Source organism: Acidobacteriota bacterium (assembly GCA_039028635.1).
Lineage (GTDB): Bacteria > Acidobacteriota > Thermoanaerobaculia > Multivoradales > JBCCEF01 > JBCCEF01.
This window is the reverse complement of sequence record JBCCHV010000049.1, coordinates 1-49,714: the sequence shown is the minus strand read 5'-3', so window position 1 is coordinate 49,714 and position 49,714 is coordinate 1. Positions and strand designations below refer to the sequence as shown.

Here is a 49,714-nt window from a genome sequence, read left to right as displayed (position 1 = left end):
GCAGCAAGAAGTCGGCGAAGTGGTCGAGGTAGGCCTCGTCGAGGTGCCCGGTCTCCCAGGGCCCATTGATGCCGGTCTCGCGATTCCAGTTGCCCGGGTCGATGAAGACCCGAACGATGTTGTAGCCGAAGACCGCCATGGTGGAGAGGGCCATCTCGATGGCCTGCGGGTCGTAGTCGGCGCCGAAGGTCGAGTGGTAACGCGGAGAGGTCGACGACAGGCGGACGTAGTTGTTGCCGCGGGGCGTGAGGCGCTCGCCGGTGGCCGCGAGGCGAAACTCGCCGGCGACCGCCTCGATGCGCGGTAGGGGTTCGATTTCGGGGACCGGGTTGGCCAGCGTCGCCATCGGGAAGGACGCCAGCAGAGTCGGGAGAAGGACTTTTAGTCTTTTGATGAGTCACCGCCTGGCTGAAAGTTGTTTCGAGGAGACTGCCGTGAGGGCCGGGAGCCGGGCGGCGAGAACCTCCGCCGCCCGGCTCCTTTCGCTTCCGAGCGTCCTGAATCAGGTCGAACGACGCCGCAGCACCCGCATCGCCGTCACCAGCAGCAGGCCGACCATCGCCAACAGGCCGTAGGTGCCGAGGGTCGGAATGGCGATCACCGGTGCTGCGGAGACGAAGGTGCAAGCCACCGCCTCGCCGTCGCCGAGCTCGATGGTGGCGGTGGCGGTGTCGAGGTCGACGAGGGTGTCGCCGCTCGGGTCGACGCACTCGATGTCGGTCAGCGGCAGGTTCGCGACCGCCAGCTCGGTCACCAGATAGGTCCCAGGAGCCACCATGAAGGTCTCGCTGGTGGGCAGCGTCGGATCGGCGTCGTCGTCGAGGCTGAAGCCGCCGAGGTCGCCGGTGTAGTCGAAGTCCTGCGGCGAGTCCGGCACGACGTCCTTGGTGATGGTGATGGAGCCGTCCTCGACACTCACGAAGGTGCAGGTGACGGTCTCGCCGGCGAGCAGGTCGACGCTCACCGTCCGGGTGCCGAGGTCGCCGGTCGAGATGCCGCTCGGGTCGCTGCAGAACAGGTCGGTCAGAGTGAAGCCGGCGACCACCGAGGCGGTGACGTTGTAGATGCCGGCGGGGACGAAGAAGGATTGTGAGGCCAGCAGCGTCGGGTCGGTGTCGTCGTCGAGGCTGAAGGCGCCGAGGTCGCCGGTGAAAGCGAAGTCTTGAGGCCCGTCGGGGATGGTGTCCTGGGAGACGATCACCTGGCCGGTGGAGCTCGGGCAGCCGGTGGGAGGAGCCGCCAGGAAGGGGGCGAAGAGAACGTCGCTGCTGACCGAGTCGCCGGCGCCCGGTCCGACGCCGGAAGGACCATCCGGTGACCCCCACCAGTTGTCGACGAAGCTGGTGCCGGCGCCGGTGGTGTTGTCGACGCCGGTGCCGTTGAAGGCCAGACAGTTGCCGTCGGAGGCGGCCTCGAAGGACGAGCCGGCGCCTTCCAGGAAGACACCGGTGCCGTTGTTCAGGATGCGGTTGCTCTGCACCTGCAGGCTGGCGCCCAACTCGAGGCGGATGCCGATGGCGTTGGGCAGCGCCAGGGCGGCGCCGAGGTCGGTGCCGATGAAGTTGCCGACGACGGCGTTCGAGCTCGAGGTGGCGCCCGAGGTCGCGATGGCGGCTTCGGTGTTGGCGGCGATGACGTTGGCGGCGCCGGCGGCGGCACCGCCGACGGTGTTGGAAGACAGCGCCGTCACCCCATCGCTGGCCAGGGAGATGCCGTGGATGCCGTTGCCGAGGGGCAGCGTACCCGACACGTCGGTGCCGATGAAGTTGCCGGCTACCGTGTTGCCGCTGGTGGCATCGCTGCCGGTGGCGATGCGGATACCGGTACCGTTGTTGCCCGAGATGACGTTGCGAGCCGCGCTGCTGGTGCCGCCGACGGTGTTGTCGGAAGCGCTGATGATCAACATGCCGGAGCCGTTGGGAAGGGCCACGGTGCCGCTGACGTCGGTGCCGATGAAGTTGCCCGCCACCAGGTTTTCGCTGGCTCCGGAGTTGATCAAGATGCCGCGGCCGTTGTTGCCGGAGATGACATTGCGAGCGGCGGCGAGCAGTCCTCCGACGGTGTTCTGAGCCGTTTGGAGCTGTACTCCCAAGCCGTTGGGGAGGGCGGCGCTGCCGGTGGCGTCGGTGCCGATGAAGTTGCCGGCAATCACCGTCGAGCTGCCGTTGACCCGCACGCCCTCGCTGCCATTGCCGGAGATGACATTGCCGGCGCCGGCCACCGAGCCGCCGATGGTGTTGGAGGTCGCCCCGCCGCCGGTGATCCAGATGCCGCGCTGGGTGTTGCCGCGGTCGAGGGTGCCGGAGGCGTCGGTACCGATGTAGTTGCCCTGGACGGTGTTGTCCGGGGCGGCGGTCTGAAAGCTGATGCCGTGGACGCCGTTGGCCGAGATGACGTTGCGGTCGGCCGGGGCGGTGCCACCGATCAGGGCCGTCGAGCAGGCGATGCAGCGCACGCCGACGCCGCCATTGCCGGCGGCGGTCGAGCCGTCGGCGGCGAGGCCGACGAAGTTGCCGGCGATCACTTGCCCGGTGCTGGCGGCGGGGTTGTTGATGCCGGCGCCGGGAAAGCCGCCGATGGCGAGACCGCGCACGGTGCATCCGGAAGCGGAGAGGGTCAAGCCGGCGCCGCCACCGAGGGCAGAGCCGTCGAGCTCGATCAGGATCACCGCATCGGAACCCACCGCCAGGGTGTTGGCCGAGGCCCCCGGCTGGCTATAGCCGTCGATGGTCAAGGCCTCGGTCACGGCCGGTAGCGCCGAGCCGGTGACGGCGATGGTCTGAACGCCGCCGCCGGCGATGTCGAACTCGATGTCGTCCGGACCGGCGGCGCCATTGGCGGCGAGGATGGCTTCGCGCAGGGAGCAGTGGACGCCGTCACAGCTGGCGTCGTTGACGTCGTCCGCGGCGTTGACGGTGAAGGTCGCGGCCAGCGCTCCGGGCACGGCGAAGGCCGTCGAGATGATCGCGACCAGGGCGAATCTCCCGACGACCTTCGCCACCGTCCAGACCTGGCGAGCCGGTGGGCTCGAGCCGGCCTGGGGCCCCTGTGAAAAGTTTGTGAGTCGTCCTCGATGGTTGGTTTTCATGGGTGAGCTACCCTCCGCCTGAAGTTGATCCGAGTTGGTTCATGGCCGCCGGTGCAGGACGGCACCGGCGGCCTCATGGAAGGGCCTTTGTGCAAGGCGAGGGCCAGCGGACTCAGAGCTCGCGGCGGGTTCTCTGGGAGGCTTGCAGGGAGGCCCTCGAGATCGCTGAAAAGCCCTGGTTTCAGGACTTCTTCAGCGGATCAGGAAGGGGAGGAGAGGGCCGCTGCCAGGGGGCTTGCTGCTCGCCAGGAGATGGCGGGTGCACGAATTCGAGCCTTGGGTGCTCGGTTCTAGCAGGCAACGAAAACGGCCGGGGACCGCTCCTGGGAGCGACCCCCGGCCGTGGGAACCGAGAGGGGAGTCTGCCGGCCGATCACCGGCAGGTGGCTTGCGCCTAGAGGTCGACGACTTTCAGGGCCTGGCTCATCAGCACCACCGGCATCTCGACGTGGACCTCGGTGCCGGGCTCGGAGACGTCGATCACCAGGCTGTTGCGGACCTTGCGCACCTCCACCGAGTCGTCGCCATCGAGGACTTCGACGATGGTGGCGTCGGGCATGGCGCGGAACTCGTCGATCACCTCGCGAACGTGCGGCGCCCAAGGGCCGACCTCGGAGCGGATCTCGGCGCGCTCGTCTTCCGGAATGAAGCGCGTCGCCGCCGACATGGCGAGGCCGACCAGGGCCGCCGGCACGGTGATGTTGATCGCCGGCTCTCCGACTTCCTGCACCGAGACGTGGACCATCCCGGCGTGGCGCACGCTGGCGACCGCGATGCCGGCGGCGCCGACGGTGCCGACCAACATGACGCAGGTCAGGCCGATGGCGATCCAGAAGGCTTTCTTCATCATGGCTCTCTCCTCTCGGACCTAGCGCGATTCGGCGTAGTGATCGACCCACACCCGCACCCGGGTGTCGTCGTCGGTCACCGTCACCAGCTCCCCGGCGCCGCGATCGGCGAGGGCCTGGATGGCGCCCATCAGGTTGATTTCATTGCCGTCTCCGGAGAGCAGGGCGTCGACCACCTCGAGGGGCAGGCGGGCGTCGATGTGAGAACCGTCCCGGGACTCGACGGTGGCGACTCGCAGGTAGCCGTCCTCCTTGCGCACCTGAAGGCGCTGGTCCTTGTCGTCGATGTCGACGAAGACGGCGTCCTGGGTGTCCTCGAAGGACTGCCAGAGCTCGCGCAGCTCGGCGATGCTCCAGTCGGTGTCGTCGATGCGAATGCGGCCGTGCTCGATCTCGTCGGCGGGCAGCATGGCGAGGGCCTTCTCGGCGATGCTCAGGGGCAGGTTGACGCGCACCTGGGTGCCGTCTTCGCCCTCGTCGACGGTGACGTGGAGCCAGAGGTCGGAGGCGGCGGCGGAGCCGGCGGCGAGTAACAGGATCAGGCTGAAGCTGAGGAGCTTGAATGCTTTCATGGGGCGTGATCTCCTAGATTGCTATGGGTCAGCGAGCGAGCTCTCGAGATCGATCTCGTGGCGTTCATCCCACACCACGGTCGCGGTGGCGAGAATGTTTCGCTGCGCGACGCAATTCGCTTCTTCGGAGGTCCTCGTGATGAGCCGAGCTGCCCAGCAAACCCTCGATCGGCGCCGTTTCGGTGCCCTGCTATTGAGCTTTGGCGTCGCCGGGGGAGCTTTTCCGAAACTGCTCTGGGCCGCCGAGCAGGAAGCGCCGATCACGCGCCAAGACCTGCAGCACGCCGAGGCCTTGGCGGGCCTCGAGTTCAGCGACCAGGAGCGCGATCTGATGCTCGAAGGCCTGGCCGAGCTGCGCGCCGACTACCAGGCCCTGCGGCAGGTCGCGGTGGCCAACGAGATCGCCCCGGCGCAGACCTTCGCCGTCCTGCCGGTCGCGGACCGCGACGATCCCGGGCCGTCGCGGCGCAGTCCGGTGGAAGTCGGCGCGGCGCCCGCGGCGGTCGAGGATCTCGCCTTCCGTCCGGTCACCGAGCTGGCGGCGAAGATCGAAGCCCGGCAGGTGAGCTCCGTCGCCCTGACCCGGATGTATCTCTCGCGGCTCGAGCGCTGGGACGGCCTGCTCGAGTGCGTCACCACCCGCTTGCCGGAGCGCGCCATGGCGCAGGCCGAGGCCGCCGATCGCGAGATCGCCGCCGGTCGCTATCGTGGACCGCTGCACGGCGTCCCCTGGGGAGCCAAGGATCTCCTGGCGGTGGCCGGCCATCCCACCACCTGGGGGGCGGAGCCCTTCAAAGATCAGGTGATCGACGAGGATGCCGAGGTGGTGCGTCGGCTCGACGCGGCCGGCGCCGTGCTGGTCGCCAAGCTCACCCTCGGGGCCCTCGCCTGGGGCGATGTCTGGTTCGGCGGCAAGACGCGCAACCCGTGGAATCCGGAACAGGGCTCGAGCGGTTCGTCGGCGGGCTCGGCGTCGGCGACGGCGGCCGGGCTGGTGGCCTTCGCCATCGGCACCGAGACCTGGGGCTCGATCGTGTCGCCGTGCACTCGCTGCGGCGTGACCGGCCTGCGGCCGACCTTCGGCAGGGTGAGCCGGCAGGGCGCCATGGCCCTCTCCTGGACGATGGACAAGATCGGCCCGATCGCCCGCTCGGTGGAGGACTGCGCCCTCATCTTCGACGCCATCCACGGCGGTGCGATGGGCGGTGATCCCAGCCTCGTCGACCGGCCCTTCCGCTGGGATGCGCAGCGCGATCCCAGGACCCTCAAGGTGGGCTATGTCCGCTCCCTGTTCGAGGCGCCGGTGGAGGAGAGCGACGACGCCGAGGTGCGAGCCATGGATCGTGCCGCCCTCGCTCGACTGCGCACCCTCGGCATCGAGCTGACTCCCTGGGAGCTGCCCGACGACCTGCCGGTGAGTCACCTCTCGTTCATCTTGAGCGCCGAAGCGGCGACCGCCTTCGACGACCTGACGCGCAGTGGCGACGACGATCGCCTGGTGCGGCAGATCGCCAACGCCTGGCCCAACGTGTTTCGCCAGGCGCGCACCATTCCGGCCGTCGAGTATCTGCAGGCGAGCCGCATTCGCCGCCTGGTGATGGCGCGCCTCGAGGCGGCCCTCGGCGATCTCGACGCCTATGTGGTGCCGTCCTTCGGCGGCAACAATCTGCTGCTCACCAACCTCACCGGTCATCCGACGGTGGTGGTGCCGCACGGCTTCCGCAAAGACGGTACGCCGGCGTCGATCAGCTTCGTTGGGCGCTTGTTCGGGGAGTCGGACGTGCTCCGCCTGGCCCACGCCTATCAGCAGGCGACGGACTTCCATCGTCGGGCGCCGGACCTCGCCGCCGGGGCGCGACGCAAGGCGGACTGACCGTTCGGCCGCGACGCGAGGCGACCGGGACGAGCCATGGCGACATCGGGGATCAGGATCAGCGCTGGGCTCGGATGGCTGTCGGTCGCCGGGATAGTGCTCACCCTCGCTGGTTGCCTCGAGCCGGCGCCCTTCGAGGATCCGCCCAACATCCTCCTCGTCGTCACCGACGATCAACGCTGGGACACGCTGTCGGCAATGCCGCGAATGGCGGCCGCCCTCGGTCCGCGCGGGGTGCGGTTCGACAACGCCTTCGTGACCAACCCGGTGTGCTGCCCCTTCCGCTCGAGCCTGCTGGCGGGTGGCTTCTACTCCCATGAAACCGGCGTACTGACGGCCACGCCGGCCAATGGCGCAGCGCCGCGGTTCGACGATCGAAGGACCTTGGGGACCCTGCTCCAGGAGCAGGGCTACCGCACCGGCCTGATCGGCAAGTACCTCAATCGCTACGACTTGATCGCACCGCGGGTGCCGCCCGGCTGGGACTTCTTCTTCGCCTCTCAGGAGCCCCACGACTGGTACCGGACGCCCTGGATCCGGGGCTCGAGCGGGCCGCGCCACGCGACCGTCGGCGAAGCCTATGTCTCCGAGCGTCACATCACCCGGGTCGAGCGCAGCCAGGCCCTCGCTTTCCTGGGAGTCGATGATCCGCGCCCCTTCTTCTTGATGGTCGCCACCCACGCGCCCCATCGTCCGGCGATCGCTCCCCAGAAGGACCGTCGGCTCTACCGTGACTTCGAGTACCGGGATCGCGCCTGGGGCGAAGAGGATCTCTCGGACAAGCCCGACTACGTGCGTCGTCGGCAGGGTTTCTTCGAGCGCGAGCAGACCCTCGGAGGACGCCTGGTCGATCTGCCGCAGCGCCAGCTGGCGTCGCTGCAGTTGGTCGATCGGCTGGTGGTCGGGCTTCTGGGGGCCCTCGAAGCCGCCGGCGAGAGCGACCGTACGGTGGTCATTTTCACCTCCGACAACGGCATGCTGTGGGGGGAGCACCGCCTTTACACCAAGGCCATGCCCTACGAGGAGGCGATCCGAGTGCCGCTGTTGATTCGGGCTCCGGGATCGCTCTCGCGGGTCGTCGAGTCGCTAGTCGCCGTCGATCTCGACGTTGCCGCCACCGTTCTCGATTTCGCCGGTGTCCGCTTCGACGGCCGGGGTCACAGTCTGCGTCCCTGGCTGATGGGCGACCACGGGGTGGATCGGTCCGAAATTCTCCTCGAGGGCTTCGGGGTCGATCCGGACGTCACGCCGGCCTGGACTGCGGTGCGGACCGCTGACTGGAAGCTGGTCGAGTACGCCACCGGCGAGCGCGAGCTCTACGACCTGCGGACGGACCCCTTCGAGGAGAACAGCCGCCACCGGGAGCCGGCGCAGCAGGCGCACATCGCCGACCTCACCAGCCGTCTCGAGGGCTTCCGTGGCCTGGCGATTGCCGATTCGGTTTACCTTCCGCCGGCCCAGGTCGGGGCTTCCTTCGAGTATCGCTTTAGCGCCCGAGGGGGGAGCGGCTCCCGCCATTGGCAGCGGATCGCCGGCTCTGTGCCGCCCGGCCTCGCGGTCGCCCCCGACGGCTCCCTGGCCGGAGTCCCTCGGAGGGCGGGGGATTTTCGCTTCACTCTCGAGGTCGAGGACGCATCGACTTCGCCGGTCACCGGCAAGCCGCAGAGCCACCGACGCCAGTTCCACCTTTCGGTCTCACCCTGAGCTGTCGCTTTTGGCGCTTCGTTGGTGTCGTATCGATGTCGTCATAAAAACTACGACTGTAGTAGAATGGCTTCTCGAACAACCTAGAGGAGCTTTCCGTTCATGGCCAAGATTCTGCGCATTGCCCTTTTCGCTCTGCCCCTGCTCTTTCTGCTGGTGTCGCCGGTGGCTGCCTCGGACGCCGACGAGGCAGCGGTGCGGGCAGCCCTCGAGAACTACTTCCGCGGCCACGCCACCGGAGACGGCGCTCACCACCGCAAGGTCTTCCATCCGCGATCGAGCCTGTGGTGGGTGCGCGACGGTAACCTGAACGAGCGCTCCAGCGAGGAGTACATCTCGCGCCACAAGGGAGAGGCGCCGGAGGACGAGGCCGATCGCAAGCGCCGCATCGTCTTCGTCGACGTCACCGGCGAGGCGGCGGTGGCCAAGATCGAGCTCGACTATCCGGGAGTCCTGATCACCGACTACATGTCGCTGCTCAAGATCGACGGCGAGTGGCGCATCATCAGCAAGATCTTCAGCTCGAAACGATAGATCCGGCCGGTCGATCCCGGAGGGGACTTCCTGGCAGCTGCCGGGATTTGGTGGTTCCCCCTCCTTCGTCGGGGTGATAGAACCCTCCCGAAGCGTTCGGCGCGGCAGTCGTCGAGGTCGGGCGCCGGTGGAATGACGGGAGCGGCTCCGCGGCGCGCCAGCCCTCCCGATCGCGATCGTCTTCGGGAGGGTGTTGTCTCATGCGGTGGCCTCCGTTCGGCCGGCTGGCCCTCGGCTTCGGGTCGGCTTTGGTGTTGCTCTGGTTGCTCGATGTCTCGGGCACCTGGTCCGGCCTGGTCTTGGCCCGCGGCGCGGCTTTGCTCACCGTTCTCGCCGCCGGCGGGGCGGCCATCAGGCTGTTGGCGGTGCGGCCGGAGCTGCGCTGGCCGGCGGCCTTTCTCGCCCTTTCCCTGCTGGTGCGGTTCGTCGGCATCGACCATGAGGTCCACGGGCGCTACTACGCCGACGAAGGCACTTATTACAAACAGGCGAGCCTGATCAATCAGGGACGCCTGTTCTCGCCCTCCTTCAACTACCCCCACTTGCTCTACTGGGCCGGGGCCTTCGCTCTCTGGCTCAGCGAGCTGCTCCCTGGCCTCGCCGCCGGCCTCGCCGACCACCTCTACGGCGTGCGCGAGCCCCTGGCGCGCTCGTGGCTGACGCTGCGCGCGGTGGTCGCCCTGAGCAGCGCTTTGACGGTGCCGCCGGTGTGGTTTCTGGCGCGCCGCCTGGCGGGGCCCCTGGCCGCTGCCGTCGCGGCACTGCTCACCATCGCTTCGCCGCTCCTCAACCAGCAAAGCCACCTGATCATCTGCGATGTGCCCTCGGCCTTCTTCGCCACCTGGTGTCTGGCCTTGGTGGGGCGCCTGGCGGAGCGCGAGGGCTGGCGCGATTACCTGCTCGCCGGGGTCGCCTCGGGCCTGGCGGCGGCGAGCAAGTACCCCGCCGGCGTGGTGGCGGTGGCGATCGTCGCCGTTTGGCTCTTTCATCGCCTGCGCTCGCGCGATTGGCGCTGGGGATTGTTTGGCGCCGGCGCCGCCTCGCTGGGAGCATTCTTGCTGGTGATGCCGGCGATCTTCGTCTACCCGCAGGCGGCCTTTGCCGGTAAGCGCGGCATCTTCTTCGGCGTGCGCCAGTATGCCGGCGGCGGCTGGCTCGGCGTCCAGCCCACCAGCCACGCCGCCTGGTATGGCGAGGAGCTGGTGACGACCTTCGGCCTGGTGGCCCTCGGTGCCGGCTTGATCGGTCTGCTCTTGCAGCGCCGCGAAGTGCTGCGCCGCCTGGCCTGGAACCTGCCCTATCCGGTGCTCTTCCTGGCGATGATGGTGGGCATGACGATGGTGGTGAAGCGCAATCTGCTGCCGGTGCTGCCGGCGCTGGCGGTGATCCTCGGCGTCGGTCTGGCGGGGTGGTGGCGGTCGCGCCCTACCGGAGGATCCTTCGGCTGGCGCAACGGCCTGGCGCTAGTGGTGCTGCTGCTGGCGCTCGCCGGCCCTCTGCACGCCACCTGGCAGCAGAGCCACGGCCTGGCTGCGCCGAGCAATCGCGAGGTCGCTCTCGAGTGGATCCGCCAGCACGTCCCGGCCGGCGCCCGCTTCGTCAAGGAGTCCTACACGCCGCGCCTTTCGCAGGGGCAGTATCCCCACCTCAAGGCGCGTTTCGCGGGCCGCTTCTCACTGGCCGAGATCCGCCACCCGAGCAACGACTATCTGCTGCTGGCGAGCGCCGCCTACCGGCGCTTTCTCAAACCCGAGGAGCTGACCAAAGAGCATCACCGGGTGTTCGCTGAGCGCTATCGCCGCATCTTCGACGAGATGGAGCCACTGGTCGAGTTTCCTCCCAACCCGACCCGTCTTGGTCCGCTGCTGCGCCTCTACGCCCTCGACCCGCTCGTGCCGGACCTCCGCCGCCAGCGTCGCTACACTGCCGAGGAGGCTTTCTGCAGCGCCGGCGTGGAGTCTCGGGAGGCCGGTCTGGCCTTCGTCGGGGAAGGCGCCTGGTGTGTCTTCAAAGGCTACTTCGCGGCCGGGCCTCATCGCCTGCAGGCCGCTGCCACGGCCACCGCCGACATCGCGGTGCGGGCGCGCGAAGGAACGGCGATAGGCTCGGTGGTGTCGGCGGAGGAGATCGCTCTGCCGACGGACGGCAAGTATTTCTTCTATGTCCGCATTCCGGCGGGCGAGCGCCTCACCGCCTTCGAGGTGGCGGCGCCGGCGGCGGAATCGCAGCCGGAGAGCTCGAGCCATGGCAGCACCCCGTGACCTGCAAGACCTGCGCGAGACCATCGAGGCGATCGATCGCGACCTGCTGACCCTGCTGCGTCGGCGCATGGACCAGGTCGATGCCATCGCCGACGCCAAGATCCAGGCCGCCTCACCGTTCCGCGATCGCGAGCGCGAGGACCGAGTGTTCCAGCGGGTGCGCCAGATCGCCCGCTCCCTCGATCTCGACAGCCATCGCGTCGAGCAGCTCTACCGGCAGATCATGGAGATGTCGATCGCGCGCCAGCAGGAGCACCTGCGCAGCAAGGCCGAGGCGCCGCTGCGGGTCGCCTATCAAGGAGTGGAGGGCTCGTACAGCCATCTTGCCGCCCAGGGGCGCTACGGCGGTCGTCCTGGCGGGGCCCTGCTGACCGGCTTCGAGAGCTTTCACCAGGCCGCCGAGGCGGTGCGTCGCGGCGAGGCCGATTTCGCCCTGCTGCCGGTGGAGAACTCGACCGCCGGCAGCATCCTCCAAACCTACGACGAGCTGGCGTCCGGCGATCTGGTGATCACCGGCGAGGTGATTCGGGCCATCGAGCACTGTCTGCTGGCTCTGCCCGGTGCCCGCTTCGACGATCTGCGCCGGGTGCTGTCGCACCCGCAGGGGCTGCTGCAGTGCGAGGAATTCCTGCGCCGGCACCCCCAACTCGAGCCGCGGGCCGAGTTCGATACCGCCGGGGCGGCGCGCAAGGTGCGCCAGGGGGGCGATCCGACGGTGGCCGCGATCGCCAGCGAGTCGGCGGCCAAGGTCTACGGTCTCGAGATCATGGAACGCGGCATCCAGACCGCCGCCGGCAACGCCACCCGCTTCTTCGAGGTCGGCATCGAGGCGGCCCTCTGTCCCCCAGACGTCGACTGTAAGACCTCGCTGCAGCTCGTCCTGTCCCACACGCCGGGAGCCCTCGGCAAGGTCTTGACCACCCTCGCCGAGCACAACGTCAACGTCTGCAAGCTCGAGAGCCGTCCGCGCGCCGGCACTCCCTGGGAGTATCGTTTCTATCTCGATCTCGAGGGCCATGGTGACCACGAGCGGGTGGCCGCCGCGATCGCCGCGGTGCGCCCCTTGACGGTCGAGATGGCTCGGCTCGGAACCTATCCCAAGGGCTGAGCAGGAGCGCGGTCGGCAGGGGCTGGAACAGCCGAGGAGGACTGGACATGAAGGCCTTGCGAGTGCATCGATTCGGCGGTCCCGAGGTGCTGCAGGTCGACGAGGTGGCGGATCCGCTGCCGGCGGCCGGCGAAGTGCTGATCGAAGTGCGGGCAGCCGGGGTCAATCCGGTCGACACCTACGTGCGCTCCGGTACCTACGAGCGCCTGCCGCCGCTGCCCTACGTTCCCGGCGGCGACGCCGCCGGCGTGGTGATGGCCGTCGGCAAGGGAGTCGGCGACTTCGAGGCCGGTGACCGGGTCTACACGGCGGGCGGCTCTCAGGGCCTTCTCACCGGGGCTTGCGCCGAGCGCATGGTGGTGCGCGAGAGCCAGCTTCGGCGATTGCCGCAGGCCGCGTCCTTCGCCCAAGGGGCGGCCCTCGGAGTGCCCTGGGCGACCGCCTTCCGGGGGCTGGTCCAGATCGGCGGCGGCCGCTCCGGAGAGACCGTCTTCGTGCACGGCGCGAGCGGCTCCGTCGGGCTGGCGGCGGTGCAGATCGCCTGCGCCCGGGGCCTCGATGTGTTGGGCTCGGCGGGGACCCCCGAAGGCCTCGACCTGGTCCGCGATGCCGGTGCGTCGCAGGCCTTCGACCACACTGCCGAGGGCTATCTCGCGGCGGTGCGCCAGGCCACCGGCGGCGATGGGCCCGATCTGATCCTCGAGATGGCGGCGCACCTCAATCTCGACCGTGACCTCGAGCTCGCGGCGCCGGGTGGACGGATCGTCATCATCGGCAGCCGCGGCAGGGTCGAGGTCGATCCCCGCGCTGCCCTCAGCAAGGACTTGACGGTGCGGGGATTCGCTCTGTCGAGCAGCTCGCCGGAAGCCATGGACGAGATCCATCGCGGCTTGTTCAGCGGCCTCGAGAGCGGTGCTTTCGTCCCGCTGGTCGGGGCCGAGCTGCCGCTCGCCGATGGCGGCCGAGGTCACCTCCTGGCCGTCGAGCCCGGGGTCTACGGCAAAGTCGTCCTGCTGCCTTGAAGCGCTTCGCCCTGCGGTAGCGCCGCGCCGGCTGGCTCGAGTCGGCGTCGACCCGATCGTGGGTCGATCCAGCCTGGGCCCGGTCCGCCCTCGGGCTGAGCTGAGGGATCGCCTCGCCGGGCTCCGTAAGAGCTTTATTTCTCAGTATTCGCCGCAAGGTCGAAATGGAATCGCCCCGTGGTGTCACTTCTCGGCAGAGGCCTCTGCCAGCGCTGAGAAATTTCTCGATCTTCGAGATCTTCGAAGGCTTCGGCTGCTTGGTCTCTTGGTGTGCAGATGGGCGGTGTTGGCCGCCCTCTCGTCATTTTCTTCGAAGGAGTGAGCTATGAGTTTTCGTCTACCGGTCGCGTCGTGCTGTCTTGTCCTTTTATCGGTGGTCGCCTGTGGTCCCCCGGCGGGTGATCAGGAGGAGCCCGAGGTCGATCTCGAGGTCTGTACCGATCCCACCAGCCTCGACCTCGCCTGCTCGGCTCTGCCCGACGTTCCCGCCGCGCCCCAGCAGCCGGACTACGACTACTTCTCCTGGAACAGCTTCATCGCCCTCAACTGGCCGGCGGTCGATCCCTCCGCCGGCAACAGCTATGCGCGCGGCTTCCCGGACAGCTCGGCGAGCTTCACCGATACGACCGCCGGTGACCTCGACTCGCTGGTGGTGTGGGAGACCTTCAAGGAGAAGCGAGAGATCTTCGATTTCGGCCCCGGACCGCTGCCGACGCCGAACCCACAGCCGCCGGGCCAGTGGCGCCAGGCGGTGAGCTACTTCGGCAACGTCGGAGGCGACATCGTCGACTGTCCGGGGGCTGGCGGTGCGGACGGCTCGGAGGTCCTCTTCCAGAGCTCGAAGTCGCTGCCGGACAGCCTCGACGAGACCCTCGAGGTGCTCTCCGAGGCACGCGAGTCGACGGCCCAGCTCTGCGGCGGCTACACCACCGGACCCAAGGCCCAGACCTGCCAGCAGGTCGCCGGCCATGCGGTGTCGCCCCACGTCTGGAAGGGGCTGCCGACGGACGCCAATCCGCAGCCCATCCGCTACGAGGTCAAGGTCAACTGGGACTTCTTCAACTACGTCGCCTTCGGCAGCGAAACGACCACGACGGCGACTTACACGGACCTCTACAAGGACTCGGTGAAGCAGGCGGCGATGCAGGATCCGGAGGCGCCCTTGCGCCTGCCTTACCGCTCGAACTCCAGCACCCGGCCGAACGGCCAGCCGGAGACGCCTCGCAAGCCCAACAAGTACGCCGTCCTCGACTACTCGGCCCTCGACTGCATGCAGCAGAACATGAACGGACCGACCGATCCGACCCTCAATCCCTGTGCTTCCGGAGCGGTGCACACCAAGTCGGCCTGGATACCGCTCTATGACGAGAGCGACTACTCGCGCTACTACACCAAGAAGGCCCTCTACTACGTCTTCAACTCCGATACCCAGAAGGTGCAGTGCCAGGAGTCGATCTTCGGTCTGGTGGGCTTCCACATCATCCAGCGAATTCACCAGTCGAGTGGCCAAAAGGGCGTGGGCGGCACCTTCATCTTCTCGTCCTGGGAGCACAAGGAGCTGCAGGAGGGGGGCTACAACTACGTCGTCTATTGGGATGGCCGGCCCCTCGATGCGCCCAACAGCGCCGGCTTCTACCCCAACCCGCAGGTCCCGACGGCGGTGCTGCCGGTGAAGCGCCAGGTCAACACCGTGTTGCCCAACACCCAGCAGGTCAACGAAGACGTCTGGAGCGCCATCGCGGCAAGAAATCCCAACTCGCCGTGGCTCAACTACCGGCTCATCGGCACTCAGTTCCTGCCGGTGGATCTGAACGCCGTCACGCCGCCGACCTCGCCGAAGTTCCCGGTGTCGACCAATGATCCGCTGGGCATCGGTCAGCCGCAGTTCATGGCCAACCTCGCCCTCGAGACCAGTCTCGGCTTGCAGGACTTCAAGGGGCTGGCGGCACTGACGGTGGTCAACGGCAACTTCCTCGGCACCGAGCCGGTGAAATGTCCGGTGCCGCTGGTCGGCAACAAGTGTCCCAAGAAGATCGTCTCCAACACTTCGGCCGGGTTCGCCCGCGATGACTACAACCTCGCCTTCGGAACCTTGACCGAGTCTGGCGATATCGACGCCCGGGCCTACAATATGGGGGGCTGCATGGGCTGCCACGGCGTCGCCCAGCTACGCGGCAGCACCTTCAGCTTCGTGCTCCTCGCCGGTCAGGCCGGAGCCGATGCCGATACGGAGCAGACCTTCACCGAGCAGCCGCCGCCGAGTGTGCCCTAGGCCGACACCACCGGCTGGCGGTGTGGGATCTTTTCAACGGCTACCGGGTCGAGGAACACCGCGACCCGGTAGCGCCTGTTTGGGGGCATGTGATGAACCTCAGATTCGCGGTTTCGCCCGATGTCGACGGCAGCTCCCTCTGAGGCCAGCGCGTTGGCCGGCGCCCCGGACCCCCTAGCCGCCCTCGGCGGCATGGATATCTATCTCCTCGACCAACTCCTCAAGGGGCGCATTCGGCCCGGCATGACGATCTTCGACGCCGGCTGCGGCGGTGGGCGAAACCTCACTTACTTCCTCGCCCAGGGCTACGCCGTTCGGGCGGTCGATCACAACGCCGAGGCGGTCGATCGCCTGTCGGAGGTCGAAGGCCGCCTCGAGGTGCGCTGCGAGGCGATCGAGGAGCACTCCTTTCCGCGCCCTTGCGCCGACGTCGTGATCGTCAGCGCTGTGCTGCACTTCGCGCGCGACGAAGGGCACTTTCACGCCATGCTCGCGGCCTGCTGGGAGGCGCTGCGGCCGGGCGGTCTGTGGTTCAGCCGCTTGGCCTCGGACATCGGCCTCGAGGGGCGCTTCGTACGCCTCGAAGGACGCCGCTTCCGCCTCCTCGACGGCTCCGATCGTTTCTTGGTCGACCGTCCCTTCCTGATGGCGGCGACGGACCAGCTCGGTGGCGAGCTGCTCGAACCGCTGAAGACCACGGTGGTGGACGAGCAGCGCTGCATGACCACCTGGGTGGTCCGCAAGAACGCCTGAATCCTCGTCCCTCGGCGGTGTTTCGACGTATCAAGAGGTAAAGTGTCCGAGAACACCCGCGAACGACCGAGGAGGCCCGCCCCGATGAAGACTTCAAGCTTTCGCTGGTTCGCCGTCGCCCTGCTCCTGTTGGCCTGCGCCTGGAGCGCACCGGCGACGGAAAAGACCGTGCTCACCGGCGAGTATTTCTGGGAGGGGGACGGCAGTCGCGGTCCCCTCGAGGTGACCTTCGAATCCACCAGTGAGAACACCTGGGATGTTGCCTTTCGCTTTCGCTTCAATGGCAAGCGTCACACTTACCGAGGCACCGCCGAGGGCAGCTTGACGGAAGGCGATCTGCGTGGACAGGTGCGTACCGAGAACAAGCGTCGCACCTTCACCTTCGAAGGTAGCTTCGAGAACGGAGCCTTTGCCGGCACCCACGGGGAAGTGCGTCGCAGCGGCGAGCGCACGCTCGGCACGCTGACCATGCAGCGCTGAGGTGGCGGTCGCGCGGGCGCGGGCCCGGGCGACGACCCTGAAGGATTGATTTCGAGGCGAGCGCCGGCCGAACGGACGCTCGTTAAGGGAGAGAGTGATGTCCATCCTGACCCGCACGATCCTGCTGCTGGTGATCTCCAATCTCTTCATGCTGACGGCTTGGTATCTCCACCTCAAGCTGCTCAATCACCGTCCCTGGTACATCGCCTCGGCGGTGAGCTGGGGCATCGCATTCTTCGAGTACACGGTGCACATCCCGGCCAATCGCATCGGCCACGAAGTGATGAGCCTGTCGCAGCTTCAGATTCTTCAGGTCGGGATGTCCCTGTTGCTGTTCATTCCCTTCTCGATCGTGGTGATGGGTAGTCCGATCAAGACCGACTACCTGTGGGCCGCGGCTTGTCTGGCGGGCGCCGCCTACTTCATCTTCCGCTGACGCGGGTATCGGGAGACCGGAAGCATGAGAGTCGTCGTGCCCGGTGGCAGTGGTCAGGTGGGCACTTTGCTGGCCCGCGCTCTGCACGGTGAGGGGCACGAGGTCACCGTGCTCAGCCGCCGGCCGGCGGCGACGCCCTGGTCGACGCGGACTTGGGACGGCAAGACTCGCGGCGACTGGTGCGCCGCCATCGATGGCTGCGATGCGGTCATCAACCTGGCCGGTTTCTCCGTCGACTGCCGCTACAACCGGCGCAATCGCGAACGCATCCTGAATTCGCGCCTCGACTCCACCCGGGTGGTGGGAGAGGCGATTGTCGATTCTGCGGCTCCGCCGCCGGTCTGGCTGCAGATGAGCACCGCCACCATCTACGCCCATCGCTTCGACGCCTCCAACGACGAGGAGTCGGGGGAGATTGGAGGCGGCGAGCCGGGCGCGCCCCGTTCCTGGGACTTCAGCATCGAGGTCGCCCAGCGCTGGGAGCAAGCAGCGCTGGCGGCGCCGACCCCCGAGACCCGCAAGGTCCTGCTGCGCACGGCGATGGTGATGAGCCCCGACGCCGGCGGCATCTTCGACGTTCTGCTCGGTCTGACTCGCCGCGGTCTCGGTGGCCGATCCGGCAGCGGACGCCAGTTCGTCTCTTGGATCCACGGTGAGGACTTCGTCGACGCCGTGCGCTGGCTGATCGACCATCGGGAGGTCCGCGGCGTGGTCAACCTGGCGGCTCCGGAACCGCTCCCCAACGGCGAGTTCATGGCGGCATTGCGCCACGCCTGGGGAGCCCGTTGGGGCCTGCCAGCGACCGCCTGGATGCTGGAGATCGGGGCCCTCATCCTGCGCACCGAGACCGAGCTGGTCCTCAAGAGTCGCCGCGTCGTGCCGGGCCGCCTGCTCGCCGAGGGGTTCGAGTTCCGCTATCCCAATTGGCCGGAAGCTGCCCGTGAGCTCTGCCGGGAGTGGCGCCGCCGGCGTGCGCAGGAAGCATGAGCGAGGGCTTCCGGGTCGAGCAGATCGACCATGTGGAGATGTTCGTTCCGGACCGGCAAGAGGCCGCCGACTGGTATGGCCGAGTGCTCGGCTTCGAGATCCTCGAGGACTTCCGTGACTGGGCCGAGCCCACCGCCGGTCCGCTGATGGTCTCGAGCGATGGTGGGGTCACCAAGCTCGCCCTGTTCGTCGGCGATGCGCCCGGAAAGCGTGTTGTCGCCGGTTTTCGGCGCGTCGCGTTCCGAGTTGCCGGCGAAGCCTTTCTCGAATTCTTGAAACGTCTTCCTGAGCTCGCGCTGCGCGATGCCGAAGGGCGGCCGGTGTCCGCCGGTGACGTCAGCGACCACTGCAAGGCTTGGTCCATCTACTTCAGCGACCCTTGGGGTCACCGGCTCGAGATCACCACCTATGACGCGGTGCTGGTGCGGCTGGCCCTGAAAGCTTCATCGGCTTGATTCCCCTTCCATCCGTCGCCGCAGCTCGGGCCAACGGGAGCGGCTGACGGGCATGGTCGTACCGTCGCGCAAGCGGGCCTCGTAGCGACCGCCGGGGTAGACGTCGACTCGCTCGAGGCGTTCGAGGTCGACCATCCAGGAGCGATGGATGCGCACGAAGCGCGCCGGCAGCAAGCTCGCCAGGCGGTCGAGGCTCTTGTCGTGGAGATGCCGCTCACCGCCCTCGGTGGTCACCTCGACGTAGTCTCCCGCAGCCTTCAGGTGGGAGACTTCGGCAATCTTGATCAGCTCGATTCGACCCGGCTTGCGAATCGCCAGGAGGCGCGCCGGCGTGGGACTTCGATCCCGACCGAGGGCTCGTTCGAGGGCGCGTGCCAAACGCTGGCGAGAATAGGGTTTGGGCACGAAGTCGAGAACGCCGTGCTCGAAGGCTTCCACGGCGCGCTCGGCATGGGCCGACACCACGATGGTGTGGAAGGCCCCGGCGACGGCGGTGAGCAGCAACTCGAAGCCGTCGGCCCCGCCGAGGTTGAGATCGAGCAACAGGAGATCCGGCGGTGACTCGGCGAGGCGATCCTCGGCCGCAAACAAATTGTCGATGACCTGGAGCGATGCCACCCGGTCTTCGGCGAGCTCATGCACCAGGCGCACCAAGCGCTGAGCGGCGCGGCCCTCGTCTTCGACGATCAGGATCCGCAGGCCGCTCATGGCGTCGCCGGCACGGTGATGGTGGTGATCCAGGTGGGGATTTCTGCCGTCGGCCTCGCCTCTCCGTGGTGCAGGTTCCAGCGCTCACCGTAGCTTTCTCCCAGGCGAGCTTCGATGTACCTCAGGCCGCCGCCGGGTGGCGCCGTGGGCGAAGCAGGCGGTGCTGTCGGCGCCTCGAATCGGTAGACCAGATCGGGACCTTGCAGCGCTTGGCTGAGGCGCAATGGTCGGCGTGCCACGGCGGCGGCGCCGTGGGTGAGGGCATTCTCGACCAGGGTGTGAAAGATCGCCGGAGGAATCCGGCGGTCGCCCTCGACTTCCGCCTCGAGCTCGAACCGTCGGTCGTGGCGGAGGCCCATGACCTCGAGGTGCGCCCGGCAGAGGGCGAGCTCCTCGGCCACCGTGACGAAGCGTTGATCGGCCATGCGACCGAGGGTGCGGACTTCGTGAGCCAGGGCCTCGATGGCGCTGCCGGCGCGCTCCGGCTCGCTTTCGAAGACCTCGGCGAGACTGTTCAGGCTGTTCATCAGAGAGTGGGGGTTGAGGTAGCGCTTGAGCAACTCGAGCTCGAGTCGCACGGCGGTGAGCTGGGCCTCGTCGTGGGCGCGACGCTGCTGGCGACTTTGCAGGCTGTGTGCAATCGCCAGGGCGAGAACGAGCAGCCCTTCGCCGACGAACAGCGGCAGGTCGAGGAATCCCAGTGGATTCGACAGGAAGAGGGCGAGGCAGGCGGCAATGCCGGTGGCGATCAGCAGGGCACCGCGGGACCGCCGGCGGATGCCGACGAGGGCGAGGCCGAAAGCGATCACGAGATGGATGACGAGGACGGCGAGGGTCTTCGGGTCCCAGCCGGCGAGGAGCAGCGCGGTGAGCAGGGAGGAGGCCGCCGCCAGCGCGACCCAGCGGCCGGGGCGCGCGGTGTTCGTGATGCGGCTGACGAAGAGAACCAGCAGGGTGCCGGTGAGCCAGGCGAAGGCGAAGATCGCCAGCAAACGGGCGAAATGCCAGTCGTAGGGATAGTCGAGCCAGAGGCGTACCGACTCGGCGCCGGCTTGGGCGGCCGCTGAGAGGCACAGCAGGCCGAACAGGCGGTCCGCCGAGCGCTGACGGTCGGCGAGCCCGAGGCTGAGAAAGAACAGGCCGCCGATGACCAACGCACCGCTGCAGGCGGCCGGCCAGAGGGCAGCGCGCAGCGGGCCCTCGGCGAGGGCTCGCTGGTCACCCACCACGACGCCGTAGAACCGGTTCGCCGGTAGAAAGCCAGCCCGCCAGGTCGAAAGGCGCAGCGCGATCTGGTGTTTGCCGGAGCCGGCGAGCTGCGCTGGCAGGGGATGCAGCTCGCGGATGCGTCCCGGCACCTCGCTGCTGGCTTGCAGGCCGACCTTGCCGGATCGTCCCAGTAGTTGGCCGTCCCAGTAGACCTCGTGAGCCGCCAGCATGGAGACCATCACCGCCTGCGGTGTGGTGGTCCGGGGAAGCTCGATCTCGGTCCTCAGCCAGAGCACTCCCTCGCCCTGCGGTAGCTGCCAAGGGGCGGCCTCGGTCCAGGCCGACAGGTCGACGTCCGCTGCCGCGCCGGCGACCTCCTCGGAGGTGTAGTGCCACGAGGTCACCCTGGTCATGGGGTTGACTGCCGGGGTGCAGGCGGCCAGCGCCGGGAGCAGCCAGATCAGTAGGTGGAGGCGACGATCCATGGCGAGATTCTCTCAGTCCGACAAGCCCTCCGGGTGCCATTGAGCGCTCGACGGTGCGATTCGGCGACGGGGTCGAGAGGAAGGCCCCGCCGGCCCGTAGGTTGAGGTCGAGTCGTGCCCGATGCTCGAGTGCGACACCGCAAGGAGAACCTCATGTTTCGAATCCGTCCGGCGTCGCTGATCTGTTTCCTGGTCGCGCCCATGGCTTGGTGGGGGTGGCCGGTGATCGACGAGGGTAGTGCCTCGGCCGCTGCTGCCGTCGCAACCGCTGCGAGGCCCGGCTCGGTCGCCGGCAAGGGCGAAGGGGAGATCCCTCGCGGCGCGATCGAGGACACCGTCTTCGAGGCCGCCGACGGACGTTCGGTGGCGGCGGAGGCGGGTTGGTTCGAGGTGCCGGCGAACCGTCATCGCGGCGGTGAGGAGCGCCTCACGCTGCGCTTCGTGCGCTTTCCGTCGACCGCCGATCGCCCGGGGGCTCCGATCGTTTATCTCGCGGGGGGGCCCGGTGGGAGCGGCATCGCCGCCGCCCGGGGATCCCGCTTCGAGCTCTTCCAGGCGTTGCGACGGGTCGCTGACGTGATCGCCTTCGATCAACGCGGAACCGGTGCCAGCGATGCTCCCGAACCCTGTTCGCAGGGTTGGGCGGTGCCCTTGAGTGAGGTCGGCAGCCGCGACGTCTACGAGGCGGCGGTCCGCCGCGCCGTCGCGGGATGCCGTGACGAATGGCGCCGTCGAGGAGTCGATCTCGACGCCTTCACCACCGAGGAGAGCGCTGACGATCTCGAAGATCTGCGCCGTTTCCTAGGGGTGGAGAAGCTCCAGCTCTGGGCCATCTCCTACGGCACTCATCTGGCGATGAGCGTCATGCGACGGCATCCGGAGAGGATCGAGCGCGCCGTGCTGGCCGGTGCCGAGGGGCCGGATCACACCCTCAAGCGACCGGGCGACGCAGAGGCCATGCTCACCGCCTTCGCCGAGCGCCCGTCGGCGGACGGTGGGGAGTCGGCTCTGCTGGCGGATCTCGAACGGGTGCTGGAGCGCCTGGAGGACGAGCCCGCCGAGGTCGCGCTGCCCAGCGGTGAGCTGGCCCGCATCGGCCCCTTCGACCTTCGCCTGCTGGTTTCGGCGATGCTGCGTGGGCCGGAGACGATGGTGCAGCTACCGCCGGCCCTGCAGGCGATGGCGGCCGGGCGGTTCGAGGCCCTCGGCGGGTTCTTGCCCCGGCTGCGCTCGGGATCGATCGCCACCATGTCGGCGGCCATGGATGTCGCCTCAGGAGCCTCGCCGGCGCGGCGGCGGTTGGTGGCCGAGGGGCGTTCCGCAGGCCACCTGCAGGGTGCGATCAATTTCCCCCTCGGCATCATGCTCGAGACGGTGCCGGTGCGGGATCTCGGCGAGTCCTTTCGCGCTCCTCTCGAGAGCGACATTCCGGCCCTCTTCATCTCGGGGACCTTCGATGGCCGAACGCCGGTCAGCAATGCCGAAGAGCTGCTCCCGGGCTTCCGGCGCGGCGCCCATCTGGTGCTCGCCGGCGCCGGCCACAGCGATCCCCTTTTCCTGTCCTCGCCGCTCATCCTCGAGCGCATGGAGACCTTCTTCGGCGGTGGTTCGGTGGCGCGTCGGGAACGAATCGAAGTGCCCTTCCCGAGGGCCGTCGGCGGGCCGGCCGAGATTGACGATCGGGTGCTGATCCGACGGCGTATCGAAGATTTCGTCGATCCCTTCGTCGAGCTGGCGATGTTCGACGGCCGGGTGGTGGTGGACGTCGCCGGAGAGGTGGTCTTCGATCGCTCCTTCGGCCTGGCCCACTACGAGCTCGGGCTGCCACACCGCGCCGACACGCGCTTTCGTATCGCGTCGGTGTCGAAGACCCTCACGGACGCCGCCGTCGCGCGCCTGGTGCGCCGCGGGGCGCTCGATCCGACGGCGCCCTTGGCGCGCTATCTGCCGGATTTTCCCAACGCCGACGAGATCATTGTCGCCCAGCTCCTCGACCACTCTTCCGGCATTCCGCACAGCAATGCCCAGCCTTGGGGAAACGCCAAAACCTCCCTCAGTCTTGACGAGATCGTGGCGCGCCTCGCGGAGCTGCCCCTCGACTTTCCCCCCGGGGAGAACAAGCGCTACAGCAACGGCGGCTACGCGGTCCTCGCCAAGGTCATGGAAGTGGCCGGCGGCGGCACCTACGATCAGGTCCTGGAGGACACCCTGTTCGAGCCCCTAGGGATGAAGGACTCGGGCCACCTGGCGGATGCCCGCCATCCGGTACCGGCAATGGCGACCGGCTACGAGCCCGGACCGGTACCCGGCGAGCGCCGTCATGCGCGCTTCTATGCCGTCGAGACCCGGCCCGGCGGCGGGTCCCTCTACTCGACCACCGGGGATCTCCTGACCTTCGTGCGGGCGGTGTTCCGCGAGGGCTTCTTGAGCGGCGAGGAGCGACAGCGCTTCCTGGGCGCCGACGATGGCATTTTCTCCAGTCAGGGGCGCTCACCGGGCTTCGTCGCCAAAGTGCTCTACGATCCGGCGGATGACGTCATCGTGGTCAGCCTGGCCAACAGCTACGCCGTTCCGGCCGGCTGGGCGGAGGCCATCGCCGAACTGGCGACGGGGAGCGAGAAGGCTCCTTGGGAGGCCCCCGAAGGAGCGGTGAAGGCGGCTCCGGAGCTCAACCGGGTGGCGGCGAAGGATCCCCGCATCGGGCGCTACCGCAGCTCCTACGGCGGTCGTCCGGTGGTCCTGGAACGCTCACCGGAGGGCTTTCTGGTCGAATCCGATGTCGCCAGCGACTCCCGTCCGGCGATGATCCCCCTCGGACCGTCCGCCTATCTCCAGCCGCTCTATTTCTCGCGCTGCGAGCTCGAGGAGGACAGCGGGCGCATCGCCTGCCGCATGCTGTCGGGAGATCCGCGCTATGACGACCTGTTGACGCCGGAATCGTCGATTCCCTGATCCGGCGGCCGGCGGAGGACCAGGATCACCTCGCCCTGGGCGTTCTTGCCCACCTCCTGCCAGCCCTGGCGGCGGTAGAAGGTGGCGGCGCGGGTTTGCGGATCGGTGCTCAGCTTGATGCGTTCGGCGCCCTGCCGCCAGGCCCAGTCGACGGCGACCCGCAGCAGGGCACGGCCGATTCCTCGGCCCTCGAACTCGGGCTCGACGAACAGCGCCCAGATCTCCGGTCCGCGCTCGAGCACGATGCTGAAGCCCCGGATCTCGCCCGTTTCCTCCCACACCCAGCCTCGGCCGAGGCGGCCCACCGCCTCATCGACGATCGCTTCGGTGAGCCAGCTGGGATCCGTCAGGACGTTTTCCTTGACCGCCAGGCGCAGCTCGATCAGGCGGCGGCAGTCGCTGCTGCGGGCCGGCCGGATCACGGCCTGGGTCCGAGGCTCGCGGATCGATGGTCCATGGTGCGAAGGTAGCGGCGGGTTGCCGGTGAGTCAATCGTGCGCCGCCTGGTAATCTCGGGGACGTTTCTCTGATCGTCACCAAGGGGGCCCCATGGAAGTCGCCTGCAAAGCTCTGGTCGCGTTGGTCGCGATCGAGCATCTCTATTTCCTCGTTCTCGAGATGTTCCAGTGGACCAGCCCGCGGGGCCGAAGGATCTTCGGAACCACCCGCGAGTTCGCCGAAGCATCGAAAGCTCTGGCCGCCAACCAGGGGCTCTACAACGGCTTTCTGGCGGCCGGCTTGATCTGGGGCTTGCTCCATCCGTCGCCGGCGGTCGGGGCCCAGATTCAGCTGTTCTTTCTCGCCTGTGTGGTGGTGGCGGCGATTTTCGGCGGTGCCACCGTCAACCGCCGCATTCTGTTCGTCCAGGGGTTGCCGGCACTCCTCGCCCTCGCCTGCCGGTTGCTGCTGCCTTAGCAGGTCGTTGAGGATCCGGTCCTTACCTCGGCTTGCTCTCGTGCTCGAGGAGGAAGCGCTTGCGCCACAGACCGCCGCCGTAGCCGGTCAGGCTGCCGTTCTGTCCCACCAGGCGATGGCAGGGCACCAGGATGGTCAGGCGATTGTCGCCGTTGGCCTTGCCCACGGCGCGGGTCGCTTGCGGCTTGCCGAGGTGTCGCGCGATCTCGCCGTAGGTGCTGGTTCGCCCCGGCGGAATGGCGAGGAGCTGCTCCCAGACGGAGCGCTGGAAGGCGGTGCCGGGCATCGCGAGGGGCACCGAGAAGGTCCGCCGCCGGCCGCCGAAGTATTCCTCCAGCTCCTTCGAAAGGCGGTCGAAGACCGGGCTGTCGCCCGGTCGATGCTGGCGGCCCGTGAGTCGGACGAGGCGGCGAATTTGGCTTTGCAGAACGGCGCGGTCCGCAAACTCCAATAGATAGAGCCGGTCGTCGTCGGCGAGTGCCACCATCGGACCGAGGGGCGTTTCAATGCGGCCCTCGGCGAGGGGCTCCATCAGCTTTCGAGGGCGGCCAGCTCGTCGACCCGGTCCTCCACCAGACGGAATCCTCCGCGCCAGAAATCGGCATCGGTCATGTCGATGCCGGCCTCCGTCAGGATTTCCTCCGGTCGCGCCGAGCCGCCGTAGGACAGCAGCTTGAGGTAGCCGGGCTTGAAGGCCTCGCCCTCTTCGAGATAGCGCCGGTAGAGAGAGAGCACCAGCAGCTGCCCGAAGCTGTAGGCATAACAGTAGAAGGGCGTGTGGAAAATGTGGGGAATGCTCAGCCACTCGTACTGGAACTCCGACGCCACCTCGATGCTGTCGCCGAACTGGTGCTCGAGCCCCGCCATGTAGAGGTTGTTGAGCTCGTCGACGGAAGCCCCCGACCGGACCGCCTCGTGGGCGGCGATCTCGAAGCGAACGAAGTAGGCCTGGCGCATCACCGTGGCATAGAAGTCATCGAGGGCCGAAGCCAATAGCTCGCGGCGGGCCAGGGGGTCCTGCTCGGCACGCAGCAGGCGGTCCGTCATCAGCATCTCGGCGAATACCGAGGCGGTCTCCGCCAGCGGCAAGGAGGCGTGCTGGGTGAAGCACGAGTGGTGCTCCGCCAGCATGCTGTGGACGGCGTGGCCGAGCTCGTGGGCGAGGGTGGCGACGTCGCGCACCCGGCCGTTGTAGTTGACCAGCACCCATGGGGTGAAGCGCGGCAGAACGGTGGAGCAGAAGGCGCCGCCACGCTTGCCTTTGCGAATCTCGCTGTCGATGTGGTTGTCGCGGAAGACGCGCTCCGCCAGGTCGGCGACGGTGGGGTGGAACTGGCGGAAGGTCGCCAGCACGGAGCTCACCGCGTCCTGGTAGGAGATCTCGCGGTCGGACGGTGTGATCGGGGCGTAGAGATCGTAGCGACGCAGGCGCTCGAGCCCGAGCCAGCCGGCCTTCATGCGGAAGTAGCGGCGGAAGATGTGGGCGTTCTCGGCCGCCACCTCGAGCAGGACCTCGACCGCCTGGTCGGGAATGTCGTTGCGCAGGTTGCGGACCGCGATGGGGGAGGCGAAGCCGCGCAGGTCGAGATTCTCGGCGGACCAGTCGCGCACTCGGTTGATGTAGATCTGACCGAGGATCGTGGCCTCGCGCTCATAGGTCCGGTAGAGCTCGCGATAGGCCGCCTCGCGGAGCTCCGGCCGCGGCGAGTAGACGTAGCCCATCAGGGCGTCGCGGGTCAGAACCTGCTCTTCACCGTCGACGTCGAGGTGGTACTCGAGGCGGTTGGTGAGCATCGAGTAGAGGGTCATCACCGCCTCGATGCCATTGCTGTCCTTGAGGTTGACAAGCTGCTCCGAGGTCTCCGCCAGGGTGAATGGCTTGGCGCGCCGCAGGTCCGACAGGAAGTGGCGGTGGTCGGCGTGCTCGTCGACCGTCGGCAGCAGGGCCTCGGCGGCCGCGTCGTCGAGGGACTTCCACCACACCTCGAAGAACAGGATGCGGTTGTGCAAGCCGGTGACCACCTGGTCGATGCGGTTGCGAAAGCTCTGGGCGGCGCGCGACTGGGTGTCCGCCGAGAACCACAGGGAGGCGTAGCCGAGGAGGGTGTCGAACTGCTCGAAGATGCCTTCGAAGGCCTGCACCGTGGCCAGGAACTGCTGGCGATCCATGGTCGGCTGGAGGCCGTCGCGGCGACCTTCGAAGGCCTGGACGGCGGCCTCGAGGTCGGCGATTCGGCGATCGACTTCGTCGCTCGCCGTGTCCGGCAAGAGCTCGGAGAGATCCCAACCGGAGAGCTGGTATTCGGAGGCTACCTGAGGAGTTTCGGTAATCGTCATCGTGAACCTCGAGGGTCGAGGAGGAAGACTCGCTGAAGGATTCGTGGGTCCCGAGTGGCCCGATCGCCTATTGTAGCCGACCCTCGGGGTTCTGGGCAGGGCGCGCCGGGGAGCTGATCAGGCTGACGCCGATACCGGCCACAAAGCCCGCCACCAGAGCCCAGAAAGGCGGCAGGAAACCGCCGAGCGGGAGACTGCCGGTCCAGCCCAGGAAGAGCACCAGATTGCCCGCCGCCAGGGAGGCGAGGGCGCCGGCGGCGGTGAAGCGCTGCCAGCGCACGCCCAGCAAGAGGGTGGGGAAGAGCGTCAGGTAGCCCTCGAAGGCCTTGCGCGAGATGCCGAAGACGGACTCGTCCCAGGTCACCGCGAGGACGAAGACGACGGCGCCGACGGCGGCCGAGAACAGTCGTCCGCTCCACACCTCGGAACGGAGGCGGCGGCCCAAGGCGGGCTCGAGGACATCGCGCACCACCATCGAGCTGAGGGTCAGGATCTGGGCGTCGAGGGTCGACATCACCGCCGCCAGGACGGCCAGGAAGCCGAGCGAGCCGAGGACCGCCGGCAGATGGTTGGCGGTCATCAGATGGAAGATCTGGTCGGAGTTCTCGAGGCCCGGGAAGGCGGCCGCTCCCCACACCCCGATGAGCACCGCCGGCACCCACAGAATGCCGAGGGCGATGGGGTAGTAGCGGCACACCTGTCTCAGGGTGCGTTCCTGGTCGGCGGCCATCAGCCGCACCAGCATGTGGGGGAAGGCCACCACGGTGAGCGAGATCACCAGCCCCCAGGAGGCCCAGGCACGCGGGGCGAACAGGCCTCCGCTGCCGACCACCAGGAGGTCGGGATTGGTGTCGCGCACCTTCTCCATGGCCGCCGTCAGGCCGCCGAGGGAGTGGGACATCAGAAAGAAGGCGGCGACCATGAAGACCAGAAAGACGGCGCCTTGGAAGACGTTCGTCCAGGCGGTGGCGCGCATCCCTCCGAGGCTGGTGTAGACCAGGGCCACCAACACCACGCCGAGGGCGGCGGCGGCCACCGGCAGAGCGCCGTCGCTCGACTGGGAGAGGATCAGGGCGGCGCTCTTCACCGCCTGCACCATGTAGGGCACGGTGTAGAGGGTGAAGAGGGCGAAGAGGGCGAAGCCGACCGTCTTCGAGCCCAGATGGCGCGAGTAGAGCTCCGCCGGGGTGAGGGCGCCGTGCTGGGCGGCGAGGCGCCGCGCCGGGGAGCCGATGGCCCAGAAGGTGAGCGGAATCCCGAGGGCGACGATGGGGGCGTTGAGGCCGAAGACGCCGATCCCCAGCAGGTAGGCCAGACCGGGAATGCCGACCAGCACGAAGGAGGTGTTGTTGGTGCCGAAGAGGGACATGAAGAGCACCACCGGGCCGAGCTTGCGGCCGGCGAGGAAGTACTCCTCCGGCGACTTGCCGGCGCGCCGCGTGGCGATCAAGCCGAGCACCAGCACGACGCCGATGTAGATGCCGGCGGCAATCGCCAGTTGAACCGCCGCGGTGCTCATTCGTCCCTCCAGACGAAGCGGGTGAAGAACCACAGGTAGAGGCTCGCCAGGGCCAGCCAACCGAGGCGCCAGGCGAGCTCTTCGGGGATCCAGCCGAGCCAGAGCTGGGGTCTTTGGGGACGCCAGAAATCGAGGTGCAGGACGAGGAGAACGGCGAGGCCCGACCAGGCCACCAGGTGATTCGTCTTCATCGTGGCGGCGACCATACCAGGAGCGGCGGTGGCCGCCGCCTGCTTGGCGATAGAATGTCCTGCGATAGCCGAGAGTTGGCGCGGCGCGAAATAGTTCGGCGCGGCGATCGGTTGCGATCTCTGCAAGTTGCGAAGAAGCTGTCCATCAATTCCGTAGGACTCGATAGCGAGGAAGGCTGATGAAGAAAGCTGCCATCGTCCTGGTTCTCGGCGTGCTGGTCGGCGCCGGATTCGCCATTCAACCCTTCTTCGGTGCCGGCGATCCGATCCCGTTCGACGATCCCAAGGCCCTGTCGCAGCAGTTCATCGGCTGGGAGAGCTCGATCAAGCTGACGGCGGCCCAGGAAGCGATCAAGAAAGAGGCTCTCGAGGCCCTTCCGGCCCCCTGTTGCAGCGACAACACGGCCTACACCTGCTGCTGCCCTTGCAACATGTCCCTGACCATCTGGGGCCTCTCCAACAAGCTGATCGCCGAGCATGGCTACGACGCCGAGCAGGTGCGTGAGAAGGTCAAGGACTGGATCACCACCATCAACCCGGACGGCTTCTCCGGTCGGGTCTGCTACACCGCCGGGGGTTGCATGAAGCCCTTCGCCGAAGGCGGCTGTGGCGGCATGGTTCGCGGCCGGGTGTCCTGGAGCGAGTAGCTCCCGAGAGTGGTGGCCGGAAGCGGGCCGCGGCGCGACTATTCGACGCCGGAGGAGGCGAGTTCGAGCTCGAGAGAGCCGCCGGCGTCGAGATACCCTCCAGCGCAGTTCGGGGATGACGATCCACGGTCGTCGGAAAGCTCGACCGTGAGCTCACAGACGCGATAGAAGCCGGGTGCCAATCGGGGGATCGTGACCAGCCCTGCGCGCGGATTGCCGCGCCCCCCATGGCCCCGTGCCCAAGCCCAGAGAAGGTGAGGCGAAAGGGCGATACCGTCCTGCTCGACCTGCAGTCTCGAAGGCGATTTCGCGGCGTGAGAGTCTTCCCCGGTCCACCGGATGGCGAGGGTTCCGCCGGCGGTGGGGATGCGCAGATGGAGCGGCCGGCGTAGCGGCACCTCGACCCCTTTCAGGGCGTGTCCGGGCGGGCTGACGATGATGCGGAGATGATCGATCTCAGGCCTGAGACGAACCTCGAAGCGCCCCTCGATGTCGGTCCGTGCTTCCGAGTAGGCGGCGATCGCGGGATCGATGGAAATCAACTCCACCATTGCGCCGGCGACCGGACCTCCCTCGGAGACGATCTTGCCGGCGAAGGTCTCCACGGTTTCGAGGACGAGATCGAAGGGACCCGCCTGCATCCCTTCGGAAACCTCCAGGTCGAGCGAGTTGCTGACCCGTTCTGTCTCTCCCTGGACCGATCGGGCGAGGAGGGTGACGGTGCCGCCCTCAAAGGCGCGAAAGCTGAACTTTCCGTCGGCGTCGGTGCGTGATCGCAGGCTGCCGGCAGCGGTGAGCAGAAGGACATCGGCATCGCCGATGGGCTGCCCTGCGGGGTCGACGACGCGGCCGGCGAGCTCGGTGTCCGGGAGCTCGACGACGACCTCGGCGTCACCGCTCGAATCGGGTTCGACCAGCACCCGGCTGCGCAAGCGGGAGCTTCCGAGCACTGGAACCTCGACATCGATGGTCCACCAGCCGGGGTGTGACAGGACGCCGAGGAAGTCGCCTTCCGCCGAGGTCGCCATGGCGCTGCGGACGGCGCCGTGTCGTCCGCCGAACCAGACCTTGCCCAGGACCGGCTCGTCGCGGTAGCGAACCTGCCCTCGAACCATCACCAGATCGAGAGCGATGGCGATCTTGGCGTCGGCGGCCCCCGACACTCGGCGATCGAGCTCGCCATAGAGAGGATTTCCCGCGGAGTCGAAGACCTGCAGCGAATAGCGGCCAGCGGCCTGGCCTGCAATCCGCACGCTGCCCGATTCATCGACGAGGCCATCGAAGACCATCGCCTCCGTATCGGCTCCGGTCAGCTCGGAGACGCGGGAGAGCTGCAGCCGCCAAGGGTGTCCCCGCCAGTCGCTCGACGGTGAGATCTCCACCGCGAGGTCCAGGGGCCGGTTCAGGACCACCGGATCGCGCCACCGCACTTCCGTCTCAGGCCAGAGCTCGATGGGGTACTCGATCGTTGGTGCGAAGCCGGGATGGGTGACTTCCAGGGCATAGACCCCGGCCGGCAGGGCCGCGAGCTGCAAGAAACCATCGCCTTGGATCGTCGCTTCGGCGACGCTTCGGGAGAGGCGGTCTGCCAGATTCCTCTGCCGTTGTCCTGGGACGAAGGGCACCAGGCGACCGCGGCCCCGGTCGCTGAGCATGGCGCCGTCCTCCGCCTCGACTCGGGCAACCAGACTCGCTCCACGCTGCAGGTCAAGGCTGCCGAGGACGAAATCGCCGGTCGCCGGGACGTCGATACCGAATCGATAGATCGGAACAAAGCCCTGTGGGCGAAGCTCGAGGTCCAAGGCCAGGGCTGGAACGTGGCAACGCCAGCGCAAGCCGTCCACGTCACAGGAAACCGAAGAGCGTGCAAAAGGGGCCTGGCCGGAAGCGGCGGCGGGGGCGAAGTGCAGGGTGAGTTGCTCCGGCGGCGCCCGGGCCGGATCGGTGGCTCGAAAAGTGCCCTGAATGGCGTTGGTTGGCCAGGTCCGAAAGTCGAGAGTCGCGCCCTTGGTGACGGTCAGCTCTCGGCAGGGGGCCCACTGTCCGTCGACCTCGATGCAGACTCGCCAGCGAGAGCGATGCGGCAGCTCGAGCTGGGTTTGGGAGCGGGATTCGCCGGGTGTTGCGGTCCACGCCACCGTGGCGCTCGGCGCTGCGTCATCGGACAGCGATTGGAGAAGGAACCTGCCCGGACCGAGAGCCGCGCCGTCGGCCGCGGAAGCCTGCAGCATCACCGGGAGCGGCGAAGATCCCTGGATGTCGGCCCAGGTGTCCGCGCCCAACAGAAGGGCGAAGACGAGGGCGAACCCGATGGGCAAAGGTCTTGGCACTCCGGTTCTTCTCCTTCGATCACGATGCTGGGACAGCCTCCACCGGAGGTCGTGCAGCGCCAGTCGGCCCGGGTCCAGCGCGGACTACGGTCGACGCTGGTGCCGGGATCTTCGTTACGGCCGCGCGGTCAAGTGAATTTTAAGTAATAACGAACCATAGCATGTCCAAGCAGTCCTACCTCGAACTCGAGCGCGCCGCCTATTCTTACCTCTTCGCCGGCGCAGCTCCGGGCCGGCGGTTTCGCGCTTCTGAGTCACCCTGGCGGACGAATCAGCTTGCGGGGGGATTCGCAGACAGCGAACTCGCCCTCGTCGTCGACGAGATCGGGTTCGAACGGCCCGAAGGGGGAGCCCGAGTGAGGACAGCGGCAGGGCCGGCGCTCGCGCCGCGGCGTCGGCCGGGGAGGTCAGAGGGCGCGGCCGGAGCTCCCCTGCGGCGGCAGGAGGGCCATCAGCAGGCGACCGCAGGCGCGGTAAGGCGGGATCGTGGGGTGGTTGGCCAGGGCCTCACCGAAGGCCGCCATCGGTGGCCCCACCAGGTCGATCAGCGGAGAGCTCCAGGAAGCGTCCGGGGAGGTCGCTCGGCCGAGAACGGTGAGCAGGCGACCGAAGTGATCCGCGGGGGTCTCGAAGGAGCTCGCGATCTCGCTTTCGAAGGGAAAGACCATCGCCAGGCGGTGGAGAAAGTCCTGGCGATCGACGCCCTCGGCCCAGGCTCCCGCCACCGGCGCCAGCCCACCGGGCAGTACGAAAAGATCGCAATAGTCCGCCGCCAGCTCGTCGAGGTCGTGCTCGTTCTCCAACCAGGCGCCGCAACCGGGCTCCGCCTGGTCGAGCACCGCGGCGACATCGGGGTGGCTGAGGAGCGCCATCAGAGGGGCATCGATCTCGGCCAACAGCAGGCGCCCTAGGAGGGGCGCGATTTCGGCGATCACACCTTGCGCAGGCTGCACACGTTGTCGTACCAGTTCTGGCCTCCCACCATCGGCGACGGGTTGATTGGTAGGGCGTCGTTGAGCCGGTGTCCGGTCCCGGTTCCTCCCCGCTCCCGGGACCACCAGATGTTCGCCGGCAGGTCGCGATCGGCGAGGGCCTGGGGGTCCCCGGCGACGGCGGCGACCGGGCTCTGGCGATGTTCGCCGCGGGCGACGGCGCCGTGCTCCCAGTGACCGCCGTGGTGGGCGCAGGCGATGACCTGGGGGTGAACGCCGGCCAGCAGGCGCACCTGGTTGCGAAAGCTACCGACGGGCTCCGTCTCGCCGGCGCGATAGGTGCGGCCCTGGGGGCGGTAGACGGTCACCTCGACCTCGTCGCCGCTCTCCAGTCCCAGCCGTCGTCCGGTTTCGGGGCTCATGAAGAGGGGATTGGTGTGCACGATCTCGGCCTGATACTTCAGGTGGCTCGACCTTCCTTGGGTGTGAACGTTCCACTTGAAGGAGGTCAGGATCAAGCGGTCCTTCGGCAGTCCCTCGAGGCCGGGGACCGGGAACCAGCTCGGCAGAGGGTCGGCGACCGGATCGTCGAGAGGTATGCCGAGCTTGGCGGCGGCACGGGGGAAGATCTCGTCGAGAACTTGGATCTTGCGCGACGGCGTCGGGAAACCCTGAACCGGTCGGCCGTCTTGCTCGATGCCGACCACCTTCTCCTTGCCGCCGCGGCGGTCATAGACCAAGCCGGTGGCCGGATCGACTCGGCTGTCGGCGAGCTTCTCCGCCGCCACCGGGCGCTCGTAGAGCTCGTAGTCCTTGGCGCGGCCCGGTGGCTGCCAGATACCCCGACGCTTGAGCTCTTCCCAAGCGATCGGCACCTGCGAGTACCACTCCCGGTAGTAGTCCTCGACGTCCTCGAAGTCGAAGTACTGCTCCATGCCGCCGCCGATGCGGCGCGCCAGGTCGCGCAGGATGATCTGCAGTGGGCGAGCTTCGCCGAGGGGCTCGACCAGGGGCTGGCGAATCCCGGTGTAGGGCACCAGTCCATAGTTGTTGGTCGAGTGAGCATCCCAGCGCTCCAGGCTGGTGGCGTCCGGCAGGACGATGTCCGCCAGGGCCGTTTGCTCGCCGTAGCCGATGTCGATGGCGACGTGGAACGGGATGAGGCCTTCGTCGAGGAAGACCTCGCGCACATCACCGGCCTCCGGAAAGCTGTAGGCGGCCCCGAGGCTGTAGGACATGAAGACGTCGACCGGTTGGACGCCCTGGCGAATATAGTCCGGAACTAGCTGGCCGACCCGCATGTTGTACCAGTGCCATGACAGGGGGAACTCGGAGGGCGTCGCAAGCTCTCCGAAATACGTGTTCTGCCACTCCTCCGGGAACGCCGCGACACGCCGCTGCACGGCCTCGGGGAGGCTCTCGAACTGCCTCGTTCCGGGCTTCCAGGGCTGCGGCTTCGGGGGCTTCGGCGCCGGCTGAGAGATCACCGGAAGATCGTCCTGGCCGTAGCGTCGGTTCCAGCCCCGCAGGGTGGAGAGGCAGAAGCCCCCGGGCTTGCCGACATTGCCGACCAGCACGTCGAGAAGGCGAATCGCGCGGTCCGTCTGGACGCCGTTGTAGTGCTTGGCGGAGCCCCGGTTCGACAGGGTGCAGCAACGCGGAGCCGCCTTGCCGAACTCGATGGCGAGGCGCCGGATGTCCTCGGCCGGTATACCGCTGTGGGCGGCGGCGACCGGTGGCGTGAAATGGGCGATGTGGTCGTGCACCTCGGCCAGCGAGACGTTGACCCAACGGCTCCAGAATTGGTGGTCGACGAGGTCCTCTTCGATCAGGACATTGGCCATCGCGAGGGCGACGACGCCATCGGTGGCGGGGGCGATCTGGAAGTACTCGTCCGACACCGACGCGGTCGCCGATGGCCGGACCTCGAAGGTCACCATGCGGGCGCCGTGATCGACCCGCGCTTGCTGGATCCGGGGCATCATGTAGAAGCCCCCTTGATAGGCCTCCATCGGATTGCCGCCGAAGTTGAGAATGAAGCGAGTCTCTTCGAAGTCCTGAGTCTCCCACTCGAAATCCCGACCGTAGAAGCTCATCAGCGGCACCCGGCGGTTGGAGCTACAGATCGAGCGCCGGTTGAGGCGATTGGGCGTGCCGAAGGCGTTGGTGAACCTGCTGGTGAAGCCCTTGGTCTTGTCGCGGCCATACTGAAACACGAACCGCTCCGGGGTGCCGTTCTCGCGCAGCGGGCGTAGGCGATCGGCGATCTTGTCGAGCGCCTGATCCCAGGTGATGCGCTTCCAGCGCCCCTCGCCGCGCCGACCGACCCGCTCGAGGGGGTAGAGCAGGCGCTCTGGGTAGTAGGTGTAGGCGATCATGCCGTTGGCCTTGGCGCAGATCTTTCCCTTGCTATTCGGGTCGAGGGGATTGCCCTCGATGCGGCGGACTCGGCCGTCCTGGACCCATCCGATGACTCCGCAATGGGTGGTGCAGCCGAAGCAGATGGTGGGCTTGGCCGTGGCGCGGGTGTAGTCGATCTTGCCGGCCGGGGCCGCAGCCCTCTGCGGCCCTCCGTCGGCCAGGCGCTTGAGGATCGGCAGCGAGAGGGCACCGGTGGCGAGACCGAAGGAGACGCCGCCGGCGAGACGCACGAAGTCCCGGCGCGACAGACCTTTGGCGGACGAATCCTCCTGGCGAGGCTGGCGGCTGGGGCGATCTTCAGGCGACACCGTCGACCCCCTGTCCCCCGAGGATCACGATGGCGCGCAAGGCGATGCCGCCGAGGATCGGCGCGATGCCGAGGGCGAAGCGCTGAGCTCCCCGGTGGCGGATTGCCCACCAGGGAGTGATCAAGCCGACGGCGACGACACCGACCCACAGCCAAGGAGCCAAGGACCCGGCGGTCAACCGGACCACGGCTCCCGGTGCCTGGCCGCTCGCGGTGATCAGCCAGGCGACGAGCAAGGTGAGCTGTAGGCCGAGCAGCCAGCCTTCTCCCGCGAGAGAGCTTCGTGAGCCGATCCAGCGGCGCGCCGCGAGTCCCATGTGCAGCGCCGAGACGAAGAGCAGCGGGACGAGAATCGGGTTGTGCCACAGCGGTCGGCCCAAGGCTTGGTAGAGCACGACCCCGGGATAGGCGGCGATGAAGAGTCCGAGGCCGGTGGCGACGGCCTGGAAGGGGCGGGCGTGGCGCCGGTCGCGACGCAGCAACCAACCGGCGAACAGGCAGCTCAGGGCGAAGAGCGGAAGCGCCCGAGCCCCCCAGGAGATGGCGGACGCCGGGTTGAAGTGCAGGAGCACGGCCGCGAAGGAGGCCGGCTTCTCGAGGTCGACGATCAGAAACAGGGCGCCGATCAGAATGGCGACGGAGGCCACCAGATAGCCGTGCTGGGCCCGTCGGCGATGCTCGCCGCGCAGGTCGAGGGCGGCCCCCAGGGCGGCTCCGGCGGCGAGGCCGGCGCAGCTCAGGTAGGCGACGACGGGCCAACCAAAGGGCATCTCGTGCAGCAGCATGGCTCAACTCCGCTCGTAGATGATCTCGTCCGATTCGGACTCGAGCTGGACGCCACCGCGGCTGCGGTCCTCCATCCAGTCTTCCAGCCCGACGAACAGGACGCTCGGTTGGGTGCCTTGCTCGCTGCGATATGGCCGAGCGCCGTTCTCGCGGGCATAACGGGCCACCGGATCCTCGGGATCGTCGAGATCTCCGAAACGCAGCGCTTCCGGTGGGCAGGCGCTGACACAGGCTGGATCGAGTCCGACCTCGGTGCGGTGGGCGCAGAAGTCGCACTTGTCCGCGACCTGCGACTGCGGGTCGATGTAGAGGGCGTCATAGGGGCAGGCGGCGAGGCAGGCCTTGTTGCCGCAACAGCGCTCCTGCGCGATCGTGATGGTGCCGTCGTCGCATCGCACCAGCGCCTCCGTCGGGCATGCCTTCAGACAGGGTGCATCCTGGCACTGCATGCAGAGGAGCGGCAGAAACGCGAGAGTCGGGCGGTCGGGCCGCTGCAGATAGCGCACCCGAGTGCGGAAGCCACCGAGGGGAACCTCGTGCTCGGTCTTGCAGGAGACGCTGCAGGCATGACAGCCGATGCAGCGGCGCAGATCGACCACCATTCCCGCCCGGCCCGCTTGCCGGCGCTGCTCCGGTCCGACCTCTTCCCATGGCAGCACATCGCGCTCGGTCATAGAGCTCTCCTGGTTCGGTGCCGGCCCGGGGCAGTGCTGCGCTTGCCGTGACGAATCTCAATAAGCCATCGGTGCGCCTTTACAGGGGCGGCGGTGGTGAACGATTTTGGAGAGTATAGACATATATACAAGGTCGATCAAGAAGAAAATACAGCATTTTTAACCCCATAGAGGAAATCTTTGCAATTAGTTCAAATGCATAGATTTTGCCGATGCGTCTCAATAGCGTTGGTTGAGTTGTTGTGAATGGGCGCCCCTGGCCGGGCGCACGCCCCTGAAACAAGCAGCCAGCGGCGCTGGAGAATCCGCGTAGCGGACTTTTTCGGCAGCCCGCTAGAAGAAGCGCACGAGACGTAGCTCGAGGTAATCGTCGCGGCGTAGCCCTGCCAGCGGATCGCGCTCGTCGAGACCGGCGAAGGCGCGGACCTTGAGCTCGGCCTCCCAGTGATCGGTAAGGCGGCGGCTGGCTTCGACATTGAAGAACTGGCCACCGTCGCCGAGATCGGTGACCACGCCGGCGAGGACTTCAGTGCTCTGGACGTCATTGAGGGCGAGGCGAGCGCCGATGAAGAGGTCGTCTTCGAAGGGGGTGAGCTCGCGCTCGCCCCACAGGTACTCGGCGAGCAAGCCGAGGTCGAGGCCGGTCGAGCGGATGTCGCCGAAGGTGTACTCGAAGCCGGCCGCAGCGGCCAGGCTGTCGTCGCCGATGCGGCGCCAGCGGGCCACCGCCTCGGTCTTGAGGAGCCAGCTCCCAAGGGTGGCCTGGAGGTCGATGCCGGCCTGGTCGAGCTGAGCGTAGAAGGGGGTCAGGCGGCCATCGGCGCGGGGCAGGAGATCCGGCTCACGAGAGGTTCCCCGAAAGTAGGACAGACCGAGGTCGACGGGGCCGAGGAAATGGGACCAGCGCACGGCGGCGTCGACGTGGCCCTCCTCGGCGCTCGACTCATAGACCGCGTCGCCCTCGTCGACCACCAGCGGGAAGCGCAGCCGGCCCTCGGCACCGGGGAAGGTGCGTTCGCGGAATCCCGGCAGCAGAAAGAGCTCGAGCAGGCCCCAGTCGCGGGACAGGCCCAGGCGGATCATCGGCTGGCCGAGCTTGGCCTCACCGTCGATATCTTCGACCAGATCGGTCTGGTTGACGATGTCGACCAGGTGGATCGATTCGGTGACCCCCCAGAAGACCTTGCGTAGGCCGATATCGAGCTCCCAGCCGCTGCCGACGCGCCGCCAGTAGAGCTCTCGCAGGTCGAAGTGGGTGCGCTCGTCGTCGGCGCTGTCCCAGCGCAGAAAGGGTCGCACCACCAAACTCTGCCGGTCGTCCTGCCACGAGACGTAGAGCTCCGGCTCGAGGACCACCGAGGCGGTGCCTTGTTGGTCCTGGCGGCTCTCCGCTGCCGATTCCCAGAAGCCGCGACCTTCGATGGCGAAGAAGCCGGTCCACTCCTGGGCGGTGGCGTCGGTACCGGCGAAGGCGGCGGCGACGAGCCATGCGCCAGCGGTGAGGAGCGCCCGGCGGAGCATGGCGATCAGCGGGCTCGGGCCAGGCTGGCGCGATCGAAATCACCATCCTGGTAGCCGTTGCGGAACTCGAAATTGGACCACAGCAGATCCGTGCTCTTGCCCGTTTGGTGGTTCTCGACGGACATCTTGCCGGGCCGCCAGTACTGCTCCAGGAACTGCTCGAAGTCGCTCTGCACCAAAGTCTTGAGAAGGGCTCCCTTGCGGTCGTAGAAGACCACCTTCAGGGTGCGGTACTCGGCCTGGTCGATCCACACCTCCTGACGGGTGTAGCCCGACTTCTTGTCCACCGGGACGCGCTCGATGACGAAGCTCGCCTGGCCGTCGAGCTCCTCCTCGCGCAGGAAGCTGTAGGTGTACTCCTCGACCTCCTGGGACGAGATGTCCTCATAGGCGAACTCGCTGCCCATGAAAGGGCCGCTCTTGTTGCTCGACGAGATCCGCTTGACGCGCTTGAGGGCCGGCAGATAGAGCCACTGGTCGTCGTTGCCGGTGGTGTGGCTGAAGGTCAGGAAGGCGGTGCCCTTGACGTCCCGCGGGTGATCGAAGATGACCAGCGACTTGTCGCCGTCGTTCTCTTGCTCCAGAACGCGGGTGCGCAGGGAGCGGGTGCTCTCCTGGCCCTGGCGATTGCGCAGCACCATGCGGAGATCGGCCTTGAAGTCTCCGAAGCCGGTGTCCCGGAGCTCGGCCTCGCGGGCGATCTCGAGACCACGTTCGGCGGCCGATTGGGCGGCGAGGGGAGAGAGGACGAAAAGGGTGGTGAGCAACAGGAAGAAGGTGGTGGTGCGAAGCATCGAAGGATTCCTCGGAGATCGGGTTGTCGGTCGCCAGGCCAGGACCATCAGGATGGCGCCCCGGAGGGCGCGACGCTGGCACTCTCGGTGCCGGCTGGCAGAACCACCGGCTGGCGTTGGCGGCGGTCGAAGGTCAGCAGCAGGGCAGGTAGGAGCAGGAAGTCGGTGACCAGGGCGAGGACGATGGTGATCGCGGTGAGGCGGCCCATGCCGGCGTTCATGTCGAAGGCCGAGAAGGACAGCACGATGAAGCCGGCGGTGAGCACCGCCGACGTGGTCCACAGGGCGCCGCCCACCGATTCGAAGGCATAGCGCACCGCGTCCGGCGGCTCGTAGCCGCGCTCGCGGCGGCCGCGCAGGTATTTGGCGAGAAAGTGCACCGAGTCATCGACGACGATTCCCAGGGTCATGGCGAGCACCATCGACAGGCCGATGTTGACCTGGGCGACGATCAAGCCCCAGATGCCGAAGGCGAGGGCCGCCGGCGCGAGATTGGGCACCAGGCTGAGCAGTCCGAAGCGCAGGCTGCGCAGGGCGAATATCAGCAAGAAAGAGATCAGCACCAGGGCCGACAAGGTGCCCGTCAGCATGCCGCGGATGTTGCGCTGGCTGAGATGGGCAAACATCAGGGCCGGGCCGGCGGCGACGGCGTGCATCGCCGGCGGCGCGTTGTCGCGTAGCCAGGCCTCGCCGCGCTGGGCGGCGTCGATCAACTCGCGGGCGGTGAGGTCGCCGAAGGTGATCGAGAAGCGTGTCGCCGATTTGTCGATGCTGATCTCGTCGTTGAGGTCGAGGCCGTACGGCAGCGACATCTCGTAGAGCAGCAGATATTGGGCAGCGAGGTCGCGCTCCTCCGGTAAGCGATGGTAGGCGTCGTCATCGCCGTGCATGCTGCGATTGATGCGCTTCATGGTGTCCGCCAGGGTGCGCACGTGCACCACCCCCGGCTGCTGCCGCCACCAGTCGGCGAAGGCGTCGAGCTTGGCGAGGTACTCGGGCTCGCTGATGCCGCCGCTGTCGCCGGCTTCGAGGGAGTACTCCACCTGGTAGATGCCGGTGAGCCGCTCGATGGCGTAGTCGGTGTCGCGGCGAAACTCGATGCGCGGCGCGAAGTACTCCACGAACTGGTCGTTGAGGACGTTGCGCGGCACCGCCATGGCGAAGACCATCACCACCAGCGCGCCGCCCCAGAGGAAGCGCCGGCGATGGGTGATGACGTGATCGGCGAAGCGCCGCCAGAAGTCGCTGTCGGTCTGGCGGCGGACGCTGCCGGCACGCAGCGGCAGAATCGAGATCAGCGCCGGCAGCAGGGTCATCGAGATCAGGAAGGCGAGACTGACGCCGATCGAGGTGGTATTGCCGAGGTCCTGGAAGGGCGGCGCATCGGAGAAGTTCATGCTCAGGAAGCCGATGGCGGTGGTGGCGCTGGTCAGGAAGATCGGCCAGGCGTTGACGCGCAACGATTCGATCAGGGCGTCGATCTTGTCCATCCCTTGACGCATCTTGACCAGCATGCCCTTGAGGAGATGGATGCTGTCGGCCACCGCCAGGGTCAGGATGAGGGTCGGGGCGATGGCCATCGGCGAGGTCACCGGGGTCCCCAGCCAGCCCGCCGCGCCGGTGGCGCCGACGGTGGCCGTGATGATGACGACGACGGTCGCGAAGGTCGCCCAGAAGGAGCGGAAGAGGAGGGCGAGGAAGACCACGATGACCAGGTACATCAACGGCATCAGCAGGGTCAGGTCGTCTAGGGAGGCCTCCTTGAAGGCGTTGTTGAGGAACACGAAGCCGGTGAGGCGGACCTCGATACCGGGATGGTTGCGGCTCACCTGCTCGGCGAGCTGGCGGGCCGCGAAGGCCGCCTGCTGGGTCTCGTCGGGGATGTCCCGCGGCATCTGCAGGACGGCGTTGACGCCGGTGATGTCGGCCGCCGGCGACACCAGGCGGTGGGCCAGCAGCGGCTCCGCCAGGGCGATCGCCCGCACTCGCTCGAGGTTCTCCGGCGAGAGGCCGTCGGCGCCCTCGACCAGGGCCTCGACGATCAGGTCGTCGCCTTCGGCCTCGGTGTGCTGGAAGTTGGTCACCGAGTCGACCCGATTGACGAAGGGGATCTGCCAGGCGCCGGTGGTGAGCTCCTCGATCGCCGCCAGCGTGCGCGGGCTGAACACCTCGCCGTCTTCGGGGGTGACCACGAAGAGGATGTTGTCGTTCTTGGCGTAGATGTTCTGCATCGCCTCGAAGGCCTGCAGCTGCGGGTTGTCGTCGCTGAAGAAGAGGCGATAGTCGTCGTTGATCACCAGCCGGGTGGTGCCGGCGCCGAGCAGGCCGATGACGCCGAGGGAGGCGGCGATCACCAGCCAGCGGAATCTCACCACCGCGCGGCCGTAGGCCTGCAGCCGGTGGTCCCAGGAGTGCGCATTGCGGTTCATCGAGAAAACCTCGTGGATTCGAGAACGGTGTTTGAAGAGCTCGAGCGACGGTGAACGGGCGGATTCAGGGCCGGCCGAGGAGCCGTTCCTCGGCGACGCGGAGGGCATCGTCGATGAACTCCTGATCGAGACCGGACTGACCGAGGAGGAGGATGCCGTGGGTGGTGGCGACGAGACCCCGGGCGAGGGCCCGAGGGTCGCGGTCGGCCGGTAGCTCTCCACCGGCGATGGCCGCCTCGAGGCAGCCCTCGAGGGCTGCGGCCATGACCTCGAGCTGGCCTGCCAGCGCCTGCTGGAGCTCGGCGTCGGCGCTGCCGAGCTCCGGCAGCGCGTTGCCCACCATGCAGCCGCAGAAGCTCTTCTCCTGAGCCATCTCGCGCAACTGACCGAACAAGTCGCGCAGGCCGGTGAGGGGAGTGGGGGCTGCCGCGAGGACCTCCTCGAGGAGCGCGACGCGCTCGCGGCCGTAGTGATCGACGGCTTCGAGGAATAGCCGTCGCTTGTCGCCGAAGGTGTCGTAAAGGCTCTGCCGGCCGATACCCATGCGCGTCGTCAGCTCACTCATGGCGGCGCCGCCGAAGCCCTTCTCCCAGAACACCTCGATGGCTTTGGAGAGGGCTTCGGAGCGCTCGAAGGCTTTGGGCCGGCCGCGGTGCATGGTCGAACCCTAGACGATTTGGAATGATCGGTCAATAATTATCCGTCGCCCATCGCACGGTGACCGGCTGGCGGAAGTAGGACAGGCCGGGGCCGGTCAGCCGGACCCGCCGGGGCTGGCCGACGGCGCGACCGCGAAGGACTGCCCGAAAGGCCTCGAAGGTGGTCGGCGGGGGAACCAGCAGGCCGCCCTCGGCGGTCGCCGGTAGCAGCCGGTGGCGGTGCACTCGCTCACCCCCGAGATCGATCTCGAGGAAGACCGGCGGGGTGCGCCAGAGGGTTTGGGCGAGGCGGTCGAGAAGCGTCGGCCGGAGGTCGATCTCGGCCCACAGAGGCCGTCCCGCCTGGCCGCCCGGGGGAGCCACCCACTGGTCTCCTGTCAGCTTCTGCTCAGCGAGTGGACGGGCCAACGGCGCGGTGCCGTCGCGGCGGGTGAGAAGGGCGAGCTGCCGACGGCCGTCGAAGCGCTGCGGCCGATATCGGGCGAGGAGCTGACGCCAGGTTCGCGGCGTGTCCCACAGCAGGTGGCGCTGGCCGAGGGATTCGAAGTGCACCAGGAGGCGCTCGGGGGCGTCGTCGGCGGCGAAATGCGCCGCCACCTGCTGGTCGAGGTCTTCGGTGTAGGCGGTGTAGAGCTGGAGCGTCGGGTGGGGCTGCCAGGGCAGATCGTTGGCCGCCAGGTAGGTGAGCTCCCAGGGCACGACGTCGACCGACGGGACGCCTCGCAGGTCGGCCACGAAGGAGCCGGGGAGGCGCCTTTTGTCGAGGGCGCGGCGAGATTGACGGTCGAGGGCCGCGGCGGTCTCGGAGGGTGTCCAGAGGGCCCGGAGATGGCGCCAACCCTCGATCCCGAGGACGGTTTGGTGGTTGGCCGCCGCCGGCGCTCCGGGCAGGGCGACGAGCAGCGCGAGGGCCGCCAGGGCGGCCGCCGATCGCCCCTCCGAGAACAGCATGGCGAGGCCGGCGAAGGCGACCAGAAAAGCGAAGAAGATCTGGACGTGGCCGTCTTGGCGGACGAAGCCGTGCTTGAAGGCGAGCAGCAGCGGCACGGCGCCGAGCCACCACAGGCGGCCCTGGCCGGCCCGCAGCGCTGCCGCCGCCGCGACGCTGCCGCCGACCAGTGCCACCAGACCCGCCGCCAACACCGCCCGGTCGGGATTCGGCAGGCTCATGGCGGCTCCGAAGCCGGTGGCGAGCTGGCCTTGGGCGGTCAGCCAGGTGAGGACGCTCTGCCCGGAGCCCTGGAAGCAGACGACGAAGGCGGAAGCGCCGGCGGCGATGGCGACGACGGTGGCTTCGATCCAGGCGCTGAGTCGCTTCTCGCTCAGTAGGTGGACCAGCAGGCAGGCGCCGGCGGCGATGCCGAGGTGGAAGCGGGCGAGCAGTAGAGCCGCCACCAACAGGGCGGCCCAGGTGGTCGCGAAGGGCAGGCGATCGCGGCGCTCCGCCGCCAGCAGCAGAATCACCAAGGCCAAGAGCCGGTAGCCGAAGGCCAGGCCGAGAACCTCGGCGGCCACCATCAAGACGGCGAAGGCGGTCGCGCGATCGGAATGGCGCCAGGCCTGGCGGGCGAAGGCGGCGACGAAGAGGCCGTGGGCGAAGAGCCAGAAGATCAGGGCGCGGCCACGATGCCCGTCGCCGTCGAGCGGTAGCAGCAGGTAGCCGAGGGGGCCGAAGGTGAAGGCACCATCCGCTCCCCAGGCGGCGCCGTGGGCCTCGAAGGCGTTGATTCCCCAAGCATAGGAGCCATCGAGGCCGACGGCTTGCGAGAAGTAGGGCCCTGGAAACAGCCACAGGGCGAGGACCGCCGTCAGCAGGGCGGGAAACAGCCAGCGACGAGGCGCAGGGGGAGGGGCCACGGCACCGAGCTTACTGGACCTGCTCCTTGGTGCTCAGGAAGCGCACCTCGTCCCACTCTTCGAGGGCGCGCTCGAGGCGGTAGGCGCTGCGCGCCAGGTAGACCGGCGAGCCGTTGTGGTCCTCGCCAATGGCCTCCTCGTGGCGGTCGATGAAGCGCTTGAGCATGGCGGCCTGGTCGCTCTCGATCCAACGCGCCGCGTGCACCGTGGTGCCGGCGAAGTCCACCGGAATGTTGTACTCGGTGCGAATGCGGTCGGCGAGGACGTCGAACTGCAGGGCGCCGGCGACCCCCACGATCCACTCCGAGCCGAGGCGCATCTTGAAAATCTGGGCAGCGCCTTCTTCGGCGAGCTGGAAGAGGGCCCGGCCGAGGTGCTTGGCGCGCATCGGGTCGAGCGGGCGAACCTTGCGCATCAGCTCCGGAGCGAAGCTCGGAATACCGGTGAAGCGCAGGTCTTCGCCCTCCGTCAGGGCGTCGCCGATGCGTAGATTGCCGTAGTTCGGGATGCCCAGGATGTCCCCCGCCCAGGCCTCCTCGGCGAGCTCCCGGTCGCGGGCCAGAAAGAGCACCGGATTGTGCACGCTCAGGGTCTTGCCGGAGCGGATATGGCGCAGCTTCATGCCGCGCTCGAAGCGCCCCGAGCAGAGTCGAATGAAGGCGATGCGATCGCGATGCTTGGGGTCCATGTTCGCCTGGATCTTGAAGACGAAGCCGGAGACTTTCTCCTCCGTCGGGGCCACCATCCGGCTGACCGCCGGTCGCGGCTGCGGCGGCGGCGCGAAGGCGGCCAGCCCTTCGAGCAGACTCTGGACACCGAAGTTGTTGAGGGCGCTGCCGAAAAACACCGGCGTGCGGTTGCCCTCGAGGTAGGCCTGCTGGTCGAAGGGCGGGCACAGGCCGCGCACCATATCGGCCTCCTCCCGCAACTGGGCGGCGGCCTCCGCCGGCAGCAGGCGGTCGAGGGCAGGGTCTTCGAGACCGTCGCAGGATTCGCCTTCCTGGACGATGTCGCGGCGGCTGCGGTCGAGCAGCACCAGGCGATCGTCGAGCAGGTCGTAGCAGCCCCGGAAGCGCTGCCCCATGCCGATCGGCCAGCTCGCCGGGCTGGTTTCGAGGGCGAGGGTCTGCTCGATCTCGTCGAGCAGCTCGAAGGGGTCGCGGCCTTCGCGATCGAGCTTGTTGACGAAGGTGATGATCGGCATGTCGCGCAGGCGGCAGACCTCGAACAGCTTGCGGGTCTGGGTCTCGATGCCCTTGGCGGCGTCGATCACCATCACCGCCGAGTCGACCGCGCTCAGGGTGCGGTAGGTGTCTTCGCTGAAATCCTCGTGCCCCGGGGTGTCGAGGAGATTGAAGGTGCAGCCCTGATACTCGAAGGTCATCACCGAGGCGGTGACCGAAATGCCGCGCTCCTGCTCGACTTTCATCCAGTCCGAGCGGGCCCGTCGCCGCTGACCGCGGGCCTTGACCTCGCCGGCGAGCTGGATGGCGCCGCCGAACAGCAAGAGCTTCTCGGTGAGAGTGGTCTTGCCGGCGTCCGGGTGGGAGATGATGGCGAAGGTTCGCCGGCGAGAGATCGCTTCGCTCAGCTTGCTCATGGATTTGGTCCTGGTATGGCGGGTCGGAACCGACCCGTGAGGGGGCAGCCTACCAGACCCTCGGCCCGCCGGCGAAGGATCCTGGGTGAGGGATTCGCCGCGCCCTTTGCGCCTAAATAGATAGAACCAACTTGGTGCTCGGCCGGCCGCTCCTCCTGGTCGGTCGAGTCCCCCCCGGAAGCCGTCCCCCACGTCCTCGGGGCCGGCTCCCAGGCCCCATCGGGCAGGCCCCCCGGCGACGGGGGGCTTTTTTGTGGTCTGGACAGGTCGAGCTGCCCGGCCGTGCCCGACTCCACCTCTGGAGAATTGGCGTATATATTCCTCTAGGGCTTCTGCGAAGCCGGTAGGTGAGAAAATCAACGGTTCGCGTGGCCCGGCGGGCCATGGAGGCCCGGGCCGGGACTGCGCCAATAAGGAGGCGGGACTATGTGGGATTGGATCTTGTCGCTGCTGGGGCTCGGCGAAGACCACACCGAGGCTGGGGGAAGAGTCGACCCGAACGGTTAGGACAGGTACCGCCGGAGGCGTCGGGCCGCTTCGAGCAGGAAAGCCTGGCCGGCGCGGATCTCGACCAAGCTCTCGAGGGCCCGGGCCGCCGCCGCGGCTTCGGCATCGAGTTCGAGCGTGTTGGCTAAGGAGGCCGCTAGGAGGGCGGATTCGGAAGCTTCGTCCAGGCGGCCTAGGGCGGCGCTGGGTTCGATCAGGGCCAGCTCGAGGAGTGCTCGATCGATGATTCCGCACGGGGGATCTCTGCGCAGCTCGCGCAGGGTCTCGCGTGCGGTGCCCGAATCGCCTTCGGCGTGGGCGAGACGGGCCGAGAGGAGGCCTCGGCGCCACACTCCGGCCGAGCCAAGGTGGAGCTCGACCAGCTCCGGCGAAAGGCGGTCGAAGAGACGCCGAGCCTCCGCGGTCTCGCCGGAGTCGACCAGGCAGAACGCAAGGTTGTGCAGGACATGGCAGGCCAAGCGCGGGTCGTGCTGGGCGTCGAGCCGCTCGGCCACCCGCAGCAGGGTCCTTTTCTCCTCGGCGAGGCGTCCTGCCGAGCCGTAAGCATTCGCTCGCTGCAGCTCGAGTTTCGCTACTTCGTGCGGAATGCCGGAGTGCCTCTTCACCAACGGTATCGCCTCGTCGAGGAAGCGGTGAGCGCGGGCAAACTGTCGACGATCGCAAGCGACGGAGGCGTAGAGAGAGGCGACTTCGGCCCGAATCAGCGGCGCCGAATCGCTGCAGCGCTTCCAGGCTTCTCGCAGATAGCGCTCGGCGAGGTCGAAGCGAGCTTCCACACGATGCGCATTGCCCAGGTGGGCGAGGGCCTGGGGCAAGCAATCCACCGCTTCCCGGGAGGATAGGAGCTGGGCTGCGTTGACGGCCAGCAAGGCCCAGTTCGTGGCTTCTGGCGAGCCCTTCTGGCGCTGATCTACGTGCTCTTGCACCAGCCTTCGGACCAGCTGCGCGGAAACCGTTTCGCGGGCGACGGCGATGCGTCGCCCACGGGGTTCGAGGCGACGGAGAGCCTCAACGGTCAACACGGCTTCGTTCCTCCTGAGGTATCGCCTCGCTGTTCGGCTGCAGCAGCTCATCCTTGACACCCTGCGCTTCTCCCAGGCTGCGAACCAGGCTGGCGATCAAAGAGTCGGTGGCCGAGTGCAGAAGGCGACGCGTCGCCTCGGAATTGTCCTCCTCTGCTTCCGTTGGGGCGATGCCCCAGGCTTCCAGCAGCCGGGCGCGGGTCTCCGGCCGCACCCCTTCCATACCCATCGCGGCGGCCAGATCGAGGAGATCGGCATCGAGAGCCGCGATCAGCCGAAAGAGCGTTGCCAGGCTCGGGAGCCGCCGGCCATTCTCGTAGGCGCTGATGTGGTTCTTGTGGATTCCAGCCCTGCGCGCGACCTCGTGTTGGGTCGAGCTGGTCCGCCGGCGCAGTTGGCGGAGGGCCGTCGGGATCTGCTGGGAGTAAGCCTGCTGAATCTCATTCATTACTAACCAAGATGTTAGAGGATTCAGAGAGTAGGTGTCAAATGCAGTGATTCCCGAGGTTGGAGTCGATTCACCTAGATAGTGGTACCTTTGTCTCGAAAAAAGTAAGCATAAAGTGTTGACTTTTCGTTGGGAGTCTCTTAGCGTTGTCGTCATTCCATGAGATCGCACCTTCTCACGTAATGATGCAAGCCGCCGCCATGCCACTCCAGCCTCGCGAGTCGATGAACTGGCCAGCGGAGAGACCAGGAGCCACACGATGCCACGAATCTCCGAAGGTACTTTGCCCAATCCCAACGCGCCGAGGCCGGATCCCTGGGAACCGGCCTCTTACTACCAACTCCTTTGGGAGAGCGGCCTCGCCGGCTTTCCGGGCCCGGGCGACCTGCCCGGCCACCTGAAGCCGGAGCGTATCCAGAAGACCCTGGCTCATGGCCGGGCGGCGCTCCTTTCCCCGGGCAAGAAATCCGCCCCCGGCCCCGCGATCACCCTGCCGCGACTGGGGGATGCCGCCCTGCGCGAGCGTTCCGAGGCCTTTGCGGGCTGGCGCCTGGCGGACGACAACCGCAGCCTGGTGCGGCCCTTCGTGCTCGACAGCTCGGAAGCGGCCCTTGGCTTTGCGGCGTTCATCACCGGCATTCTGCAGGCCGCGGGTTCCTTCCCGGCGATGGCAGTGGTCCTCAACACGGTGTGGGTGGTGCTCACCAACCCTCGGGTGCGGGGCTTGACCGAGGTCGAGCTCGCCCTCGCCGAGCGCCTGTCGCGCCAGTCGCCGGGCCACCCCTCGCAGGCGAACGTGTCTTGAGCTTGCGAGCTCCCGTGCCGGAATCGGTTCTGCGAGAAAGCGCTCTCGCCTTGGTGACGGACGCTGAATCTCGCTCTGCCCTGCGCTGGCTGGGTGAGGCGCTCCACGAGCGCCTCGTCTGCCAGCCCACGCCACCGAGCGTCGACCGCTCCCTCGCCCCGGAGCTTGCCGCCGTGGCCAGCGACCTGCGGTACCTCTGCCGTCTGCTGCGCCGAATGGACCCGCGGGGCGAGCCTTGCGATGTGACCCGCGCCGCCTTTGCCGAGCGTGCCGCGGTTTCCCTCGAGCTGTTGGCGCGCTCTCTTGAGAGCCTGAGCCACCTGCGCCCTCCCGCAGGGAGGCCACCGCCCTCCTCGAGATTCCGGACATCTTTCGGACATCTTCCGGACGTCTTCCGGACATCTTTCGGACATCTTTTTCGGGCCTGATCGCCGAAAACGCCTGTAAAACGGCGAAGTCCCCCATGGCACGTGGCTTGCTGTAGCGCTTTGGCAAGGAACTGAATCCAGTTTTATGTTGTCCTGGAAGGACGAGGGCATTTCTTGGGAGGTTGGACGTGATGCGTCGAGCGTTGATTTTGGCGGTGTTGGGATTGTTGACGGTAGGTGGTTCGCTATCAGGCCTGGAGCTGGTTTCGGGATCGAAGTCCCTGACGATCGCCCGGGTTCCGGCGGACTCGGAGCTCTGGCTCTTCGGGGTAGGCAAGAGCCGGGACGGCTACAACCGTGTGCTGACGACCTACTCGGAGACCTTGAGCGATGCGGACGGCGACGGCCGGATCATCTACGAGCCCGCGGGCGGTATGCCGGTGCTGGCCTCGTGGGGCGTGGCGGACCTAACTACTGGCCAGGTGACGGTGCTTCCCTCGCCGGGCTGGGAGGGCTCGGTGTCGAGCCTGCCGGCGACGGCGCTCGATCCCTCGGGGGAGTCGCTGACTCTGCCGAATCGTCAGGTGGAGGCATTCCTGGTGCGTCCTGGCACCGCGGGCTGGCGTCAGTCGATCGGTGATGGCTCTTCGGCGGATGGCGACGGCCTCGAAGACGGCTCGGTGAATCTCTCGCTGTCGTCCCTCGCCGCCCAAGACGGTGGCTCGGAGCTGCCGGGATCGTTGCAGCCGGAGGACGTACTGGTGGTGATCGACACGTCGACCCTGGAGCTGATCTGGAGCGGCGAGGAGGTGTCGCCGTGAGCCGCCTCGTCCTCGCCGCGATTCTCATTCTTCTTCTCGCGCTCGCCGCCCCGGCCCTCGCCCAACCGAAGCCGGTG

The 49,714-nt window shown here is 67.6% G+C and carries 42 protein-coding genes; 18 read left to right on the top strand and 24 right to left on the bottom strand.

All coding sequences use genetic code 11. The features are described 5' to 3' along the window. The 4 genes from AAF604_18145 to AAF604_18130 all read right to left on the bottom strand — a co-directional run. A partial coding sequence (locus AAF604_18145; GenBank protein MEM7051595.1) for a hypothetical protein occupies nucleotides 1-346 on the bottom strand: 346 nt, incomplete at its 3' end. Between the two features lie 156 nt (nucleotides 347-502). Then, complete coding sequence (locus AAF604_18140; GenBank protein MEM7051594.1) at nucleotides 503-3,088, bottom strand: IPTL-CTERM sorting domain-containing protein; 2,586 nt, start codon at nucleotides 3,086-3,088, stop codon at nucleotides 503-505. Nucleotides 3,089-3,482: 394 nt separating this feature from the next. Beyond that, the gene (locus AAF604_18135) at nucleotides 3,483-3,938 is read right to left on the bottom strand and encodes a hypothetical protein (GenBank protein ID MEM7051593.1); all 456 of its coding nucleotides are present in this window, start codon (nucleotides 3,936-3,938) and stop codon (nucleotides 3,483-3,485) included. A gap of 18 nt (nucleotides 3,939-3,956) precedes the next feature. Further along, entirely contained in the window at nucleotides 3,957-4,508 is a 552-nt protein-coding gene (locus AAF604_18130; GenBank protein ID MEM7051592.1) for a hypothetical protein, read from the bottom strand. Nucleotides 4,509-4,647: 139 nt separating this feature from the next. Between AAF604_18130 and AAF604_18125 the strand changes: the two genes are divergently transcribed. From AAF604_18125 to AAF604_18070, 12 genes are all read left to right on the top strand, one after another. Next, nucleotides 4,648-6,381, top strand: a complete 1,734-nt coding sequence (locus AAF604_18125; protein MEM7051591.1) for an amidase — start codon at nucleotides 4,648-4,650, stop codon at nucleotides 6,379-6,381. Between the two features lie 36 nt (nucleotides 6,382-6,417). Beyond that, the gene (locus AAF604_18120) at nucleotides 6,418-8,085 is read left to right on the top strand and encodes a sulfatase (GenBank protein ID MEM7051590.1); all 1,668 of its coding nucleotides are present in this window, start codon (nucleotides 6,418-6,420) and stop codon (nucleotides 8,083-8,085) included. Nucleotides 8,086-8,187: 102 nt separating this feature from the next. Then, the gene (locus tag AAF604_18115) at nucleotides 8,188-8,619 is read left to right on the top strand and encodes a nuclear transport factor 2 family protein (protein ID MEM7051589.1); all 432 of its coding nucleotides are present in this window, start codon (nucleotides 8,188-8,190) and stop codon (nucleotides 8,617-8,619) included. Nucleotides 8,620-8,819: 200 nt separating this feature from the next. Next, a complete protein-coding gene (locus AAF604_18110; protein ID MEM7051588.1) occupies nucleotides 8,820-10,880 on the top strand; it encodes a glycosyltransferase family 39 protein in 2,061 nt (686 codons plus the stop codon). Then, entirely contained in the window at nucleotides 10,864-11,988 is a 1,125-nt protein-coding gene (locus AAF604_18105) for a bifunctional chorismate mutase/prephenate dehydratase (GenBank protein MEM7051587.1), read from the top strand. Before AAF604_18110 ends, AAF604_18105 begins: the two co-directional genes overlap by 17 nt. A gap of 47 nt (nucleotides 11,989-12,035) precedes the next feature. Then, entirely contained in the window at nucleotides 12,036-13,010 is a 975-nt protein-coding gene (locus tag AAF604_18100) for an NADPH:quinone reductase (protein ID MEM7051586.1), read from the top strand. A gap of 325 nt (nucleotides 13,011-13,335) precedes the next feature. Then, on the top strand, nucleotides 13,336-15,282 hold the full coding sequence (locus AAF604_18095) for a hypothetical protein (protein MEM7051585.1): 1,947 nt from the start codon (nucleotides 13,336-13,338) through the stop codon (nucleotides 15,280-15,282). A 192-nt stretch (nucleotides 15,283-15,474) separates the two neighbouring features. Further along, a complete protein-coding gene (locus AAF604_18090) occupies nucleotides 15,475-16,035 on the top strand; it encodes a class I SAM-dependent methyltransferase (protein ID MEM7051584.1) in 561 nt (186 codons plus the stop codon). 84 nt (nucleotides 16,036-16,119) lie between these two features. Continuing rightward, on the top strand, nucleotides 16,120-16,515 hold the full coding sequence (locus AAF604_18085) for a hypothetical protein (protein ID MEM7051583.1): 396 nt from the start codon (nucleotides 16,120-16,122) through the stop codon (nucleotides 16,513-16,515). 97 nt (nucleotides 16,516-16,612) lie between these two features. Beyond that, the gene (locus tag AAF604_18080; protein ID MEM7051582.1) at nucleotides 16,613-16,951 is read left to right on the top strand and encodes a DMT family protein; all 339 of its coding nucleotides are present in this window, start codon (nucleotides 16,613-16,615) and stop codon (nucleotides 16,949-16,951) included. Between the two features lie 24 nt (nucleotides 16,952-16,975). Continuing rightward, nucleotides 16,976-17,938 (top strand): TIGR01777 family oxidoreductase, encoded by a 963-nt coding sequence (locus tag AAF604_18075; protein ID MEM7051581.1) that lies wholly within the window; start codon nucleotides 16,976-16,978, stop codon nucleotides 17,936-17,938. After that, nucleotides 17,935-18,393, top strand: coding sequence for a VOC family protein (locus tag AAF604_18070; GenBank protein ID MEM7051580.1), 459 nt, complete (start codon nucleotides 17,935-17,937; stop codon nucleotides 18,391-18,393). The genes AAF604_18075 and AAF604_18070 overlap by 4 nt, the downstream gene beginning before the upstream one ends. Here AAF604_18070 and AAF604_18065 read toward each other — a convergent pair. Together AAF604_18065 and AAF604_18060 are read right to left on the bottom strand one after the other, a co-directional pair. Next, complete coding sequence (locus AAF604_18065) at nucleotides 18,382-19,101, bottom strand: LytTR family DNA-binding domain-containing protein (protein MEM7051579.1); 720 nt, start codon at nucleotides 19,099-19,101, stop codon at nucleotides 18,382-18,384. The two genes, AAF604_18070 and AAF604_18065, sit on opposite strands and share 12 nt — an antisense overlap. Next, a complete protein-coding gene (locus AAF604_18060; GenBank protein MEM7051578.1) occupies nucleotides 19,098-20,795 on the bottom strand; it encodes a histidine kinase in 1,698 nt (565 codons plus the stop codon). The genes AAF604_18065 and AAF604_18060 overlap by 4 nt, the downstream gene beginning before the upstream one ends. Before the next feature lie 153 nt (nucleotides 20,796-20,948). On the opposite strand from AAF604_18060, the gene AAF604_18055 reads away from it, so the two are divergent. Continuing rightward, complete coding sequence (locus AAF604_18055) at nucleotides 20,949-23,747, top strand: alpha/beta fold hydrolase (GenBank protein ID MEM7051577.1); 2,799 nt, start codon at nucleotides 20,949-20,951, stop codon at nucleotides 23,745-23,747. Here AAF604_18055 and AAF604_18050 read toward each other — a convergent pair. Then, nucleotides 23,708-24,169, bottom strand: coding sequence for a GNAT family N-acetyltransferase (locus AAF604_18050; protein MEM7051576.1), 462 nt, complete (start codon nucleotides 24,167-24,169; stop codon nucleotides 23,708-23,710). The genes AAF604_18055 and AAF604_18050 overlap by 40 nt on opposite strands. Before the next feature lie 127 nt (nucleotides 24,170-24,296). On the opposite strand from AAF604_18050, the gene AAF604_18045 reads away from it, so the two are divergent. Beyond that, on the top strand, nucleotides 24,297-24,662 hold the full coding sequence (locus AAF604_18045) for a DUF1304 domain-containing protein (GenBank protein MEM7051575.1): 366 nt from the start codon (nucleotides 24,297-24,299) through the stop codon (nucleotides 24,660-24,662). Between the two features lie 22 nt (nucleotides 24,663-24,684). Here the strand turns inward: AAF604_18045 and AAF604_18040 are convergent, their stop codons facing one another. The 4 genes from AAF604_18040 to AAF604_18025 form a co-directional block, all read right to left on the bottom strand. After that, nucleotides 24,685-25,194: a methylated-DNA--[protein]-cysteine S-methyltransferase gene (locus AAF604_18040; GenBank protein ID MEM7051574.1), complete on the bottom strand. Its 510-nt coding sequence runs from the start codon at nucleotides 25,192-25,194 to the stop codon at nucleotides 24,685-24,687. After that, a complete protein-coding gene (locus tag AAF604_18035) occupies nucleotides 25,194-26,999 on the bottom strand; it encodes a M3 family oligoendopeptidase (protein ID MEM7051573.1) in 1,806 nt (601 codons plus the stop codon). Before AAF604_18035 ends, AAF604_18040 begins: the two co-directional genes overlap by 1 nt. A 67-nt stretch (nucleotides 27,000-27,066) precedes the next feature. Continuing rightward, nucleotides 27,067-28,518, bottom strand: coding sequence for a sodium:solute symporter family protein (locus AAF604_18030; GenBank protein ID MEM7051572.1), 1,452 nt, complete (start codon nucleotides 28,516-28,518; stop codon nucleotides 27,067-27,069). Further along, complete coding sequence (locus tag AAF604_18025) at nucleotides 28,515-28,709, bottom strand: hypothetical protein (protein MEM7051571.1); 195 nt, start codon at nucleotides 28,707-28,709, stop codon at nucleotides 28,515-28,517. Before AAF604_18025 ends, AAF604_18030 begins: the two co-directional genes overlap by 4 nt. A 179-nt stretch (nucleotides 28,710-28,888) precedes the next feature. Between AAF604_18025 and AAF604_18020 the strand changes: the two genes are divergently transcribed. Next, nucleotides 28,889-29,356, top strand: coding sequence for a hypothetical protein (locus tag AAF604_18020; protein ID MEM7051570.1), 468 nt, complete (start codon nucleotides 28,889-28,891; stop codon nucleotides 29,354-29,356). A 38-nt stretch (nucleotides 29,357-29,394) separates the two neighbouring features. Here AAF604_18020 and AAF604_18015 read toward each other — a convergent pair whose 3' ends face one another. The 13 genes from AAF604_18015 to AAF604_17955 all read right to left on the bottom strand — a co-directional run bounded on the left by AAF604_18015 (nucleotide 29,395) and on the right by AAF604_17955 (nucleotide 47,643). Further along, complete coding sequence (locus AAF604_18015) at nucleotides 29,395-31,686, bottom strand: carboxypeptidase-like regulatory domain-containing protein (GenBank protein MEM7051569.1); 2,292 nt, start codon at nucleotides 31,684-31,686, stop codon at nucleotides 29,395-29,397. A 407-nt stretch (nucleotides 31,687-32,093) separates the two neighbouring features. Continuing rightward, nucleotides 32,094-32,621, bottom strand: a complete 528-nt coding sequence (locus AAF604_18010) for a molecular chaperone TorD family protein (protein MEM7051568.1) — start codon at nucleotides 32,619-32,621, stop codon at nucleotides 32,094-32,096. After that, complete coding sequence (locus tag AAF604_18005; protein ID MEM7051567.1) at nucleotides 32,618-35,347, bottom strand: molybdopterin-dependent oxidoreductase; 2,730 nt, start codon at nucleotides 35,345-35,347, stop codon at nucleotides 32,618-32,620. The genes AAF604_18010 and AAF604_18005 overlap by 4 nt, the downstream gene beginning before the upstream one ends. After that, nucleotides 35,337-36,131, bottom strand: a complete 795-nt coding sequence (nrfD, locus tag AAF604_18000) for an NrfD/PsrC family molybdoenzyme membrane anchor subunit (GenBank protein MEM7051566.1) — start codon at nucleotides 36,129-36,131, stop codon at nucleotides 35,337-35,339. Before nrfD ends, AAF604_18005 begins: the two co-directional genes overlap by 11 nt. A 3-nt stretch (nucleotides 36,132-36,134) precedes the next feature. Beyond that, nucleotides 36,135-36,806, bottom strand: coding sequence for a 4Fe-4S dicluster domain-containing protein (locus AAF604_17995; GenBank protein ID MEM7051565.1), 672 nt, complete (start codon nucleotides 36,804-36,806; stop codon nucleotides 36,135-36,137). Nucleotides 36,807-37,139: 333 nt separating this feature from the next. Then, nucleotides 37,140-38,327, bottom strand: a complete 1,188-nt coding sequence (locus tag AAF604_17990) for a hypothetical protein (protein ID MEM7051564.1) — start codon at nucleotides 38,325-38,327, stop codon at nucleotides 37,140-37,142. Nucleotides 38,328-38,332: 5 nt separating this feature from the next. Further along, a complete protein-coding gene (locus AAF604_17985; GenBank protein MEM7051563.1) occupies nucleotides 38,333-39,121 on the bottom strand; it encodes an outer membrane lipoprotein-sorting protein in 789 nt (262 codons plus the stop codon). 47 nt (nucleotides 39,122-39,168) lie between these two features. After that, nucleotides 39,169-41,550 (bottom strand): MMPL family transporter, encoded by a 2,382-nt coding sequence (locus tag AAF604_17980; protein MEM7051562.1) that lies wholly within the window; start codon nucleotides 41,548-41,550, stop codon nucleotides 39,169-39,171. 64 nt (nucleotides 41,551-41,614) lie between these two features. Beyond that, entirely contained in the window at nucleotides 41,615-42,208 is a 594-nt protein-coding gene (locus tag AAF604_17975; protein MEM7051561.1) for a TetR family transcriptional regulator C-terminal domain-containing protein, read from the bottom strand. Between the two features lie 31 nt (nucleotides 42,209-42,239). Continuing rightward, entirely contained in the window at nucleotides 42,240-44,066 is a 1,827-nt protein-coding gene (locus AAF604_17970) for a hypothetical protein (GenBank protein MEM7051560.1), read from the bottom strand. 10 nt (nucleotides 44,067-44,076) lie between these two features. Continuing rightward, nucleotides 44,077-45,666, bottom strand: coding sequence for a peptide chain release factor 3 (locus AAF604_17965; protein ID MEM7051559.1), 1,590 nt, complete (start codon nucleotides 45,664-45,666; stop codon nucleotides 44,077-44,079). A 503-nt stretch (nucleotides 45,667-46,169) separates the two neighbouring features. After that, nucleotides 46,170-47,195, bottom strand: coding sequence for a hypothetical protein (locus AAF604_17960; protein MEM7051558.1), 1,026 nt, complete (start codon nucleotides 47,193-47,195; stop codon nucleotides 46,170-46,172). Beyond that, the gene (locus tag AAF604_17955) at nucleotides 47,182-47,643 is read right to left on the bottom strand and encodes a helix-turn-helix transcriptional regulator (GenBank protein ID MEM7051557.1); all 462 of its coding nucleotides are present in this window, start codon (nucleotides 47,641-47,643) and stop codon (nucleotides 47,182-47,184) included. Before AAF604_17955 ends, AAF604_17960 begins: the two co-directional genes overlap by 14 nt. A 259-nt stretch (nucleotides 47,644-47,902) precedes the next feature. On the opposite strand from AAF604_17955, the gene AAF604_17950 reads away from it, so the two are divergent. The 3 genes from AAF604_17950 (at nucleotide 47,903) to AAF604_17940 (ending at nucleotide 49,637) form a co-directional block, all read left to right on the top strand. Further along, complete coding sequence (locus AAF604_17950) at nucleotides 47,903-48,448, top strand: 4a-hydroxytetrahydrobiopterin dehydratase (protein ID MEM7051556.1); 546 nt, start codon at nucleotides 47,903-47,905, stop codon at nucleotides 48,446-48,448. Continuing rightward, nucleotides 48,445-48,876, top strand: a complete 432-nt coding sequence (locus tag AAF604_17945) for a hypothetical protein (protein MEM7051555.1) — start codon at nucleotides 48,445-48,447, stop codon at nucleotides 48,874-48,876. The genes AAF604_17950 and AAF604_17945 overlap by 4 nt, the downstream gene beginning before the upstream one ends. Before the next feature lie 128 nt (nucleotides 48,877-49,004). Next, nucleotides 49,005-49,637 (top strand): hypothetical protein, encoded by a 633-nt coding sequence (locus AAF604_17940; protein ID MEM7051554.1) that lies wholly within the window; start codon nucleotides 49,005-49,007, stop codon nucleotides 49,635-49,637. The last annotated feature ends 77 nt before the right edge of the window (nucleotides 49,638-49,714 follow it).

Coding starts and splice junctions, on each gene's coding strand:
- AAF604_18140 (MEM7051594.1), bottom strand. CDS start 3,088: ATGAAAACCAACCATCGAGGACGACTCACAAACTTTTCACAGGGGCCC.
- AAF604_18135 (MEM7051593.1), bottom strand. CDS start 3,938: ATGATGAAGAAAGCCTTCTGGATCGCCATCGGCCTGACCTGCGTCATG.
- AAF604_18130 (MEM7051592.1), bottom strand. CDS start 4,508: ATGAAAGCATTCAAGCTCCTCAGCTTCAGCCTGATCCTGTTACTCGCC.
- AAF604_18125 (MEM7051591.1), top strand. CDS start 4,648: ATGAGCCGAGCTGCCCAGCAAACCCTCGATCGGCGCCGTTTCGGTGCC.
- AAF604_18120 (MEM7051590.1), top strand. CDS start 6,418: ATGGCGACATCGGGGATCAGGATCAGCGCTGGGCTCGGATGGCTGTCG.
- AAF604_18115 (MEM7051589.1), top strand. CDS start 8,188: ATGGCCAAGATTCTGCGCATTGCCCTTTTCGCTCTGCCCCTGCTCTTT.
- AAF604_18110 (MEM7051588.1), top strand. CDS start 8,820: ATGCGGTGGCCTCCGTTCGGCCGGCTGGCCCTCGGCTTCGGGTCGGCT.
- AAF604_18105 (MEM7051587.1), top strand. CDS start 10,864: ATGGCAGCACCCCGTGACCTGCAAGACCTGCGCGAGACCATCGAGGCG.
- AAF604_18100 (MEM7051586.1), top strand. CDS start 12,036: ATGAAGGCCTTGCGAGTGCATCGATTCGGCGGTCCCGAGGTGCTGCAG.
- AAF604_18095 (MEM7051585.1), top strand. CDS start 13,336: ATGAGTTTTCGTCTACCGGTCGCGTCGTGCTGTCTTGTCCTTTTATCG.
- AAF604_18090 (MEM7051584.1), top strand. CDS start 15,475: ATGGATATCTATCTCCTCGACCAACTCCTCAAGGGGCGCATTCGGCCC.
- AAF604_18085 (MEM7051583.1), top strand. CDS start 16,120: ATGAAGACTTCAAGCTTTCGCTGGTTCGCCGTCGCCCTGCTCCTGTTG.
- AAF604_18080 (MEM7051582.1), top strand. CDS start 16,613: ATGTCCATCCTGACCCGCACGATCCTGCTGCTGGTGATCTCCAATCTC.
- AAF604_18075 (MEM7051581.1), top strand. CDS start 16,976: ATGAGAGTCGTCGTGCCCGGTGGCAGTGGTCAGGTGGGCACTTTGCTG.
- AAF604_18070 (MEM7051580.1), top strand. CDS start 17,935: ATGAGCGAGGGCTTCCGGGTCGAGCAGATCGACCATGTGGAGATGTTC.
- AAF604_18065 (MEM7051579.1), bottom strand. CDS start 19,101: ATGAGCGGCCTGCGGATCCTGATCGTCGAAGACGAGGGCCGCGCCGCT.
- AAF604_18060 (MEM7051578.1), bottom strand. CDS start 20,795: ATGGATCGTCGCCTCCACCTACTGATCTGGCTGCTCCCGGCGCTGGCC.
- AAF604_18055 (MEM7051577.1), top strand. CDS start 20,949: ATGTTTCGAATCCGTCCGGCGTCGCTGATCTGTTTCCTGGTCGCGCCC.
- AAF604_18045 (MEM7051575.1), top strand. CDS start 24,297: ATGGAAGTCGCCTGCAAAGCTCTGGTCGCGTTGGTCGCGATCGAGCAT.
- AAF604_18040 (MEM7051574.1), bottom strand. CDS start 25,194: ATGGAGCCCCTCGCCGAGGGCCGCATTGAAACGCCCCTCGGTCCGATG.
- AAF604_18035 (MEM7051573.1), bottom strand. CDS start 26,999: ATGACGATTACCGAAACTCCTCAGGTAGCCTCCGAATACCAGCTCTCC.
- AAF604_18030 (MEM7051572.1), bottom strand. CDS start 28,518: ATGAGCACCGCGGCGGTTCAACTGGCGATTGCCGCCGGCATCTACATC.
- AAF604_18025 (MEM7051571.1), bottom strand. CDS start 28,709: ATGAAGACGAATCACCTGGTGGCCTGGTCGGGCCTCGCCGTTCTCCTC.
- AAF604_18020 (MEM7051570.1), top strand. CDS start 28,889: ATGAAGAAAGCTGCCATCGTCCTGGTTCTCGGCGTGCTGGTCGGCGCC.
- nrfD (MEM7051566.1), bottom strand. CDS start 36,131: ATGCTGCTGCACGAGATGCCCTTTGGTTGGCCCGTCGTCGCCTACCTG.
- AAF604_17995 (MEM7051565.1), bottom strand. CDS start 36,806: ATGACCGAGCGCGATGTGCTGCCATGGGAAGAGGTCGGACCGGAGCAG.
- AAF604_17990 (MEM7051564.1), bottom strand. CDS start 38,327: ATGCTCCGCCGGGCGCTCCTCACCGCTGGCGCATGGCTCGTCGCCGCC.
- AAF604_17985 (MEM7051563.1), bottom strand. CDS start 39,121: ATGCTTCGCACCACCACCTTCTTCCTGTTGCTCACCACCCTTTTCGTC.
- AAF604_17980 (MEM7051562.1), bottom strand. CDS start 41,550: ATGAACCGCAATGCGCACTCCTGGGACCACCGGCTGCAGGCCTACGGC.
- AAF604_17975 (MEM7051561.1), bottom strand. CDS start 42,208: ATGCACCGCGGCCGGCCCAAAGCCTTCGAGCGCTCCGAAGCCCTCTCC.
- AAF604_17965 (MEM7051559.1), bottom strand. CDS start 45,666: ATGAGCAAGCTGAGCGAAGCGATCTCTCGCCGGCGAACCTTCGCCATC.
- AAF604_17955 (MEM7051557.1), bottom strand. CDS start 47,643: ATGAATGAGATTCAGCAGGCTTACTCCCAGCAGATCCCGACGGCCCTC.
- AAF604_17950 (MEM7051556.1), top strand. CDS start 47,903: ATGCCACGAATCTCCGAAGGTACTTTGCCCAATCCCAACGCGCCGAGG.